Here is a 57,671-nt window from a genome sequence, read left to right as displayed (position 1 = left end):
GCTCACGACTATATGCTCGGCATGACCACGCTGATCGATGACCCCACGGCCGCCGCGCTAGGCAAATATTTTGCGAGCCAGACGCCGGCGGCAGGCGAGCCTGGCGACGCACAGCGCATGGCGCGTGGAAAAAAGCTCTTCGAGCAAGGTATCGATGGCAAGGTCGTGGCCTGTGCGAACTGCCATGGGGCACAAGCCCAAGGCAATGGCATCATTCCGCGGCTCGCGGGGCAGCATGCGGCTTATGTGGTGCACCAGCTCAAGGTCATTCAGGGCAACCTGCGGCAATCGCCTGTCATGCACGGCATCATTACCCAGTTGAAGCCCGATGACATGACGGATGTGGCGGAGTATCTGCAGTCCCTGCCGTAGTGCCGATGGATGGGCCCTAGGTACAGCGGAAGAGCGCCATGAAGCCGAAATCCATGTGCAGCTGCATGTGGCAATGAAAGAGTGACAGGCCCTTCTGGTCGGCGGTGAAATCCACGTCCATCGACTGATAGCCGCCCAGCATGGCTACGTCTTTGATGATGCCTGCGGTGGGTTGGTCCGCGATGCGGGTGATCTCAAAGCTATGGCGATGCAAATGCATCGGGTGGATATCGTCGCTGGCGTTGTGCATACGCAGGCGATAGCGCTGCCCGTGCCGAAGCTCGAACAAGGGCTTCATCGCCTTCATGTCGAAGGCCTCGCCGTTGATCGTCCATCGGTTGAACCCTTCGTTGACCGCGTTTTGCTTGGCGAAGGTCAGCTCGATCGTCTCGTCCACGCTTGCCGGTTGCGCGTGGGGCAGGGCAAATCGGCGGTAGTCCCACCTGTGGTCGGTCGGCTTGATCCACTGGGGTTTGCCCTGCCTGCCCGCGTACTCGATCACGATGCCCATGCCATGTGCGCGATCGTCGTCGTCCAGGTCCCCCATCACCCATACGCCGGGGTGCTTCATCTCTACCGTGGCGCTGATCCGCTCGGCCGTGCCCAGCCAAAGCACGGGTACTTCGATGGGGTGCGCCACCGGGCTTCCATCCAGGGCGAGTACCTTGAAGACATGGCCGGGTAGCGCCAGGCTGCGTATCTCCGTGGCGCTGCCATTGATGATGTGAAACATCACCCGTTCACCTTCCTTCACGCGGATCGGCGCGCCATGTCCGAGCATGCGTCCGTTGATGGCGAATGATCGATAGCCCACTTCGTAACCGTGCGGCATGCCCGTGGCCAACGACTGCTTCATGGCCGTCTCGCCGCGTATTTCGAGGGAGGTGTCCCGGGTTGCTGGAGCCAGGAAATCCATGGCCATGTCGCCACCCTTGCTGAAGAATGGCTCGAACTCCTTGAGCACCAGGAATACTTCGCGATCGAAATCGCCAGGCTCGCGATTCGACTCGATGTACACGGCGCCCACCTGGCCACTGTACTGGCCCAGCCCAAGGTCGCTGCCCGCCACCATGTGCGAATGGTAGAAGCGCAGGCCGGCAGGCCCTGGCGTAAAGGCCAGGCGGCGCATGCCGTGCGCAGGGACAAAGGGTGTGCCTTCTTCTGCCGCACCATCCACATCGGTGGCTACCGTTTGGCCATGCCAATGCAGTTGCTCCGGTCTATCGGTGTCGTTGTACACGTCCACCGTGACGGGCCTGCCTTCCTTCATGCGCAGCAGTGGCCCGGGAAACTCGCCGTTGTAGGTGGTGGTGGGCACGATACAGCCGGGGGACAGTTCGACCAGGCTGTGTGCGATCCGTAGCGTGTAGTCCGCCCTCGAGGCCAATGCGGTTGGGCGGGTCGTTGGTCCCGGGGCATTCTGCGCGAAGGAAAGCGAAGGCGTCGCCAGGGCGGTCAGCCCGCCGAGCTTGAGGAATGTTCGCCGCTGCATGGGCTTCATCCGAATGCGCTCCATGGGAGCGGCCGCCGTAAGTATAGGTCGGCTGGCGGTCGGGTGCAGTTGGATGGGCGTCTGAGGGGGTGTCTCAGGGAGGGTGCTTGCTGCGCCGCTGCAAGAAGTGCCGAGGCGCCGCGCCGGCCGATGGTCAGCGACAGCTATAGCCCCCGTCGACGACCAGTTCGCTTCCGGTCACGAACTTGGATTCGTCCGAGGCCAGATAGACCACCGCCCAAGCGATGTCGTCGACTTCCCCAATGTGGCCAAGCGGGTGCAGCTCATCCAGGGCCTTGCGCTGTTGGGCGAGGTCGCCACCTTGGGCTTGCACGAAATGCTCGACCATCGGTGTCCAGATGAAGCCCGGGTGGATGGAGTTCACCCGGATACCTTCCTTGGCATAGAAGAGCGCGTCCACCTTGGACATCAGCCTCACCGCGCCCTTGGAGGCGTGGTAAGGCGGAACGTCGGCGGCGCCGACCAGACCATAGATGGAGGACAGGTTGATGATGCTTCCGCCACCCTGAGCGTGCATGGGTGCGTAGACATGCTTGGTGAAGAAGAAAACGCCCTTGACGTTGATCGCCTGGACGCGATCCCATTCCTCTTCGGAAAGCTCGTGCGTAGGCTTGTTGGCCCCCGATATGCCGGCATTGTTCACCAGTACATCGATGCGGCCAAAATCGCCCAGAACATCGTTAATGGCCTGCCGCACCTGCGGCTCGGATGCGACATCGGCGTGATAGTAGCGAACGTTGTTTCCAAGCTGGCGCGTCAGCGCATTCCCCTCGGTGTCGAGAACATCCACGATGGCAACGCGAGCCCCCTCCTGCAACAGCCTTGCGGCGCATGCCGCGCCGATGCCAAGCGCGCCGCCGGTCACCAGGGCGACCTTTCCCGTGAGTCGATTCATGGCAGCCTCCGGCGTCACCGAACGAATGCGTTAGTAGTGGTCTCTGGTCGCGGCTTGCTCGATACCATGGCTGGTCGCGCCTGATTCGGTGCCATGGCCCAGCGCGGCGAGGCCGTCGTCGAGTAGGTCGGCAATGCCTGCCGTTCCAAGGAGATAGTCGACCGTCCGTGCATTGAACGAATCGGCTGCTTCGCTCCTGACGCTTTCCCAGTCACTGGCAGACAGTCCGTTTCGCCCTGTCCAGGCGATGGCGACCAGATCGATTTTCTCGTCGTCGGACAAGTCACCCAGGAACGAGCGCAACTCCTGGGTGAGTGGCTCATCGAGATAGTCCCGCTCGTGTTCCCTGAGTGCATCGAAATCAGCGTCGTCCAGTGGGTTGGGCAATTCGTCCTCCTCGCCCGAGAACGACATCATCGACTGCGCGTCGTACTCGCGTAGCTTCTGAATGAGAAAGCGCACTGTCTCGGTCGACATCGTCAGGTCGACGGCGGCAGCTTCATCGGTCGTGTTGGTCTTGAGATCGTTCATGGGGGCTGCGCTCTTTTCGTGCAGAAGCGGGCTGAAGCTATCGCGCGATACGGGTGGGTGCCCCGATGGCGTGGCCGGCACTGTCGCGTGAGGCGAGCGAACGATGCCGCGATGCCGGTTTGTCGTTCTGCCAAAGGGAGCGACACCAGCATCCGCTGGTCGGCCTCGATGGTATTGACGTGGATCAAGAAGTGCTTGGCGTTCGAGTGGTGCTCGATTTTCTCGGTCGTAACATCGGTTGACCCGCGTCAATACCGACAACATGGCGATGGCTATATTGAACGACGCTCGCCAGGCAATGGTCTGCGTATTGCTTGACGCCTTGCGAGTGATCTGGACGCTCCTGGGGCGGCAATGCGGCTCCTGGTGACGCAAAGATGCCGCGGAGGCCGGCGGTGATTCGCGCATCGCGAAATATCTATCCCCGTGCTGGCCTTGTTGTTTCGGCATGAACCTCGACGTTGGGGGTGCGTAACATGGCGCTGATAAGTGAGGGGCGCTTCCTGAACAGGACGGATGCAGGCGAACGCTTGGCCAAGGCATTGGAGCCCCTGAAAGGCAAACACCCTTTGGTGCTGGGCATCCCGCGAGGGGGCGTTACCCTTGGTCGAGTCATCGCCGATCGATTGGGCGGCGACTTGGACGTCGTGCTGGTTCGCAAGCTGGGCGCGCCCGGCTATGAAGAGTTCGCGGTGGGTGCTATCGATGAATCGGGCCATGTGCAATTGTCGGAAGACGCAGCCCAAGTGGGCGCGGATGCTCGCTACATCAAGGAGGAGGCTGCCCGTCAGCTGGACCGTATCTGGCAACGACGCCGGCTTTACAGCCCGCACCACGCAGGCAAGGCGCCGGCGGGACGCGTGGTGATCGTGGTGGACGACGGGCTTGCCACGGGCGCAACCATGCGCGCGGCGTTGACGGCGGTGCGTCGCCAATCCCCGGCGCGGCTCATCGCTGCCATTCCGGTAGCTTCCCCGCGAAGCCTGGCGTCGATCCAGGCGCTCGCGGATGACGTGATCTGCCTGGAGGCACCCGCGGACTTCCGGGCGGTAGGGCAGTACTACGAATCCTTTCCGGCGGTGGAGGACAGCGAGGTCATTCATTTGCTGCAGCGTGGCGAAAGTGCCGATGCCTTGCCCGAAGGTTTCCAGAAGGCCATGCAGTTCAAGATCGACGGCCTGGTTCTTGAGGGCGACTTGCAAATGCCACCGCACGTCCGTGGCTTGGTGATCTTTGCGCACGGCAGCGGCAGCAGTCGCCGCAGCTCGCGCAATCGCTATGTGGCGGGCGTGCTTCAGCAGCGCGGGTTTGCGACGCTGCTATTCGATCTGCTGAGCGCCGATGAAGACCGCGACGTGGCCGATCGATTCGACATTGGCAAGTTGTCGCGACGCCTCGGCGAGGTGCTGCGCTGCATGATGAGAGACCCCCCGTTCACCGGCATGCCGGTGGGCCTGTTTGGCGCCAGTACCGGGGCGGCGGCGGCCCTCACGGTGGCCGCGGCCAATGATGTGGTCCAGGCAGTCGTCTCCCGCGGCGGAAGGCCCGACCTTGCCGGTGCGGACACGTTGCGTCGCGTACACGCGCCCACCTTGCTCTTGGTAGGCAGTGCCGATCATCAGGTCATACCCCTCAATAAGGAAGCGCTACGAGTCATGCCAGACATGGCCGAGTTGGTGCTTATTCCGGGGGCGACACATCTATTTGAGGAGCCTGGTGCCTTGGAGCGTGTCGCCGCGTTGGCGGCCGATTGGTTCGCGCATTGGCTATAGCGCTGCGTGGCGACCATGTCCATCACCGAGCGAAGCCAGTTGGACGCCATCCGGTCGCAGGCCGTTCCGTTGAATGGCGACGCGGATGACTATGACGCCGTCGTGGAAAGGGCGGCGCGTTGCGCGGTGGTGCTCATCGGCGAGGCTACCCATGGAACCCACGAGTTCTATCAGATGAGGGCCGATATCAGCCGCAGGCTCATCGCCGACAAAGGATTCGACGCCATTGCGGTGGAGGGTGACTGGCCCGACTGCTACCGATTGAACCGTTATGCTCGACGGCAAGGTGACGATGAAAATGCCGCCGCGAGCCTGGCCGAGTTCCAGCGATTCCCGCGATGGATGTGGCGAAATGCGGTGGTGCTGGAATTTGTCGACTGGCTGAGGTCGTACAACGCATCGTGCGCTCCGACCGCGCAAGCGGGCTTCTACGGGTTGGATATGTACAGCCTGTATCGCTCGGCCGATGCGGTGATCGAATATCTCGAAAGTGTGGACTACGAACAGGCCGCCATTGCGCGCCGCCAATATGCCGCGCTTGACCATGTGCGTGATCCCCAGCGCTACGGGTACGAGGTGGCGATGGGCTTGCGACCTGATTGCAGTGCCGCCGTACGCCAGCGGCTTGCTGAGTTGGTGAGGCGCTCGACTGACTATCGCCAAGCAGGTGACGTAGATGCGCAGGATGCCTACTTCTTCGCAGAGCGAAACGCGCATGTCGTTGCCAATGCAGAGTCCTACTACCGGGCCATGTTCGGGGCGCGCGAAGAGAGCTGGAACCTCAGGGATGCACACATGGCGCAGACACTCTTCGCGCTCCAGCGACATCTTCAGGGTAGGGGCCGGGCCGGGCGCATGATCGTTTGGGCACATAACTCCCATATCGGTGATGCAAGAGCCACCGAAATGTCACTTGCTGGAGAGCACAATCTTGGTCAGCTCGTGCGTCAGGCTTCACCGGAGGGTTCGGTCTTCCTGCTGGGCTTTACCACGTGCACGGGAACGGTCATGGCGGCCCATGCATGGGGCGAGGAGCCCGAGGCCCAACCCGTCACCATGTCGGTACCGGAGAGCTATGAGCACCTGTTCTACCGCGCCGGCTTGGAGGCTTTCTATTTGCCGTTGCACGGCGCGGTAGCCAAGGCGCTGGAACACCCCATGCTGGAGCGCGCCATTGGTGTCCTGTATCGCCCGGAAACCGAGCGGCAGAGCCACTATTTCGGTGCGTGCCTGCCCGCGCAGTTCGACGCCGTGTTCCATCTGGATGAAAGCCGCGCCATCGACCCACTCGATTGAGGCGTATCACCCCTGTTTACTCAGTTCGCCGTCACCCATGGGATAGCCGACGGACTGCGCAAACAGCACTTTCTGTTCCCAGTTGAGCCCTAAGCGCTCCCACAGTGCCTCCCTGTCACAGTGGTGGAACCAGCAGGCAAGGTGTTCCGTGGCGCAGTACAGATAAACATGGGCAGCCATCATCCCTGTGTCGACATAGACATAAGATGCCTGTGTTTCCGGGTCTTGCAGACCGGGCTCGCGAAAGCCGGCGGTATGGGTCAAGCGGTGGATATCAGCCACGTACACCAGATGGAGCGCTGCGTTTGCCTCCTCAGTGGCTTGACCCGGCGACATGGCGTAGATCCGTAGATCGTCCTTGGTGATGCCGATCAGTTCGTGCTCCAGTGGACTGAAGCGGTATGCGCCGGCTGGAGTGAGGACATAGATGTCCACCTCCTGTGAGTTGCTGGCTGAAGCGGCCGTTCGCCCGCTAAGGCCAAAAGGGCCTTGCCGCCGATTGATGCCGCAGGCTGACCAGAGAAGATTCGAAATCGTCTGCAACGGCAGCGCCGCGGAGGCGATGGAGCGCTCGGTTCGGCGCCGTTCGAGTGCCTCGTGGAGAGTGGCCGGGTGCTTCGCCGGTATCGGTTTCGGCAGGGCGATCCGCATGCTGTCCGGCGCATTCATCGTGACCTCGCAAGGGGCGGCCTTTGAGGCATGGCGGCTTGGTCGTCACGGCAGAGGACGACTAATGACCACGCATTCGTCGAGCTGGCCATGGCTGATGTCACCGCCAATTCCCCCAGCCTCGCTTGTGGTCGAGGGTGGCGCGACCTACGGCAAAAAAAGTCACTCGACAATGAAGGTGATGCGCAGGCAGACGCGCCATTCCGTAATGCTGCCATTCGCCGAGGTGCGCACTTTAATGTCGCTTACCCAGGCGCCCTGAATGTTCTCGATGGTCTTGGATACCCTGGTCAAGCCGCCCTGGATCGCATCTTCCAACCCCTTGGACGACGCAGCGTTGATTTCGATGGTTTTGGCGATGGAGTTCATGACGCCTCCTCGTGAATGGTTCCCTGTCAGGTTGCTTGCAGAGGGTGAATAGGCTATGCCGACGCCGATGGGTGTTGTTGATGGGGATCAACAAGCACGTCGCTATCGACAGACGGGATAGATGCGTTTCGTCGCGTGCGTGTCCGTGCAAGCGCGTAAAGGCAGGGTGGCCGGCGAAGGAGCTACGCCATGGTGGCCTTGAGCACCGTCCTGAGTTGCCGCAACGGCAGCGTATTGATCACATCACCGCGCTCAAGCCAGCCGCGACGGGCCTGACCAACGCCAAAGCGCAGATGGTTAAACCCATGGACGTCGTGCGCGTCGCTGGATATCGCCAATCGCACGCCTGCATCCTTGGCGAGGCGACAGGCCGTGTCATTCAGGTCGAGACGATCGGGCTGTGCATTGATTTCCAGGAAGCAGCCGCGATCCTTGGCATGAGAAATCAAACGCTCCACGTCGACGTCGTAAGGAGCGCGCTCTTCGAGCAGGCGACCGGTAGGGTGGGCTAGGACGCTGAAGCAAGGCTGGTCCATGGCTCGCAGGATGCGTTCGGTCTGGCGTGTGCGAGACAACCGGAACTGACTGTGTACGGCCCCGACGACCAAGTCCAGCCGGCGGAGAATGGAGGGTGGCAGGTCGAGCGAACCGTCTTCCAATATGTCCACCTCCACACCTTTCAGCAGGACAACGTCGTGTTGCCGGTCGTTGAAACGATCTATTTCATCGATCTGTCGCGCGATGTCGTCGGCGTCGAGTCCATGTGCGACCGTGACATGCTTGGAGTGGTCGGTAATGGCGATATAGGACAGCCCCGCCTGTTTCGCTGCGCGGGCCATTTCCTCCAGGCTTGCGCGGCCGTCGGTGGCCGTGGTGTGAACGTGCAGGTCGCCACGCAGATCGTCGATGCCGATCAGGTCGGGCAGTCGCTGTTCGGCGGCGGCTTCCAGTTCCCCTCGGTTCTCCCGCAACTCGGGCGGAATAAAGGGAAGGTCGAGCGTGGCGTATACCGACGCCTCGGTGGTGCCGGCGATTCGTTGGTCGCCGCGATAGACGCCGTACTCATTGATCTTCAGGCCTCGCTTCTGGGCGAGCCGCCGCAAGGCGACATTGTGCGACTTGGAGCCCGTGAAGTAGACCATGGCTGAACCGAACGACTCGGCCTTGACCACGCGAAGGTCAACTTGCATACCGATTTTCAAGAGAACGCTCGATCGCGTCGTTCCCTTCGACAGCACCCGCCCTATATCGGGGTATGCAAGAAACGCCTGGATGATCGCCGCGTGGCGATCGCCGGTCGCCAGCACGTCCAGGTCGCCCACGGTCTCTCGCTGTCGGCGGTAGCTTCCCGCAACGGCGACGGCTTTGGTCTCACCGGATGCGACAAGGTATTGCACAAGCGCTTCTGCTTGCTGGCTGGCGTCGATAAGCTTCCAGCGTCGCTCGGTGGACAGATAGGTCGATGCTGCTTGAAGCAGAGCCGACTCACTGCGCGCGCCGAACCCCTCGATGGCATGTATGTGACCCGCTCGCGCCGCATCGGCCAGTTGCCGGGCCGAACGGATGCCCCCGGCCTTGTACAGGCGAACGGCCTTCTTGGGCCCAATGCCCGGTATGCGCAAGAGTTCACGTAGGCCGCGGGGATGGGTGTGGCGTAGCTTCTGTAGTAGGTCGCATGTTCCGGTGCGCACAATCTCGCCAATTTTCTCCGCCAGATCCTTGCCGATGCCGGGCAGGGCATCGAGTGTCTTCACATCCTGCGCCATCTCGCCGATGGGTTGCGGCAAGGCGCCGATGACACGAGCGGCGTTGCGATAGGCGCGAATGCGGAACGGGTTGGCTTGATCCAGTTCCAGCCAATCCGCAATTTCATCGAAGATGGCGCCAATGGCGGTGTTGGTTACTGGCATGGCACTTGATGGACGGCTTTGGCTGACGGCTTGGGGTGTGGAGCCTGGGGCGAGCGCGCGGCCTTAGTGCTTCACAGGTGGTGACGCTTATTGCGGTTCGTGGGGAGCGTCTCGGCGGTGGGTGCGCGGGGAGCGTATGACATGACACTCCCTGTGGGTGGTGGCATCAAACATCCTGATGCTTTGTTGGGCATTGATATGACTCAGTAAATCGGAGCAGTAGGCACGTAGGGGGGGGCTCAACGGTCACCCGGATCAGGAGGTGGGCATCTCCAGGCGCACATCGCCAGCGTCCGGTTCGCCGCAGTGCTCGAGCAGGCGGGCGCGAACTAGGGAAGCAAGCCTTAAGGCCTCATGCCAGTGGTCGCTTGAGGCTTGAGGAAGCACAGCGTTGGCGATGGTTACCGTAATGGGGGACGGTCGAGGGAGCCATTCCCCGTCTGGAAGTACCGTCCGGGTTCCGTTGAGCGCCACCGGTACGATGGCAAGGTTTGCTCGCGCCGCCGAGAGAAAGGCGCCCAGTCGAAAATGCAGCAGTCCAGGCATGCACCGGAAGGTTCCTTCAGGAAAGAACAGCACATCGCGTTGCCCGTGCTGCACGTTATCAACGGCCCGCGTGCTCGCCTGGATATCCGATCGCGCCACGAACGTTACGCCAAGGCGGTTCAGTACCCAGCCCAGCACGGGCTGGTTGGCCAGCTCCTGCTTGGCCAGGAAGGTCACGGGCCGCGGCAGCGCGCAAAGCAGGGCCAGGGCATCCACGTAGCTGGCGTGATTGCATACGAAAATGCAGGGCTGCGGCGGCGGCTCCGCCACCATGTTGACCTTCACGGGGATGCCTGCGGCACGGCTCAGTGCACGCAGTGATCGCCGCACGAGACGCCAGCGCGTGGCGAAGGAGAGAGGGAGCGCCAAGCCAGCAAGCAGCAAGGGTGCGGCCAGGCAAAGGAGGACCCAGGCGTATATCCCGTAACAGCGGAAGCCTAGGCGATGAGTTGTGCGGCGGAGTCGGTCGCGCTGGGCGCGAACGAGCGCTTTCAATAGGCGCAGTCGATCCGGTATCTCCAGTCGGCCACTTTCGTAGGCGGCCTGGCAGGCGGAACGTCGCAACTTGCCGCTGGAGGTTTTGAGAACCGTGCCGGGTGCGGCCAGCACGACATCATCGGCGGGCGCGCCCGCGCTGGCCTGCACCGCCGCATTGACGGCATCTCGAAGCGCGTCGCGGAGCGCTGGGTCCGACTGGCGCGTTTCGGCGACCACGATCAGCCGCTCCGTGCCCTGGCTGCGCGAGCCGAAGGCGGCCACGCGGCCACGCCGTATGCCGGGCACGTTGCCGACCGCCTGTTCGATGCTTTGGGGGTGAAGATGCTGGCCCGCGCGGATGATCACGTCTTTGACGCGGCCGGTGAGATACAACTCGCCCGCGAGGAGAAAGCCAAGGTCGCCCGTGTCGAGCCACGGCCCGTGAAACAGCTCCCGCGTCAGCACGGGGTTGTGGAAGTAGCCCTTGGTGGCGCATGGCCCTTGAAACTGGATACGGCCCTGTTGGCCTTCGGGAACCGTACGATCGCGCTCATCCACGATGCGTAGCTCGTGCTGTGGCAGCGGCGCACCGCAAGAGACGAAAGCCAGCGAGGGTTCGGTGGATTCCTTGGTGACGATGGCTTGGCCCAGGCGAAGAAAACGCTCCTGATCCACCCTCAGTACTTTCACGCCTCGACCCGGGGGAGGGAAGGTGAGGCCGAGACTGTTTTCCGCCAGGCCATACACCGGAAGCAGCGCCCCGGGTGAAAAGCCCTGGGGCGCAAGCCGAGCGATAAATCGCTCCATGGTCTCAGGAAACACCGGCTCCGCCCCGCAGAAGCATACGCGCAGATGGCTGAGGTCCAGCCCTTCGAGCGCTGTCTGCTCGATGCGATGCATGCACAGCTCATAGGCAAAGTTGGGTGCCGCCGAAAGGGTGGCACGGAAGCGATGCAGTGCGCGCGGCCACTCATCGGGATGCAGAAGAAACGACTGGGGCGGCATCAAAACCAATGGAATGCCAAAGTACAGGCTGCCCAGCCACGCGCCAATCAAACCCATGTCGTGGTAGAGCGGCAACCAGCTCACGAACGTGTCTTTCGCCGAGGCGTCGACCAGTCGCCCCATGATCCGGATATTGGCGAGCAAATTGTCGTGGCTGAGCATGACGCCCTTGGGGTCGGCCGTGCTTCCAGAGGTGTACTGGAGCATGGCGAGGTCATCTCCGCGATGAGACATCGGTTGAAGCGGTGCCCCTGTATCGCGCAAGGCGCCAACCGTCCAGAGACGTTCCACGCCGCCGGCCAAGGCGCCCATGGCGTGGCGGTGCTCAAACAAGATCGAGGCGACGATCATCAGGCGCGCATCGCAATTGCGAAGAATGCCCCCTTGTCGCCGCCAATACTCCCCCAGTTCGTTGGCTCGCATGGGAGGGTATAGCGGCACCGGCACGCCGCCTGCCAGCATCACCCCAAAGAAGGCGATCAACAGATCGGGTTCCGTGGGAAACATCAGTGCCACGGCCTCCCCGGCGCGCAAGCCCGCATGTTGCAGGCCACCCGCGGTTTCGCATGCGGCCGTGTATAGCTGTGCATACGTAAGCTCGATGCCATCGACGTCGCCACCGGCAAAATGGACGTGCGTTCGGCCGGGGTGCTTTTGGGCATGCCATGCGAGCACGTCGGGCAATGTCGATGCGTCGTGAGGAACGGGAATGTCGCGGTCCGTGGGTTCAACGACGAACCCCGGGGTCGCAAGGGTGGTTGGGGCGCGCAAGGCGGAAAGTGCCCTGACCAAGTCCCCTGGGGTTTGCGCTTCCGCCGCCAATCGTTCGGGGAAGGTGACATGCAGCCGCTTTTCGAGCCGGGCGAGCAGCTCCATGCGGGAGAGGCTGTCCAGGCCGAGTTCGCGATCCATGTGGGCATCGATGCGGGCCACCGGCATGGACGCTTCGTCCGGGTGTAGCTCCCGCAAGAGGTCCGTGACTTCCTCAAGCACGGCAGCGTTCCGCGAGGAGGCGTCATTGTTCATCTTGATCTGCCCTGAGACTGCCATGGCATCAGTGGGGATCTCATCAATAAACTGCGGGCTCTGCGTGATATTGATGTGGCGCAACGGAGGCGCGATCTCCCGTCATGAGGAGCGTGACGGATCCCTGTCGGGGCGACTGTCTCCAGGGAGGGGTTGGTGACTAGGGGCGCGCTCGCGAAGACGACTCGTCTATAAGAGGCGATGACGGTCCGGCGCGATAGGCGCGGCGTTGTGCGTCAATGGCCGCAGCTGTCACCTGAGGGGCGTCGGACGGCCGTCCACGTGGAACTCAGCCCATGCTGCGTCTGCGCGGCCCATAAAAAGGGCGGCGACAGTGAGTCGCCGCCAAAACCACTCGCGGAAAGAGGGGGAACCGCAATCAAGCCCGAATAGGTTTAAGCCGCTTGGCTTTGCAGAAGTCGTGTCTCACACGCCTGCCGGTCACTGCTTCCAATCGGGATTGTGCGCGGCTTCAACGCCTCCGGAAGTTCTCGCTTGAGGTCGATGATCAATAGGCCGTCGCGTAGGTCCGCACTCACGACCTGCATATGCTCGGCGAGCTCGAAGCGACGTGCGAACGGTCGGTTCGCGATTCCTCGATGAAGAACTTCACCGGCATGGTCGATTTTGCGTTCGCCCGCGACAGTGAGCAGGTTGTTCTGCAGCTGAATCTCAAGGTCATCGCGAGTGAAGCCGGCGACAGCCATGGTGATTCGATACTGATCATCACTGATCTTCACCGAATCAAACGGCGGCCAATGGTCGGGCTGCTGAGTTCGTGCGGCTGTCTCAAGCAGATCAAACACTCGGTCGAAACCAATGCTTGACCGATGAAGGGGTGAAAAATCGAGCACAGTGCGCATGGCCATATCCTCATGAAAGCAACATGGAAGTGGACTGTCACCGCGCCGCTTGGTGCGGCGACTGCCGAACCCGTGGCGATCGGCGGGGCGAAAAGATAATCAGTCTGAGAAGGCTGGCAAGAGGGTCTTTGGTGGCGATTTATTTTCTGTTTAACCGAGTGCGTCGACGGCTGTGGATACGCTTCTGGCCAGCGCCTTATCCTTGAAATACGCCATTGCGCGACTTATTGCGTCGCACCTGCCGTCATTGGGTGGTCAGCATGGCGATATGTGAAAACTGTATCTATTTCGTTCCGGATCGCATCAACCCCGAGGCTGGCCTGGGGCGCTGTGGCGTATCACTCAGCCACGGCTATTTCTTTCCCGCGGAAAGCCACGTCTGCGCCGATCACAAAGCGGTCATGGGGCCAGCCGAGTTGCTGGGCAAGAACGCGGATGCGTTCACGATGGTGCGATCACATTGAGAGGGTGGAGCGAGATAGTTTGATGGCGGCCCAAGCTGTGCGTTACGGAGCCAAAAGCGTCAATCAGAATTCGCACTGCCGCCTAAAGGCCATATGCGGAGCGCGCCTGGGCGAAGGAGGCGAGGACTGCCTTATCGGCGCGCTCGCGCAATGTTCTGACTTCGATGCCGCCGGATTGCCCGTGTAAAGGTCCGGGCGTGGCGGTTTGGCTCATTCATGGCATCCAACCGCCGCCCTACAGCGTATAGCTATCGAGAGCTGTATGGGTCGCGGCGCGTCATGTAAAGCGTCCTGGGTGGGGCACTAGCCGAGAGCTTAGATGCTTCGGGCCCAAGGCCTCGTTTTCACTACTGGAGTTGATACATGGATCAGAAGGTTGGGGCACTGGCAGCGCGCCATCTCGCAAACGCAGACGTCTCCATTTCACGGAAGATTCGTAGCCGAATTCTTCGCGGCGGCGATCGTTTTCACGCAAACGACAATATCGCCGCGTTCATAGAGGCTGGGGAGATGGATCTTCTCCGGCAGGAAGTGGCTGAGAAAATGAGGGGTGTTCTCGAAGCACTGGTCATCGATATCGATAGCGATCACAACACGCGAGAAACGGCCGAGCGCCTGGCCAAGATGTACATCAGTGAGGTGTTCGCGGGTAGATATGATCCTGCGCCCAAGGTAACGGAGTTTCCGAACGCTGAGCAGCTAAACGAGTTGATGGTGGTTGGCCCCTTGCGTGTGCGCAGTGCGTGCTCCCACCATCTGTGCCCGATCATGGGGCGAGTGTGGATCGGTGTTCTCCCGCAAAAGGATTCGAATCTTATAGGCCTTTCAAAGTACTCCCGACTGGTGCAATGGATTATGTCGCGCCCTCAGATCCAGGAGGAGGCGGTGGTTCAGGTCGCTAACCTGCTTGAGGATCGTCTTAAGCCTCAAGGATTGGCTGTGGTGATGGAGGCTGATCATTACTGCATGCGATGGCGCGGAGTGAAGGATGACGAGGCCCGCATGATGAACAGCGTGATGCGTGGTTCATTTCTTCAGGATGCATCACTCAGGTCTGAATTCCTGGCTCTGCTGCCTTCCCGCCGAGATTAACGAGGAGCCACTGGCAACCCAGCCTTCGGCGAAGCCTTTGATCAGATGTTGTCCAGATTGGCCAGCAAGGTCTTTGCATTCGTCGAAAGTGCGGACCTCATCTCCGGCTGCATTCGGTCCAGTTGTTGGTAGGCCATGGCTAATCGGGGGTTGCTTCCAAGCAATTTGCGATGCCGGCCCAGGAAATGCCAATAGAGCGCGGAGAAGGGGCATGCGCGCGCACCGGTACGTTGTTTGGGGTCGTAGGGGCAGCGCAAGCAATAGTCGCTCATTCGTTGGATATAGGCGCCACCGGAGACATAGGGTTTAGTGGCTAAAAGACCGCCATCAGCGAACTGGCTCATTCCCACCGTGTTTGGCAGCTCGACCCATTCAAAGGCGTCAATATAGACGCCCAGGTACCACTGATGTACCTGCCAAGGATCGAGCCCTGCCAGCAAGGCGAAATTGCCTATGATCATCAGACGCTGGATGTGATGGGCGTGGGCGTGGTGTAACGACTGAGTAATCGCTTGGTTCATGCAGCTCATTCGCGTTCGTCCATGCCAAAACCAGGCGGGTAGATGCCCGTTGTGGCCAAAGACATTGACGCGGTCGTATCCAGGCATCTGCGCCCAATAGACGCCCCTAACGTACTCTCTCCACCCTAGAATTTGTCGAATGAATCCTTCCGCTGATTCCAGTGACACTCGACCCTCACGCCAGGCTTGCTCAGCATGCTGGACGACTTCGCGAGGCGACAGCATCTTGGTGTTGAGTGCGAATGACAGCAGCGAATGAAAAAGCCTCGAGGCCTGGCTGCTCATCGCATCTTGATAGGTGCCGAAATACGGAAGCGCCTCGGTAATGAAGCGATCCATCTGTTGCAGCGCCTCCATACGGTCCTGAGGCCATGGAAAGTTGGCCGCGTGTGGGTCGCCGAAGCTCTGTATGTCGCTGCGTTGGATCACCTGCCACAGTTCGCTGTGGTCATGGAGTGGGCGGGGGTCGCGAGGCTCACTCGGTTCACCGCGCCATGCCTTGCGGTTATAGTGGTCATAGTTCCATCTGGTGCCGACGGGTCTGCCGTCAGGCTCCATCAATACCGAGTGTTTACGGCGCATGGCGCGGTAGAACGACTCCATAAGCCAGCGTTTGCGTTGACCGAAATGCTGTCGAGCCTCGCTGCGAGTTGTGTAGAAGTGTTCGCTGTCGACCATGCTGCAGCCGATGGGCAGGCCTTCGGCGTAGGCGTGGAGCTGTTGGTCAATACGCCATTCGTCGGGCGCCTGATATTCGAAACGCGAGGCCTTGTGCTGCGCCAGAACGGTGTCGAGATTGTCAGTGAGGCAAGGCTTGTTGTCAGGATCGTCAATGGCGAGGTAGTGGACACGATGACCACGTGCACTAAGTTGCTTCGCAAAGCATCGCATGGCAGCGAAGATCGCAATGATCTTTTGCGCGTGATGCAGGACGTAGTCGGTCTCTTGGCGAACCTCCATCATGACGTAGACGACGTCGTCTCGGACGCTCTCGAACCAGGTATGCATCGGGTTAAGCTGATCGCCAAGAATCAAACGCACCGAGGTCACGGAATGCGTACCCCATGGTCATTATTCGCTAGAAGAACTCCGCGCCGCGCGGCAGTGCGCGACGAGGACCATGGGTCACTTGTCGGTGTTCGCGACGTGGTGCTCTCACTGGTTGGTCGCACCAACTGGTGTTGCTGATAGCTGCTCCTTGGATAGCGATAGACGCTCGGGAGCGGTAACTCACGGGCCTCTTGGAGCAACCCGGCGTCGGCAAGTTTGTCGGGTGGTAATGCCGTCCCGCAGATTCGTGCATTTTGGCCGTTAGCCCAGAACGAAGCGTGGTTCGCTGGCGCCCCGGTGTGAGGGGTTGAGCAAATTGGCCGGCGGGTCTTGGGCGGCATGGAGAGTATCCGGTGATTGTGGTCTATACGTTGATCGCTTCGATTTGGATCCCTCGGTCATCGGGCCATGCGCCTGGTGTTTTCCGAGCGAGCATATGGCTGATTTCAATGAATGGAGAAGGCTTCTTTGGAATTCGGAGCACCATCCAATCTATCCCGCCTCAGTGGATAAGCCTGTTTGTTACACAGGGCTGCGTCGAGTCGCGACCTTTGGTTTCGCTATGGGAGCCGATGGTTGCGCCAGCGCGCTCTTGTCTGGCGTGCGCTCAAGTCGGGGCAAACGTTCCCGGCGTCCTGTCGCGGACTTCGCCATGCCGTATTCCCGCCGTTAAAAACACTGCATGCAGATTCAATATGTTCACTGGGGACTCTTGATTCCGTGATCTGTCGGGAAAAGAGACGCGTGCCTGGATCCGTGCCCCGCGCGATTTTCGTCTCGAATGGCCGGATTCCGTCCTACGTTGTTGATGACGCCCTGGTCGATGGATCGACTGTGGAGGAGACATGCTGATTTGCCACCAACTACCCACGGAGGCGGCGAGGCATCGCAGAAGGTACGGCATTGGCCTGTGGGGTCATGATCTGCGACGGGCTCACCAGGCAATCGTTGGATTGCCTGCTATTCCTGAATCAGCGGTGCAATCTGCGTCTTCATCACTCGGAACTGTGCATCGACCATGCGTTGGTTGGGGTCGTGGCCGACCTCGTCGAGCAGAATGTATTGTTTGGCTGGCGCTTGGATACGGTCGAAGTACGCCTTGGTCACGCTCGGCATGGTTAGCAGGTCTTCTTTGCCCTGAATGATGTAGATGGGCATGGGGAAGGTCGTGCCAAGGCCAGGCAGGTCAATACGGGAGAGCATGCCATCACCCTTTGAGCCAACGAATCGCAGGTACGAGTAATCCTCTCCGGCGGTATAGGCCGCGTGGTAGGCATCGGTCTCATATTGCGGTGGATACTTCCACCAGGCCTCCGGCGCGGGCTGGGTGGCTTTCGCCTCGTAACGGCGGGTGATGCGCCGTACGATGCCGAAGGCGCGCGGGTTTGCCCAGGGCGGTGCACCAAGGGACTCAAGCGCAGCCGTCGCCTCTTTGTCAGCTGCTGCACGTGTCAACTCCAGGGTGCGTTTGTATGTGGCTTCCTGATTCGCTCGATACTCGACCAACTGCGACGTGCCCTCGTAGGCAGAGAACAGTTCGGGCTTCAATTTCAGCATGTTGACTGCCAGGGCAGACCCCCAGGAGCCGCCGAACAAAATCACTTGCCGCTTGCCCAGGTGGCGTGACGCATAAGCGGCAACTTCTACGCCACCCCGTGCCATTAGGTCCATGGTGAGTGGCTGCGTGGCTGGGTCTGGGTTTTTCCCGAACGTTTTGCCGCTGCCGCGCTGATCCCACTGCACAAGTGTGAAATCCTTCTCCCACGAGCCGTAGATGTTTTCAGCAAAAGGCGTTGATGGATTGCCGGGGCCGCCATGTACCATCAGGACAACTGGGTTGCCGCAGTTCGCGCCGTGAATGGTCACCCACTGCTCGATCCCGTCAATGGGCAGGAAGCGTTCTTCCGATATCTTCATGCCCGGCTTGCAGGTCACGGCGTCGTGACTTGCAGGCAATGGCAGGGACGCCAGCAATCCTGCGATCAAGCCGGTCGCCGTCAGCCACTTGTTCATATACCCCCCAAGGCCCGGATAGTCTGCCGCTGGTACACCCTAAAATGGGCCGCGTGCGAAGCGCGTGGGCAATAAGTCATGGGCGCGCCGACGGACGCTTTCGCTGCATTCCTCGCTCCCGAGCAAAGGAGCTCGAACAGGAGTATGAGGTCCTGTTAGGGGTTCGCGATCCAAGAGTAGTGAGCGTTCCGGCGGCTATTCAGATAATGGAGCGCACCACGCCACCGTCCACCCGAACGGCCGCGCCGGTGGTGGCCGAAGCCTGATCCGACGCGAGGTAGACGCTCAGATTGGCAACCTCATCCACTGTTGCCAGGCGCTGAATCAGCGAAGTAGGGCGGTGAGTGGCAATGAAATCACGTTCGACGTCAGCCTGCGAGATACCCTTTTCAGCAGCGATCTTTCCAAAAAAATCGCCAACACCTTCGGATCTTGTGGGGCCGGGCAGGATGGCATTGACGGTGACGCCTGTCCCGGCCAGAGATTCGGCGAGACCGCGCGACACGGCGAGCTGTGCAGTCTTTGTCGTTCCGTAATGAACCATTTCCGCAGGGATCTGCACACCCGATTCGCTAGAGAGAAACTGAATTCGGCCCCAGCCACGTTTGGCCATTCCCGGCGCGTAGTGCCTTGCGAGGCGAATGCCGCTCAAGACGTTCACTTCAAAGAATCGAAACCAATCTTCATCAGGAATATCAAAGAAGGCCTTTGGTTCGAAAATGCCCAGGTTGTTGACCAGAATGTCCGTTGCGGGCACTGCCTCGATAAGCTCCTGCGTACCCTTGCTTGTCCCTAGGTCACCGGCAACACCAGACACCTTCGCGTGGAGCACATCCTTGGTGATGGTGGCGATCGCGTCGTCCACGCGTTGCTGGGTTCGGCCTGTGACAACGACCCGGGCACCGGTGGCGGCGAGGCCTTTTGCGATGGCGAGTCCGATACCCGCTGTCGAGCCTGTGACAATGGCGGTCCTGCTGCTCAGGTCGATCTGCATGGATAGTTCCTCTTGGGGGTGCTCGATCAGATTAACTATGGGTGCGCGACAGACCCGCAGGCCTTGCGTGAAAACGCGCGACACGATTGTCGCAGTCCCACTAATTCTGTCGCATTAACTTTCGTTAGTTAAACCAGTGAGTTACGCGACATCTCTCTCGATCGCCGTAGCTCTGATGGGAGGGTAATGACCCAATTAGCGGGACATGCGAAAAAAATGACCAAATAAGCGGACATGGACGCTGCTCGGGTTAGGTGCCCCGCTTTATCTGGGCGTACAGCTGTTCTTGCTCGTGAATGATGCGACCGACATTGACCGGGAAGCGCTGGCGGTTTTCCGGTAAGGCGTCATAAGCAAAGTAGATCTTGACGATTTCGCGCAGTCGCTGCCGCATCGCTTGACGGAACATTCGATCTACGTCCGACGCTGAAAGGGACTTGCCTTGTCCCAGCATCAACAGGCGTAGGCGCTCGTTCTCTTTCGCACGGTAGGCTGGTTCCAATTCGGTTCTCAGGTAGCCGACCACCGCCGCGAGGAAGAAGCTGCGGCACGTTGTGAGCTTCAATTCCTCCCCGACTGAGGTGCTCAGTTCCCGGTTTGCGACTTCGACCGCCTGGGGTAAATTGCCGTGTCCACCATTCAATAATTGCCAATAGAGCGCGGACATACATTCGTACAGGCCCCTTACTTTCACCTTGCCGTCAAACCCGATTAGCGCTGTAAATGGCGCGTGTCGCGAGGTGATTTCAATGGAATCCAAGGCGTTGATCCCATGGCAGGCCGCGCCCACCAGCAGGATGCGAAAGCGGGCATGCAGGTTGATTTCGCCCAGGAGCGGTGCGAGCTGCTTCCAATATAGGCACTTGGTACCGCCATTGCCGTCGGGACCGGCAATACCGTCGTTATCATCATCGGCCGGTGCAATACCATGGGCTTCGATGTGCACGATGGGCACTTGCCCCATGGTTTTGAGGTCTTCCAGTGTGTCGTAAAGGGCGGCGAGTACTTCAGCGGCGCAATGGCAGGGGCGATGAGTCACACCGCACTTGTGCCAAGGTCGAATGACGTTCGCGAGATCCGTTCCGGTTTGGCGCTCGTCGGCCGGTAGCCATTCGATGATCACGACATGATGCGCACCCACCTTGGTGCCTTGCTGGGCGGCATCGTGTCGCCGCTTGGCTTCACCCATGGCGATTTCTCCGCCTGGATAATGATCGGCTCAACATGCGGCGACTGAAGCATGTGCAGGTCTTATATGAAATGAGAAGCATGGGTATCGGCAGATTGGTCTGCTTCTTTATGACTCATAACCACGCAGGGCAACTCTTCAGCCGTGTGTATGCATGCATACGTAAGCGGATATCCGGAGTTACGGTTTGCGCCGATCAATCGCCGATTGCAGCGCGCGCTCAAGCCTCGACAGGACCTCTTGGGCGTCGCGGAACTGTCCAGTTCGATTTGCGTTTTCGCTGTTTGACTCTTTTTGGGCGAGAAATTCGCGCCGATACTGAAGACGCTCGACCCTCTGAAGGATGGCGACTTCCGCAAACTGCGAAAGGCTTTCACCTTCCGCCAAGCTCAGCTCGGCGAGACGCAGAACTTCTTCGCTAATTGAGACAGGTGACGTACCCATATCCAACCCTCGATCGAGCAACTGCATTTTCGGTGGTGCATGAGGTACAGATTACCGGCAGCGTGCCCTCCTGTTGAACCTCCATTCGCTAAATGCCGATCATTTCGACGATTTTTGCAAACGCCTACTTGGCTCATCAGGTACACATTTCCGGTTGAGCGCAAAAACAAGGCTGACTTTCGCTAGATCGCCCACGCACTGACGGCATCGAGACGCCGCACAATTGCAAGTCGAACTGCATGCACAAATCGGTTGCATGAAATGAGCATCTTTGACGCCCGATATGTGCATCTTTGACACCCTATATATGCATCCTGGGCGCCATAGATGCTCATCTACGACATTCGTTCAAAAAAACAACAGCCTGCATGGGTTTTTTGGGGCTGGACAATCATGGCCTAACTGGCGTAGTTAGGAAACATTCGCCTCTTGAGCCGGAGCGACAGAGCACTGCTCCAGGCTTGGGGAGGAGTCTTTCGTGACTGGGCCCGGGCTCACTCTGACAGCCGGCGGCGCGCCGGAGAGAGACTGACTGATCTTTTTGGATTGGTTGAGACCGCAGTACAGATTGCAAGGTCGTCACTATCGCAAGTGAACGAACAGTTGACTGACTTAGCCTCGGCCTGTCTGCAGGGCGACGACATCGTTTCGGCCTGATGCGCCGCGAAGTGAAGCATGGGCTGCTAGCTGGTCATGGCAGAGCTCACCTCGCCTAGGCGAGACGACGCCCCGTGCAGTTGCCACGGCCACGCAGATCGAATGCGCGCGGCATCAGTACGGCCTGGACCCCACATTCCCATATCCGCACGAACAGCAATGGGAGGAATGCCTATGCACTAATCCTGGGACTAGAAAAAAGAAACCCCGCATGGCGATGCGAGGCTCTTAGAGGCGACAGTTTGTTCCTGTACGACCTCAGTTCTATTCCCTTCCTTTATTGAAGTCAAGTCTCTTCGTGCCCTTGTCGGCGCGGGGACGATCCACTGCACCTCGAATATTTTGGAGGGAACATGAAAAACCGTTCAAGCATACAGCGCGAGCACGCCGCTTTTGAGCCGGGATCGCGGTGGGTTTTCGATAAACAAATCGTTCAAATCGACGGCATTGTCTCCGGCAGCACGGTCAGTGTGCGAACTGAGGCGACTGGTGCAATAAGTCTTGTGCCCATCGCTGCATTAAAGCCTCTGCCTGCGACCGAACCAACACGAGATGTGCAATCGATATCGCCCGTTGAATGGCAGCGCATCCTGGCCATTGCTGACGATGTCCGGCAATTGGCAGAGTTCCCAAGAATTCCTGGCGAACTATTGCGTCAGATCGCAGCGAAGCACTACATCAGCGTGCGTCAAGTCCAGCGATTGAGTGCCCGCTTTCGGATAAACCCACGAACATCAGCGTTAGCCAAGCGAAAGAGTGGACGTCCAAACGCTTCCTACCTTTTAAGTCCCGCCGTCGAAGCGGTCGTTTCGCACGTGATACAAAAGTATTACTTGCGACGAGAACGTCACAGTGAATCCGAGATTGTTGAGCGTGCGAAATCCATTTGTCGTCGTCTCAACTATCCACCCCCGTCGCGAGGCGCTGTCCGGCGTCGCATAGAAAGCGGCCAAGGCTATGACAATGACCTGCGTCGATTGGGCGGAAAACAGGCGCGTCAGCGCTGGAAACCGCGTGTCGGTCAGTTGTCTGTGGACACCCCCTTGGCGCTTGTACAAATCGATCACACGCGCCTCGACGCCATGGTCCTCAGTGACGATCGCGCCGAAGTGCTGGGCCGCCCTTGGCTGACAGTTGCCATGGATGTGAATACTCGCGTCGTGCTCGGCTTCTATTTGTCGATGGATGCGCCGTCATCCGTGGCGGTGGGCTTGTGTATTTCCCATGCTGTCCTGCCCAAGCCGGAGGATGCTCGCGAGCCAGGCCTGTGGCCCATGTTTGGGAAAATGAAAGAAATCCTGGTCGATAACGGCAAGGACTTGATTAGCGACGCTATTCGGCGCGGCTGTGAAGAACATGGAATCACGCTTCGAACGCGTCCGTTGGGCGAACCGCATTATGGCGGGCATATAGAGCGTCTTATCGGTACCTTGATGAGGTTGGCTCATGCGGTGCCAGGAACCACATTTTCGAACGTCAAGAGCAAACAGGACTATCCCAGCGAGCGAAAAGCAACCATGACTCTGTGGGAGATGCATGCATGGCTGGTTCAAGCGATATCTCGTGTCTACCATGTGCGTACCCATCGCATGCTCGGCGTGCCGCCATTGGTCGCATGGGAGCGAGCCTGGCGCACTGATGCGGGAGAGGTCTTTCTACCTCCTGTGGTGGCGCGCCCGGAGGAATTTCGCCTGGCATTCCTCCCCTTTGTTATGCGTCGGCTACAGCGTAGCGGCATTCAATTTAAGCAGAGCCGATACTGGGCCGAGTCACTCACCTGCTGGATGCACCCTGAGCAAGTAGTCCAGGTTCATTATGATCCGCGGGAGTTGTCGCGCATCTGGGTGCGTACGCCCGACCACCACACGATCGAGGCCCTGGCGATCGCTGGCCCTGCGGCCGGGCAGCCGCGCCTAGCCAAGCTGAATGAAGCGGAGCGCGAGCGCATTGACGCTCTACGCGATGCTGGCTTTGAAGCTACCGCACGACTGGAGCGTATGGCGGCCTCCGCTACACGCGCCGAGCAGCGCCGTCTAGCAGCGAAGCCCAAAGTGCCAAAGCGTGAACAGCCCGGCAACGTGGTTACGGGCATGGGAGGTGGCAACGCGGTCGTGCCGTTGGCCCCGTCTAGCGTGACGATCAAGAGGCTGCCCTAATGACAACGAGCTATAGCCACCTCCTACCTGAGGCAATCGAAGCGCTCGAATTGCCGGCGGAACTTCGGGTGCGCGACATTCTGGGGCGACGCTTTATCGCTCATGAGCGTCTCAACGCCATCTTCAAGTACGTCGACTATCTCATGTTCCGTCCGCCCCGAACACGAACCGCCGGTCTCATCATTGTTGGTGCGCCGGGCGCTGGAAAAACAGACCTTCTCGAGCAGTTGCGTGATCGATACCCGCAGGTTCCCGCAAGCCGCGGAGCAGTTGCGAAACGGCGCGCCTTACTTTTCTCCATGTGTGGTGTTCGAGAGGGCAGGGGCCTTTACATCCGTATGCTCACGGCCTTTGGACTCCCCAATGCTGCAGGTTATACCAGCAGAGAGCGAGAGCAATTGGTCTTGATGACAGCGCGCGCGTGCGGCTTGATGCTTCTTCTAGTTGATGAGATCCAAGACGTACTCAACGGGACGCGACCACAGCAGAGGGCAACGCTTGAATCGCTTCGCTTTCTGATGAACGAACTTCGCATCGTGGTGGTGTTGGCTGGATCCGAGGAGGCGGAAATCGCTATCAAAATGGATGAGCATCTCAGCGCACGCCTTGGCCTAAGGCACCTACCACGGTGGGAGGCGGATGACTATCTCGCCAACTTTCTTGCGGCCTTGGAATCAAGCCTGCCGCTTAGGCTTCCCTCGAGACTTCATTCGGATGGAACGATGAAGTTGATTGTCAAGCTTACGGCAGGACAGACCGATGCGATCGTGACTCTCATTTCCAATGCGGCAGCCCTTGCCGTTCTATCAGGAAGCGAGCGAATTACACACACACTTTTGGAGCGTGCCGTCAACGAATTTCCGGATCTCGCCAATGACACCGTCGTGACGGAGACTGCATATGGCTAAGCAGACATCCGTAGAGCAGGACGAACGATGGTGGGTGCATGGACCTACGCATGATGAAACACTGCATTCCATTACGGAGCGCGCTTGTCAGTGCTACGGCTCAGAGGGGCACACTTTGCGCCGGAGAGTATGGCGCCGAGCCACACACTTGCCTGGCGAAGACATCGGCCTGGATGGAGTCGGCGCTCGAGAGATCTGCATTTTGGCTCGCGCGATTGGCATTGCACCACGAGAGCTATACAGACACCGCATGGCGGACCATCCGATGTTGTTGCAGGAGGATCAGCGGCGAGCCTATTGCCCATCGTGTTGGCGTGAAGACGCCAAGGCAGGGCATCCGCCCTCGTTTAGGCGCGCGTGGATGGGTGTGTTCACATTGGAATGCCCTTCTCATCGACAGCCCCTTCATTGGGCGCCTTCTGGAGTGCCGCCTGCAGATCCATTTTCGAATCGCATGCTGACTTGGCCGCCGACGGCTGAAGGGCGTGACCTAGTCCGTACGGTCACTCGTTTTGCCAGCGCCATGCGTGGCGCTCTGGAAGGAACGACCACTTGGCCATGCGGGTGGCGAGGGTCACCGAGCATGGCCAGGGCGATGCTAATGCGCGCAGTGGTCAACCTCGGGAAACTGCCTGAGCACCCTCCGTTTGCGAGTATCGGCTTTCCAGCAGAACTTTCGCCTTTCGTCGGGGTTCCCGCGCGACGTACCGAACCGTTGCAAATATCCCCATGGGAGCAGGTTCGGGCTTTAGGGCCTCCGGCCTGGCGACGCGCTGCGTTCTGGATGACGGCGCGTTATGTCATGCCTGCATCACGTAGGCCGCCCCGGCCCGAGGGGCTTCCCATGGAGCCGTTTGCAGCACTCGATGCACAATGGGGAGGCGTTCGTGAAATCCGAAACCTTAGGCGAGTGCAACGTTATAGGGACGCTTTGCGCGCCTCGACACGGGCCCTGGAAATTTGGTGGGGAGATTAGGGTCGCGAGGGAGGGGCGCCGCACCAGCGAAGGGTTGGACATCTAAATTGAGACCTGAGCGCCAATAAGGGCTCTCTCATCAATCGGCTGGGTGGCGCACTCACCAGCATTATGAAAAAAGGTGGCTCGGGGTGCCGAAGCGCCCCGAGCTCGCTCGAGCCAGTGGATGGCGTGCCAACTCGGTCCTAGGCGGGCCGGCGACTGGCCTCTACACCTGACTCTAGTTTGCGCGAGACGTGTTAATAGGCGATCTAAGCGATTAGGACGCGTTATCGCGCCTATGGCGCGCCTGCGCCGCGCCTGCCGCTGCATGATCAGCGGGCCGGATCGCCCGTCATGGAGGGGCATTAACCTACTGGAAATGTCCACACCGTGAAGGAGACTGCCGTTGGCTTGTCCGGGTAAACGGTTGCCAATACCAGCGCCGTGTTCAGCCGATCCAGGAATGCTGTTCTGGCAACGTCGGAATCCGCAATCTATCTTCGATCGCGGAAACGTTCTGGCCACTGACTATGGCCCACTGATGGCCCTAGGTTCGCAGTCACGAAACTCACAATGTCAACCGGCGATTCCGATCGACGCCAACGCATTGAGGGGGACCTTGCAACTCTCATTCGATGATGGCCAGCCTGGCATGGCGCGTTAGGTAGCGTACGGACTCCAGCCAAATGATGCATGTCATCATGATGGATGACGCGAAAAGCAGGGTGGTGATAGTTGGGGTACCAAAGCCCAGCATGGTACGTAGAGCCGGAATACTTATGGTGCTGGCGAGCATCAAGGCGACGCCGCCGAGCATGCGCAGGAGCCAAGGGTTGTCGGCCAGTTTTCCCCGCCACAAGGCACGGTTGAGATCGTGGTTGGCAAGCGTCAACAGGAACACTGACACCAACAGGCCGGCGAAAACGGCCGCACGCCCTTGCTCGGCACTCATGCCACGCTCCAGCCCGAACCCGTAGCCAAGTAGCAAGATAGCAGCAGGGCCAATGCCCTGCGCGATGCCAAAGCCCAGGTTGATGCCACGAAAAGGCGATTCGCCGATGGGCCGCGGTGGACGCAGCATGATCGTAGGCGAGACCTTTGCCGATGCAAAGACGATGGAGCAGGCCGGATCGATTAGTAGCTGCAGCAGCACGATTTGCACCGGCATCAGCAGATTCGGCCATTGCAGCAGGCTGGGCACCAGGGCGAGCGCCACGATTGGAATGTGCACCGCCACGACAAAGCGGGTCGCCTTAGTGATGTTGTCGTAGATTCTTCTTCCTTGGCGAACTGCCACGACCAGGCTGGCGAAGTTGTCGTCGAGCAAAACCAAGGCCGCCGCCTCGCGCGCCACGTCGGTACCCCGCTCGCCCATGGCGACACCGACATTCGCTGCTTTCAACGCGGGCGCATCGTTGACCCCGTCCCCGGTCATGCCGACAACCTCGCCCTGTTGCTGAAGAGTCTTCACCAATCGCAGTTTCTGGGCCGGCTGCACACGCGCGCAGACATCGACATGGCGTAACCGTTCGCCGAGTTGCTCATCACTTAGCGCTTCGACTTCCGCGCCAGTGATCAGCTCGGGTGCAGAGCTCAATTTGACCTGGGCAGCGATGGCGCGTGCGGTGGCTTGATGATCGCCGGTCATCATGATGACCCGGATGCCCGCGCTGTGACATTCGGCGATAGCGGCGGCAGCCTCGGGACGGGGTGGATCAATCAGCCCGACCAGCCCAATGAAGCGGTAACGGAAGCCACGCTGGGTCGCCGGCCAATCGCCATCGCCGCAGGTTCCGGCCCCGACGCCGATGACACGCAGGCCGCGGTTCGCCATGCCGTGCACCTGGTCGCTCAGTGCGTTTTGCTCGGCAGTCGCCAGGTGGCAGAGTTCGAAGATCGCCTCGGGCGCTCCCTTGGCGCTGAGCAGGAACGACCCAGCTGACGTTTCGTGGAACGCGCGCGTCATGGCGAGAAGCTCAGGGTCCAGGCCGTATTCCTTGACTGGCACGGCTTTCGTCAGTGCATAGGCGCTCGCTTCGAGCCGTTCGGCACCGAACGAGCGAATGGCCTGCTCCATCGGATCGCTTGAGTCGATGGGGGTCGCCAGCAGCGCAAACCGCATGAGTGTATGAAACTCGGGCGGCAGGCCTGGCGCATCGGCACGAAGGCTTTGCCGATCAGCGTATAACTCGGCGACCCGCATCCGGTTCTGTGTCAAGGTGCCGGTCTTGTCCACCGCAAGAACGGTGATGGCGCCCAAGGCTTCGACGGCCGAGATGCGGCGTGTCAGCACTTTTTGCTTGGCAATGCGCCACGCGCCGAGCGCAAGGAACACAGTCATGATGACGGGAAATTCCTCGGGCAGTATTGCCATGGCCAAGGCGATGCCCGACAGCAAGCTGTCCACTAGGTCCTGCCGGCGCCATAGCCAGTTCATCAACCAGAGACCGACGGAACAGGCCATGGCTGCCATCGCAAACAGCCGTATGAGGCGCCGTGAAGCGCGCTGGAGCCCCGAGGTTACCTCTATCGTCGAGACCAGGGCCTGCCCGATGCGACCAAGTGCCGTGGCGGTGGCTATCGCGGTGACCCGCGCCAGGCCACGACCTTTCGTTACCACCGTGCCAGCAAAGACGCCGCTTTCGCCGGGTTCGGGAACTTTGCGAACGGGCAACGATTCTCCGGTCATCAAGGACTCATCCGCCTCCAGGTGACCGCTGACCAGCGTCGCATCGGCGGCAATGCGATCGCCCTCGCGCAGCGAAAGCAGGTCGTCCACGACCACATCGGCGGATGGGATGCGGGTTTCATGGCCATCGCGAATGACGCGCGCCTGTGGCGCCGACAGGTCGCGTAGCGCTTCCAGTGCCCGCTGCGTCTTGCGCTCCTGCATCAGCGTGATGCCAATGACCAACAGCACGGACATCAACAGGAACATCGCCTCGGCAAGATCTCCGAGCACCAGATAAAGACCTGCCGCGATGAGCAACATCAGGAACATCGGCTCGATTAGCACGTCGCGCGCGATCAGCCACAGCGATTTCGGCTTGCTGCCGGGCAGGGTGTTTGGGCCGTACTGATCCAGTCTTGCCTTAGCCTCCGCCTGGCTTAGGCCAAGATCGCGAGGCGGCGGGTCTGCAACTTTCATGATGCCACTCCACGTCACCGTGCTTCGATACTTCCCGGCGCCAGGCTTTATGGAAGTGAAGATACGCCTGTAGATGCCATTTTCTATTAGGCGCCCTAGAGCGAAGGGCCGACTTGAGCTGAATCAATCTGGGCGTCATGAACGGCTTGCTGCCTGCCTGGCTGATTCACCCCCGCGCGGCACGGGTATGTCGCAAAGTCAGTTCAAAGCCATCTTCGCTGCGTATGGCGCGGATGCAACCTGACAGCTATGACGGCGTGACCAGGAAATCTGGTTTCGCTCTCGAGCTGTCTGGGTTGACCTTGTCAAATCGCCGCATGAGTGCCCGTCGCGCTCTTCGCCTGCGCGAAATAGACGTTGGCGTATGCGGTGGCCCGCAATGAGCAGATGAATATGCAATGTTGATTTTGATCAACATTGCATCGGTTCGGCGACAGCATGCTTCGTCGAGTGTGGAGGGGCCCTGATCAAAACGCCTGCCCACGAATCAGCGCCAGCACGATCGACCACGCAGTGCCCAATGAGGAGAACGCAAATGCGCCTCAGGTCCGCCATGTCCTTAACCACCCTTGGTCTCCTGCTGGCCAGTCAGGCTTGGTCTCAGACGGCCTTGATGAAACAGGCGCAAGGCTTGTTCAAGCCGATTCCCACCAGTGCGCCCAGCCTTCCGGACAATCCAGCGTCGCCTGCCAAGTTGGCGCTGGGCAAAACGCTGTATTTCGATCCCCGGCTGTCCGAGAGCCATGCCATCAGCTGCAACTCTTGCCATGTGATCGGCATGGGCGGGGTCGATCTGCAGGAGACCTCGCTGGGCCATCGCTGGCAACATGGTGGTCGTAACGCTCCGACGGTCTACAACGCCGTATTCGACGTCGCCCCGTTCTGGGACGGACGTGCCAAGGACCTTGAGCAGCAGGCGGGCGGTCCGCTGGTGAATCCAGTTGAGATGGACACGACCGAATCCCACGTTGTGGAGCAGCTCAAGGGTATTCCGGGCTACCAGGCGTTGTTCGCCAAAGCCTTTCCCGGCACCAGCGACCCCATCTCATTCGACAACGTGAGGAGGGCCATCGCGGTGTTCGAGGCTACGCTGATTACGCCCAATGCTCCGTTCGATCGTTATCTGCGGGGTGATGAGAAAGCACTCGATGCGACGCAGAAGGAGGGACTATCGCTTTTCATTACCAAGGGATGTGCCGGCTGCCACAACGGCATCAATGTCGGCGGCGACAAGTACGCTCCCTTTGGCGTCGTGGAGCGGCCAGGGGCGCAAATCCTGCCACCTGGCGACAAAGGGCGCTTTGCGGTGACCAAGACAGCCAGCGATGAGTACGTGTTCCGCGTGCCGCCGCTGCGAAACATCGCGCTGACGGCACCCTATTTTCATTCGGGAAAGGTTTGGGATCTGCGGCAGGCCATCGCCGTGATGGGAAGCAGCCAACTGGGGGCGACGTTGTCTGACGACGAGGTCGGCAAGATCGAGGACTTTTTGAATGCACTTACGGGTCAGCAGCCGGTCGTTACTTTGCCGATTCTGCCGCCCAGCGTGGCCACGACACCGCAGCCAAAGCCTTAGTGGTCAAAGGAGCGCCCACGAACAAACCCGGACGCCGTGACATCCTGGCCTGCGATCTCCACTGGCGGATCGCCCTTTGTCGTGGTTGCCGCTTACGTGCTGGTCCATGTCGGAGACGGGGGAGGGCAATGGCGCCATGTCTCCTCCCTCGATGCGGGGCATTATTCGTCGAAACACAGCAGGTTTTTCAAAGGATCAAAGGCTGTGGACTTGCGGTCGCCCAGCGGGGCGGGTAACCACGGTGATCGCGTAGGGCAAGGCAATCGCCAAAGGAGGCAAAGATGAAGTACTACTTCGCGAAAACCTTGGCTATGAGCTTCAATGAGGCGGTTGAGCGCACCATCGAATCGCTAAGAAGCGAGGGCTTCGGCATCATCTCGGATATTGATGTCAAAGAAACGTTCAAGAAAAAGATCGATGTGGATTTTCGTAGCTATCGTATTCTTGGTGCATGCAATCCCAGGCTCGCATACGAAGCGCTAACGATCGAGGACAAGGTTGGCACAATGCTTCCGTGTAATGTCGTGGTCCAGGATGTGGGCGACGGAAAGACCGAGGTTGCCGCCATCGATCCGGTTGCCTCAATGCGGGCCATTGACAATCCGCAGCTGAAATCGGCCGCCGAAGGCGTGCAAGCCAGACTGCGCAAAGTCATTGATAGCCTCTAGGGAAAGTCTGAACAAGTACCTGCCCGTCATGCCCGCTTGACCAGCCCTTCGGCGGTTGAGAGCCGCGGGCATGACGACTTGTTCAGACCTACCTTGATGGGTTGGAGGTGCGACTCGATACCCGACAGGTCGATCTTCTTCAGTTCCCTCGAGGATCGCGAGAGAGGCTTGAAAGCTCAATGGATACCGTTCATGACATCGTGTCTTGGCTATTTGTGCTGTTATGGGTCGCGGCAGCTGCGAGCCTGGTGAAGGCGATGTTCTTCTGGGTCCGCATGACATTTCAGCTGCGCGAGAGGATCGCCGCCTGGTCTTCGGCAACCCTATGGAATCCAATGAACGTGATCTTTCGGCCCGGTCTGCTGAATGAGGCTGGACGGCGATCTCGAAGGCTTGCGATCAGGTGGGGGTTAATTTTCTTCTGCTCCGTTGCGCTGGCGGCAGGCGTGGCTCTGTTGAGCAGGCATTAGGACTAGAGGCCACATCGCAGTGCTGGGGAAGGCGCAGCTGGTCGGGTCTCAAGGAGTGGGCAATGTTCAGAGATATTGCGGTCCCGCTGATTGGGGGAGGCGATGATGAGCACCTCCTGGAGGTTGCGTTGTCGCTCGCCGGCCATTTCGATGCGCGCTTGTCGCCATTGCAGATCGTTGAGCTTCCCAGACCCCTCCATGCTGCGTGGTCGAGCACGGCTGATCCGGCCATGGAGGCTATTCACGCTCGCTATCGCGCCGCTGCCTCCAGGCTGGCCGAGCGGACACGGCAACACCTGCGGGGAAGGGAGGGCCAGCACGCTGAAGTGCGAGTGATTGAGGCTCTTTACGACACCGCGTGGGAAGTCGCGGCCAAGGAGGTTCGCTGTGCGGACCTGGCGATTGTTTCACGGCCAGGATACGGGCACCCCATGCTGGGCGAAGTCGCGCGTGGCGTTGCGTCCCTGCTGCTAGAAGCCGGCCGGCCCATCCTGGTAGTTCCGGATAAGACACGTTTGGAGTTGCCGCTAGGGCTCGCCGTCGTTGCCTGGCGGTCGAGCAGGGAAGCCACGCGAGCGGCGCATGACGCGCTGCCCTTCCTTCGATCGTCGGCGTCGGTCGATATCCTCGCCTATGACGACGAAGCGCCTGACGGGAGCGGCCATCAGCCACCGGGTCAGGCGCTACTGACCCATCTGCAACACCATGGCATCCAGGCCAGGTTCCACTCGCGTGAGTCCAGTGGTATTGATATCGCCAGCCTGATCCTTTCCCACGCGCAGAAGAACGGAGCGGGCCTTGTGGTAGCCGGCGGCTATGGGCACTCTCGACTGAGGGAATGGGTGATCGGTGGGGTCACGCGGGAGCTTCTGGCCACGGCATCGATACCGTTGCTTGTCTCGCACTAGCTCGCGTGCTTTTACGATGGGGCGGTACACGGGCGCGCCTTCGACTCGATGCGATCCGCTGGCTGGATCGTCGCGCAGGCCAAGTGACTTCAGGTAACCGCCAGGAACCATACCGAACAGGAGTTGGATATTGCCATGCGCACTCACCGAGAGACTCATCTCGTATCACGCATCGGTTGGCTTCGTGCTGCCGTGCTGGGGGCCAACGACGGCATAGTTTCGACGGCCAGCCTGGTGATCGGCGTTGCGGCTTCCGGTGCATCTCGATCGAGCATGATTGTCGCCGCCGCCGCGGGACTGGTGGCTGGCGCCATGTCGATGGCCGCGGGTGAATACGTGTCCGTCAGTTCGCAGGCTGATACCGAGCACTCCGATATGGCGCGCGAGCGCGCCGAGTTGGCGTCGCGTCCCGAGGCCGAGCTGGAGGAGTTGACCCAGGTCTATATGAAACGAGGTGTCGACAAGGACACTGCGCTGAAAGTAGCCACGCAAATGACGGCGTTCGACGCTCTCGCGGCGCATGCCCGGGATGAGCTCAACATTACGGAACACACCAGCGCGAAGCCGGTGACGGCCGCCCTGACTTCCGCCGCCACCTTTACCTCCGGCGCCTTGCTGCCTTTGGCCTTGGCCTCCTTCATGCCGGAGGGCTCCATGGCGATGATCCAATCGGCCGGCTGCCTCGCGTTTCTTGCCGTCTTGGGTTGGATTGGCGCGCTGGCAGGGGGCGCGAGTCCGTGGCGGCCCGTAGCGAGGGTGGTGTTCTGGGGCGCGCTGGCGATGGCGCTGACCGCGGGCATCGGACGATTGTTGGGCACGAATGTCGCCTGATCCAGCGTATCCGCGGACGATTGCGGAGTGCGCTCTTGAACGGTTCGCCTCATGATGATTCGCGCGATGAACCGACAGACGCTTCACGGACGCCTTCCGGCCGATGTCTGGATCTTGGGCTTGGTCAGCATGCTGATGGATATTTCGTCCGAGATGATCCACAGCCTGCTGCCGCTGTTCCTGGTGACCACACTCGGAGCTAGCGCCCTGGTCATCGGCCTGATGGAGGGGCTGGCCGAGTCCACAGCGCTTGTCGTCAAGGTCTTTTCTGGAACGCTGAGTGACTATCTCGGCAAGCGCAAGGTGATTGCAGTCTTTGGCTATGCCTTGGGCGCGTTGACCAAGCCGCTGTTTGCCATCGCATCCTCGGTCTGGGTGGTGCTCTTCGCGCGGCTACTGGATCGAGTGGGCAAGGGTGTGCGGGGCGCGCCACGCGACGCGTTGGTTGCCGATCTGGTCCCGCCTGCCGTGCGGGGCGCAGCCTTTGGTCTACGCCAGGCGCTTGATACCGTGGGGGCATTCCTTGGGCCATTGCTCGGAACCGCACTGATGCTCTGGTGGAACAACGACTTTCGCTCGGTGTTCTGGGTGGCGGTCATTCCGGGAGTATCCGCTGTCCTCTTGCTGGCTTGGGGGGTGCACGAGCCTGCACAGCGGAGCCATGGCCGCCACACCCATCCCATCCGTCGCGAAAACCTGGGCCGGCTCGGCCCCCGGTATTGGTGGGTCGTGGGTGTCGGTGCGGTCTTCGCCATGGCGCGCTTCAGTGAGGCCTTTCTCGTGTTGCGTGCCCAAAGAGGTGGTATTCCCATAGCGCTCGTGCCTTTGGTCATGGTGGCCATGAATGTGGTGTATTCGGCATCTGCTTACCCATTTGGCTGGTTGTCCGATCGCATGAGTCATCCCGCGCTGCTGGCTTCAGGGCTTGTTGTCCTGATCATGGCCGACGTCACGCTTGCCGCTGGCGAGCACTGGAACATCGTGATCATCGGTGTGTCTCTATGGGGCATGCATATGGGAATGACGCAGGGGCTGCTGTCCGCCATGGTGGCGGAGGCGGCGCCGATGGATTTGCGTGGCACGGCTTACGGAATCTTCAATCTGGCCAGCGGTATGGCCATGCTGCTGGCTAGCGTCATCGCGGGCGCGCTATGGGACGGGCTCGGACCGGCGGCCACGTTTTATAGTGGCGCGGGGTTCTCGCTTCTGGCGATCATTGCCTTGCTGAAATATTCGCAGCGACTTAGGGGCGCCAAACCGAACGGTCGACGATAGCGGCGGCTGCAAGATGGGCTGGGCAAGATCGGATGCGCGGATCCGTCATACGGGAGAACCCTGGTTGTCCACAAGATCGAGCTGCTCGAGCAAATGGCGAGGCTAAGCGATTGGTTTTGCCGTTCATGCGTGCGCGGCCACTGCCGGGTATCAACCAGCAGTACGCAATGTTCTTGGGCTCAAGGCTGCCGCGCCTGGTCCCGTCGGTGCCGATAAGTTGATCTTGGTCAACTCGGAACCCCTCAAATTCCGTAGCCTGACCTGAAAGGTCGACTCTGGGGGCGTTGGCCAAGGCCTGCAATCGTCGACGGCAGAAATCGCGCATGATCCAGGCGAGCGCGCAAGTATCACCGGCTGATCGAGAGGGTGAAGAGTGAATCATTCGCGACTCTTACGCTTTGTGCACGCGATTCTTGCAATCGGTATATCCGTGCAGCTTTTGCTAAGCCTGCTGATGAGCGATGCACCGCCCAGTCGTGATTCGAGCGGCCTGGCATGGGTGAGCATGGAGCTCCATGAAACGGTGGGGATGATCATCCTGGCCGCGATTTTCCTGCATTGGGTACTTTTTCCGCTGGGATATGTTGGTCGCGACCTAGGGCATTTCTATCCATGGTTCTCTCGATCAAGAATGCGGGCGCTCACATCGGATTTCCGTTCCTTCCTGCGCCTCGAGTGGAGTGATCCTTCCAAACAAGAGCATATGGCGGGTGCCATTCAGGGCGTTGGACTAGCCCTGGCTACCGGCCTCGCCGTGACGGGCGCAATGGTCTATTTCGGGACTCCCGAGAACGGCACTGCTTTGCCGGCCGCAGCTTGGGCCCAAGAGGTCCACGAGATACTTGGACCCGTGATGTGGGCTTACTTGGCGCTTCACGCCGGCGCTGCGGCGTTTCATGCACTGAGTGGGCATCGAGCCATTCTCTCGATCTTCGACCTCTTCACTGCTCGAAAGGACTAAGATCAATCGGCGGGAATCCGTCATGGGATTTAGCCAGATCTTTGGCAGAACCTGCGTGCCCGCCATTAGCCACGGCAGGGGGTAATCACATGAAACCGGAGCGAGTGGCCTCGTCGCGCCATGCAACTTTGGGGTCTCCGCTATCAACCATTCTTGAGGCAAAGGCCGAGGGGATGACGGGTGAGTTCATGTCGATAGGCGAGCTCCTCAGGCTGCTCGAAGATCGATCGATCTGGGCCATTCTCCTGCTGCTGGCACTGCCCATGGCGCTACCTATCCCGGCTCCGGGGCTCTCGGTGCCGTTTGGTGCATGCTTGATCTTAATCTCCGCGCAACTTGCCCTCGGTCGAGGCCATGCTTGGCTCCCGGCGACACTCACTCGGCGATCCATGGAGGTTGCGAGGGTCAGGAATGTCCTTACGCGGGTCTTGCCGATATTGCGTCATCTCGAGAAGGTCGTTCGTCCAAGGCGAGGATGGCTAGCCGCCGATTGGATGAAGCCCCCTGTCGGAGTGATATGCCTCATTCTCGCGATCATCATCACCCTTCCCATTCCTTTGGGACATGTCGTCCCCGGCACAGCCATTTCGCTGTTCTCGCTCGGCATGATGGAGAGAGACGGAATCGCCATCTGGTCCGGATTGGCCGTTGCCATTGCAGGTATCGTGTTGGTTGCTTTGGCGTCGGCGGGCATCTATACCGGGCTCAACCACTGGTGGAAGGCGTGACCGTTTTGTTGATACGCCATGACGCCATTGAAGGTTAGCTTCATCCCTCGACTGTGACATCGTCGATCGGACGTCGAAACCGCGGCCGACGCAACGTCATCGGATGAGTGCAGCTGTTCAGTCGCGCACTGACCCTCGTAAGCGCATTGCCACTTGTACTTGAACCGATTGCTCGCATTGCCAGCAGGAAGGACATGGCAATTCAAGACCGGGGCACGCGGAAGCTGATTGAGGTCAATTTGCGGTCTGCCGCAGGGCTTAACGTAGTGCTGGGTTGATGTGGAGCACGCTTATGCATGACCTTCTTGTCGATGTCGACGGGCGGCAAGGCGACAGCGCGTTGCTACGTTTTGCGTTCTCGCTCGCGCGCCAGCATCGGGCGAGCATCACCGGCTTGCAGGTCGTTGCCTTGGATGCGCTGGTACTTGCGCTTCCCGAAGCGCTGCTCGTCCTTGAGGATGAGGTGAAACAGGCATGGGAGCGCCAGCATTGGTGGAAGGCGCTATGCGATCAGCATGGTGTCCGTGGCTCATGGGAGGTGGAGCGCGGTTTCTATCAGAGCGTGATGGCACGTCGCGCCGTCTTATCTGATGTCGTGCTGGGCGGCCTTGATCATCTCGGTGCCTCGACTTCGAATGCCGTGGCCCTTGTGAACCGATCGGTCCTGGCCGAAGCCATACCCATGCTGCTGGTGCCTGATGAGTGGATGGGATCGGGACGTGTGAGGCGAGTCCTCATTGCATGGAACGGCTCAGTCGAAGGGGCGCGGGCGGTGAGAGCTTCCTATCCGATCCTTGCCAGAGCGTCGCAAGTCATCGTGCTCGATGGAGAGGCTATCGGGCACGACACGGATGACGGGTCAACCGCGCTGTTGTCGCCTTTGCCGCTGCGGGGGTGGCTGGAGCGCCGCGGCGTTCATACGCACTGGCAACCTTGTGTCGAAAGCCATGACACCGGACGATTCATCCTGGAAGTGGCCAAGGAACGCGAGGTGGACCTCATTGTGATGGGAGCTTGGGGCCATCTGCGCATTGGCGAGTGGCTTCTGGGCGGCGTCACCCGCTACGTGCTCGGGCACAGCCGGTTTCCTCTGCTGCTTGCGCACTAGCGAGGTGAAGCGTGGTGCCGTTGGCGCGTTCTTCCGGATCAAATCGAATCTCGCGCTGTTCCTGATGTGAGGGGTATGCCATGAAAATCCTTGTGCCGGTGGATGGGAGCGCCAATAGCATTCGTGCTGCCAAGTACCTTGTTAAGCACTGGCCGGCGGACACCTCGGTCACGCTCGTCAATGTCGATGCGCCGCTGCGAGAATCCATCGCCGGGCGATTGGATGCCGACAGCATCGAACGTTTCCATATGGATAACTGCACGTCCGCGCTTAAGAGCGCCGGTCGCGTCCTGGCAAAGGCGGGTCATTTATTTGAAGAGCGCCTGCTGGTCGGCGACCCTGGCAACGAAATCGTGCAATTGGCACACAAGGGCCGATTCGACCTTATTGTCATGGGATCCCATGGCCGGGGCCTTCTTAAGAGCTTGTTTCTCGGCTCGGTCGTGGTCAAGGTTTTATCCCACTCGCGCGTGCCGGTGCTGGTGATTCGTTAGATTCCAGGCGCCGAAACAGGGATGCTCTGATTGGCTCTGCGTAGGCGCCACGCCAAGGCAGAACATGCAACGCACGACATTCCCACGCGGGAAGACACCTGGCCGGGGAGTTCAGTGGGCGTCGATCAGGTGTCCTACAGGTCCAATCCGTTTGGCCCGAACCGTCCAACGGTTCCGTCAGAAAGCCAATGGTGCCATTCCTCTCAGAAGGCGTTGAGGACCACGTGATCGAAGCGTCACCGGAAAGCAGCGGGGAGCGGCGACTTTATTTCGGCGCTGCGGCCGTTTGCTCCAGAGCTTGTACGCGCAGCCCGTCGCGCATGCGGTCGTCCGGAAAGGCCGCCACGTGATCACCCTCGACGAGCCCATTGTCGATCTCGACTTCAGTTCCACCACGCATTCCGGGTTGGATGTGCACCAAGTGCAGCCGGTCGCCCTCTAGTCGGTAGACTGCCCAGCGTCTTCCATCACGGAACAGCGCGCTGGCCTCCACCTTGAGTACGCGCTCTTTGCGCGCGACCTCGAATGCCACTTCTACGCGATAGCCATCACCGAGTTGCGACCATTGTGTGCGCGGCGCCACGATGTCCAACCACACCTGCGTGCGCTGTTCCTCGACGCCTAGAGCTGAAATCTTGGTGTAGCCACCGGGTTCGATCCGCGCCACCCGCGCGGGCAGAGCGCCTTCGCCACCCCAGCGCAGAACCTGAGCAGGGGTGCCAGGCCGTAAGAGGCTGGCTTGCTGCGATAGCACCTGCGCCATCACCTGCAGCTGTTCGAGATCGCCGAGTTCCAGAAGAGCCTGCCCGGCCTGCACCGGTGTAGCACTCTGCAAGTAGCGATGAAGTACGACGCCGTCGATGGGGGAAAACACCGCCACCATGGGGCCGCCGGCCACGCCCTGGCCCGAGAGGAGTGCCGTCAAGGACGCGCGCTGCTGGTCGGCTGCGCGATAGTCGGCAGCCGCGGCGGAAACCGACGCCTGTGCACGCAATACGCGTGTCTCAACCTCGTCCAGTGCCGCGACGCTGACGACCCCGGCGGCGCCAAGCCTTCGCATACGCGCCACGTCACGAGACGCCAGGTCGGCATCAGCTTGCGCGGCGGCTTGGCGTTGCCGCGCCGCTTGCATGGACGCCTGTGCAGCCTTCTCTTCCGCGAGCAGGCGTTCGCGGTTGGCTGGGTCGAACAGCTGTGCCCGCAAAGGCTCGATCTGCGCGAGTTGTTGACCCTCCTTCACCCTATCGCCCTGCAGGAGGTTGATGCGCCGCAGGGTGCCGGCAATGGGAGCCGAGATTACCCAGCGGTGTGCGAGCTCCGTGCGACCCTCCTCTTCGAAGCGTTGCACCAACGCCCCTTGCTGAACACGTACCACGTCCACCGGACGTGGGGCAGGCCGGAGTGCCCACCATGCCGCGGCAGCGGCTGCAATAACAGCGACCGAAAAGGCGATGCGGCGGCGAAGGGTCATGGATGCCATCCGGAATCATTCTCGAGTCTTGAGTACGGCGACCAAGTCCAGCCGGGCGATACGCCGGTACACCAGCAAAGCCGACAGTGTGCTGGCGCTCAGTACCGTGAGCGCAGCGAATGCGTAGGTCGCCGTGGTCAGCTGTGCAGGTACCCGGAACAGCTCCGATTGAAGTCCAAGCGTCATCAACCAACACAGCGACCAACCGGCGGCCAGGCCGAACGGCAGCGACACCAACACCAGCAGCCCAAGCTGTCCCAGCAGCAATGCACCCACCTCGGCCCGCGTCATGCCCAGCACGCGCAGGCTCGCCAGTTCGCGCCCGCGCTCGGACAGGCTGATGCGCGCGGCGTTGTACACCACGCCAAAGTTGATGACAGCCCCTAACAGCGCGGCCACCAGGGTAAACACCAGCAAGCTTTCCCCCATCGTGGCATAGAAGCTGCGCACCGAGGCCAAACGTGAGGCGACCCCCGCCACCCAAGGGCGCCTGTTCAAGCGTGCATAGACGTCGGGCTCGGCGCCCGGGGTCACACCTAGTAGCGCACCGGAGACCACGTCACCGTCGCCTAGCAGACGGTTGAGGGTATCGAAATCCATATAGCCCCGGGCGCCAATGAATTCGTGTACGAAACCAGTCACTCGCACCTCGCGCCGACGGCGGTGGCCTTCCAGCGCCTGTATGTCCACACTGTCGCCTTGTTTAAGGTTCAGCATCTTCTGAAGATAGTCGGTAAGTAGCAGGTCATCGCCCTGTGGTTGCACCGGCTGAAGCTCGACATCGATGGGCCGCCTCAGGCGCGCGGCTTGCGGCACGCCCTCAATCGTGGTCCGGTACGAGTACTGCCCGTGGACCAAACGCACCGGCACCGAACGCAGCGGCTCGGCTTCGCGTACGCCAGGCAGTGCGGCTAGCTCAAACACCGCCCGGTGGGGCGCGGGCTCAACGAAGCTCACTTCGATATCGTGGGTCTGGGCGATGCTGAGCTGTACATTCACCATGTGCTCGACGGCATCGCCCTGGAAGCGCCCCACCATCATCACGGCGCAAGCCATCGCTAGCCCGATCACGGTGAACAATGCTCGGCCCGGGCGGCGCTCCAGGTCGCGCAAGGCAATGCGCGAGGCGGGTGAAAGCCAGCGTTGAAAGCCCAGTCGCTCCAGTATGGTGGGCCCAAAGTGGGCCGGAATCGGCGCGCGCATCGCCTCCGCCGGCGGCAATGCCGCGGCCACGCGCAACGCCATCAGCGCACCGCCGCAAGAGGCTGCAAGGCTCACCCCCAGACCCAGGCCAACAGCGCTCATGCTCAGGCGATAGGTGAGAAAAGGAAAGCGATAGATCCCCTGATATACATGGGCCAGCCAACGGCCCAATGCAGCACCAAGTACGATGCCCAACAGCGCCCCGCCAAAGGCGATCCACGCCGCCATGCCCAGATAATGCCCCGCCAAGGCACCGTTGCCGTAGCCGAATGCCTTCAGCACGCCGATCTGCTCGCGTTGCGTGCCCAACAGGCGCATGAGCACGACATGCACGAGGAAGGCCGCCACGCCCAGAAAGATCGCCGGAAAAAGCGTGGCCATGGTGCGCAGCTGCCGCAACTCCTCTTCAAGATAACGGGCCGAGGTCTGCTCATGGCGGCCATAGGCACCCACGCCGCCATAGCGCGCCAGCAGCGCATCGACATCCGTCGCCACCGCGGCCGGGCGCGCACCTGGCCGCAGGCGGAAGGCTACATTATTGAAGGCGCCGTCCATATTCAGTGCCTTCTCCATCGCGTGACGGTTCATCCACAGCACGGCGTAGCGGCGGAAGTCGGGAAACACTGCGCCGGGTGGGCTCTGGTAGACGTATTCGGGGGATGTGCCGATACCGACGATGCGTACCGCGCTGGCGTGTCCCCGAAGGATCATCTGCACGCTGCCGCCAGGTCGCAGCGCATGGGATTGGGCGAAGGCCTCACCCATCACGATCTCATCTTCGGCGTCGGGATCGGGAAGGCGCCCGCTTGTGAGGTGCACACGATTGAGCAACGGCTGGCCGCCGCCGATGGGCAGCGACACCACTTCGCCGCGCGCGGGCTCGTTGAAGCCCGTCACGTCCAGCGTAACCGCCGCGAGCAGACGAGGCTGAATGGCTTGCACGTCCGGGATGGCCTCTAGCCGCGGCAGCAGGGTGTCGGGCGCGCGCTTGAGCGGTGCCCACAAGTCGGCCAGCGCGCCTTCCTCGTAGAACAGCGTGCGTGTGGATGTGAGCGATTCCAGCGTGGATTGCGACATCACCAGCGTGGCCACGCCGCCGGCGATGACGCAGGCGATGGCTAGCGCCTGCGCTCTCATGTGCCACAGGTCGCGTAGCCCTTTGCGGACGAGCGCGTTCACCAGCTCAACTCCTTCGCTGGCGTCCGCCGGGCGGGGTGCTCCTCTCGCACGATGCGGCCGTCGCCCAGGTAAAGCACGCGATGGGCCATGCCGGCGATGCCGGCATTGTGAGTAATCACCACGGTGGTGGTGCCCAGCTCGGCATTGACCTGTTCCAACGTCTCCAGCACCAGCACGCCAGTGGTCGAGTCCAGCGCTCCTGTGGGCTCGTCGCACAGCAACACCGCAGGGCGCTTGGCGATGGCGCGAGCGATCGCCACGCGTTGTTGCTCCCCGCCGGACATCTGTGCCGGAAAGTGGTTCATGCGATCACCCAGGCCGACGCGCCCCAGCGCCTCCTCCGGTGGCATAGGGTGCTCGGCCAGATCGGTCACGATAGCCACGTTCTCGCGTGCGGTGAGGCTGGGAATCAGGTTGTAGAACTGAAACACGAAGCCCACGTGTTCGCGACGGAACTCGGTGAGCGCGCGATCATCAGCACCTGTGAGGCAATGGTCGACGTACCAGACCTCGCCACCGGTGGGGGCATCTAGCCCACCGAGGATGTTCAGAAGTGTGGATTTGCCACTGCCTGACGGGCCCAGCAGCACTACGAACTCACCCGGGAATAGGTCCAAGTCCACCCCGCGCAGCGCGTGCACTTCCACTTCGCCCATGCGATAGACCTTGGTCAGGCCCCGTGCACGGAAGACCGGGGCCGGCGAGGATGAGGACGGCAGCATGCAGCAGTCTCGGTTTCGCCTTGAGTGAGCGTAAAGAAGGCTAATGACGCCTGTCGTTCGATTTAGTGATTTAACGCAACTTCGAGGTTCGCCATCGGGAGACGTCGAGGAAGCCGACCTCGTCCGAAGCTGCAAGACACACCTAGGGCCGCTGTCATCCCGGCGTCGTGGGCAAAAGCCGTGGCCGCAAGCTTGAGCAGTCAAGGCATCCGGGTGCTTGTGTAGACTTCGGTGATCCAGCTGACGAAGGCACGGACTTTTGCGCTCAGTTGCCGCCTAACGATCTAGTGATATAGACGTCCAATGGATCGGGTCAAGGAGGGGGCGCCGAGGAGGGCTTCCAGGGATCGGAGCCATTTACTCACGGTGGCGTTTGGCATCTGTAGCGACTGCGCGGCTCATTTGAACCCGCCGGCCTCGACCACGCGGCAGAAAGCTCCGATGGCCTGCAGGTGAGCCATAGGAGATTCCTCGAGTTGCTCGGAGCATCCACCGCGGTGGATAGACAAAACACAAAACTCCCGTCTATTCGCCAAAATGTTGGGACGCATGTCTTGCGGGTTACGTTGAAATCGCGCACCCATGACGCGTACGCCATTTGCGGCGGACATCGCTGAAATCGTAAAGGCCGCTCGTCGCGTCTGTTTCGTAAGCGACCAGAAAGCCGGCGCGTGTACCGTCCGCGGTACCAGGCAAGGCGCGACTGGAGCATGGGGGTGCTTATGCGTGCTCGTTGGCTAATGGCTCTCGTTCTCGTCCTTGCATGTGGCCCAGTCTGGGGAGGCAGCGGCATCCTTGGGCTCGACCACACGGTCCGCTACGACAACAGCGGCATCTGGAATCGAACCAACCAGGAATTCCTCATATACGGCACGATCGCCACGGTGGGCGGTGGCGCCCTTTGGTTTGGGGACAACGACAAGCTCGGCGACACGTTCTGGCGTTCAGTGGACTCGATGGTTATCACTGGCGTCGGCACGCAGGTGATGAAATGGACGTTCCAGCGCGAACGACCTTCGCAGACTGACAACCCGAATAAGTGGTTCCAGGGCATACACGCGCAGAGCTTCCCGAGTGGTGAAGTCGCTGCAGTCTCTGCCGCCGTGACGCCCTTCATGGCGGCCTACGGCCCTGACCATCCTACCGTCTACCTCCTGGCCTTATTGCCTGCATACGACGCCGTGGCTCGCGTGAAAACCCATGGGCACTGGCAAAGCGACGTGCTGTTTGGAGCGGCCATTGGCACGGGCGTGGGCATCTGGACCGCACACCGGAACTCGCCGTGGATCATTTCGCTGTTACCAGGCGGGTTCTGCGTGGGTTTTGTGCATCATTTCGATTGAGTGCGGAGCTCATTCCCCGCGCCAGGTAAAGGATCATGGGATGAAATCGATTGGTACGGAGCCCGCTTCCGATCCGGTAGCAGACATTAGCTAGAATGCGCAAATAAACTAGAGGGGATGCTGTCGCCGAGCAGGCCGTGATGCCTATTCAAACCACGTGCACACTTATCTTCCGTCCCATTCAAGGGCATCTTGATTAGACAGGAAGGCTAGTGAACCGTTTTTTGGGGTAACCGGGCCTGCATGTAGGCGACGACTGCCCACGTATCCCTCTCGGACAACGTGGCCCTAAAAGCGGGCATTGAACTTCCAAATGGCACGCCACCTTCGGCGACGGTCCAGTATAGGAAAGAGTCCAATTGAGCGGTCGGCATCACTGTGAGCCAGGCCAAATTGCCTGGTGGTAGCGATAGATTATGACCCGCCGGCCCCTGGCCCAGACCGTCCATGTCGTGACAAGAAATGCAATTTTCCTTGTACACCACTGCTCCTCGCTCAACCGTTGCCATAGTCCGCGGTAACGGATTGCGCAATTCTCTATAAGGCTCGGGAACCCCGGAACCCATGGCAAGGTGAAGTCGTGGAGTAGCCACAATATAACCTTGCTGCATCACGGCGCGCCCCATAGCCCAAGGTTTCACGGCGCAACATTTATTCCATGGTACGGCAGGAGGCTCTTCCGCCAAGATCCGCGTAACCAATCCGCTCAACATCAGGATTAACGTAGCCGCACCATAACCAATTTTAGTTGATGTCATCACGCATCCTCCTTGTGAACTGAAGAGTCTCGGAAACACGTGTCACTGAGTTTTCGCGATTACCGCTGATGCCTCGTGGTTTGTTCTTACGCCGAGCAAATGTGATCTACAAGTGCAATCTCCACCGATCCAAGCCCGACTGGGCAAAGCATCAAACTGGGCACAGTGGTTTCTGTGGCGCAAGGCGTCGAGGCGCCGCACCTGCTCCCTGTCTCAAGTTGACGTGGAATCACGGCGGCCGGGGGACAGCGTTAGCATCCAATCTCGCCCGGAACAAGGGTGGGATGGGTGATTAGGGCAAGTTATCGCGGGTACGCGGTGCATGACCTCGGGGCTGAAGACGAACTCATCGGCGCGCAGAGCGCCTGGACGCCCCTCAAAGTCAAGGGGCAAGTCGTTTCTGTCGAAGCTTCCGTTACGACTACCGACTGGCGTATTCGGTAGAAATGAAGTCTCTGCCTTCCACTATGGTGTGACAGGCAGATCCGCTCTTGGCATCGCTGGCTTGCGGAGGGCTACTGGCGTGGTTGCTGGGCGTGAACTTACGTAGCCTTGGTTCGCTGTGGCTTCGTTTGTCCGCTTTTGTCATTGACCGATATGGTCAAGACCATGTCGTGAAGAAGAGTGAAGCCGCGCTTGACCAAAGACACCCCATCCGCCTTGACGACGATTTGATGGGTGGTCTTAAGTGAATGCCGGTTCTTGGCGAAGCGCGCGAATGCCTGCTTGAGATCCTGACTATTCAGCGATCTCAGCAGAGGCGCGCATTCCGCCGGTAGCGACGCAGCGGCGATGGGAGTGCGAGCATGCCCCGAGATGATCTCCACCGTATCCAGCTCGAGCCCGCCGTCACGACTGTTTTTTCGGAATGAATAGGCCGCCCCTTCGATCTGCCGCTCACTCTGGTGACGAATAGCGAGCACCCGAGGGGCGAGTTGCTTCACCAGATCATCCAGCGCATGCCAATCGTCATCGATGCGTTGCTGGCGTTTCCGCGAGAATCGGAAGCCGAACTCGTCATAGACGAACAGTTCGATCATGCCCCATAACAACCAGCCGCCCGCGAGGGCAATCGGAGCAATTTCCACATAATTGACGAGTCGCATGATCGTCCTTGATCTAGAGGTGGGAGCGTAGGCACCGCGGCGGAAAGCAAACGCCAATCCACGCCCATCCGTCGTTGTGCTGTGTCGGTGGCGCTGATGATTGTGCAATATCCGCTAGTGCCACGGACTGATTCATTGGCGCCGCCATCTTGCAACGCGTCAAATCACCGCCCCTTCTCGCCCAGACTACCTGACGCGCTCGACAACCACGGTAGCTCCTTGGAGGGCCATCAGCGATTCGCGCGCCACATAGCTTTTGAGCGTTACGCAAAAAGCCCCCGTCAACGTGTCTGCCGGGGGATCTTCTTTGATGCGAATCGAGAAGCTCACAGACCGAGGTCGGACAGTCCCGGATGATCATCCGGACGACGTCCTAACGGCCAATGGAACTTGCGCTCGCTCTCCTTGATCGGCATGTCGTTGATGCAGGAGAACCGACGCTCCATCAGGCCATCCGCGCCAAATTCCCAGTTCTCATTTCCATAAGAACGGAACCAGTTACCGGAATCGTCGCGCCACTCGTAGGCGTAGCGTACCGCGATACGGTTTTCGGTAAAGGCCCACAGCTCCTTGATCAGCCGGTAGTCAAGCTCCTTCTTCCACTTACGCGCAAGGAAATCTCTGGCAGCCTCGCGACCGTTGGTGAACTCGACGCGATTGCGCCACTTAGTGTCAAGCGAATAGGCGAGCGATACTTTTTCGGCATCGCGGCTGTTCCAGCCGTCTTCCGCGAGGCGAACCTTCTCAACTGCTGATTCGCGGGTAAACGGTGGGAGGGGAGGGCGGGTTTCATTACTGGACATGGCGAAGCCTCCAATCGAAATGGATTAATGTTCAATTTCAGCGGTTTTGGGAGATGTAGGTCGCTAACGTGCGACCTGTTTTAACAACAGCTGCGCAACATTCCTTGCATCGTCTGCGGCGCTGTGATCCCCCATCACCCGCGACACCGTGATTGCGCCTTCCATAAGAATCAGCAGCTGCCGCGCCAACTCGAGTGGATGCTCAATATTCAACCGTTCTGTTAGTTCAAGCGTGTAATCCAGGAGTTTTTGCTTGTGGAGCCTGGCGATCTGACGAATCGGGTGATTGGGGTCACCGACCTCGCCTGCCGTGTTGATGAACGCACAGCCGCGATACTCCTTTGACTCAAACCAGCCCTTAAGCACCGTGAACATGTTGAGGATCCGCTCCTCCGGACCCTCGGCTTTGTCACACTCCCGCCTAAACCATTCGAGCCACCGCACGTCACGTGCATTCAATGCTGCAGCAGCCACCTCATCCTTGTTTTCGAAGTGGCGATAGATACTTTTCCGCGCAACGCCGGATGTCTTAACCAGAAGGTCCATGCCCGTGGCGTGTATTCCGTTCTGATAAATGAGCTTCTCAGCTGTCGCCAAGATCTTGTGTCTGGTATCGATCGTCGTCTTGTTCATGGCCCCATGGTAGAACGATCGTTCTACCATGTCAAGGGATATCTCTCCAATCACAAGGACAAGCCGGAGTACATGGAACTCGGCGTGAGTTAGTGAGCGACGGCAGGAAGCATCGGCCGGCCCGTGGATCGGGCCGGCCTTTCTACAGAAGCAGCGCGCGATGATGTTGGCGCAAGATTCGCGGTCGAGTATGGGCGACGACCGGCCCCGCGATCGCCCGATTACGCTGGCTGACTCATGAGCGGAAACCACAGCGTGAATCGGGTGGGTCCTTCGGGCCTACTCTGGACCATGACCCGCCCGTCATGCAGTTCCATGATGCTCTCGACGATGGACAGCCCGAGTCCGGCGGAATGCGCCGAATCGCTGCGCGAGCGATCGACGCGGTAGAAGTGGTAGAAGCGGTCGAACAGCTTGTCGAGATGATCGGGAGGAATGCCCTGGCCGGAATTCTCCACGGCCACGCCCGCCATGCCCTGCATCTCCCCACCAACAGGCGAATCACGCCGTGGCGCGGCGTGTAACGCAGCGCATTGGACAACAGATTGCTGATGGCGCGACGGAACAGGTCGCGGTCTGCGGCGAGCAGAGCGGTGCCGTCGATACGGATGTCGACCTCGACGTCCGCGGCCATGCCTTCGAGGGGGCGGATTTTGACCGGGAGCGCACCTAGGGCAGGGCGATTAGCCCGTGTTATCGAGGATAGGTCGGGCGCCTGCTTTCGATTGCTAACAGTTACGCCCCCGAGCTCTTCATGGCCGCCTCTGCGGCCAGAGCGCGCGGCGATACTTATCGAGCTGAAGCTCAAGAACCGATTCTTGCGACTCGACTTGACGCCTGCCACCCTATGCGAAGCAGTCAAAGTAACACCAAGCTTGAAATTGCAACTGCTAATGGAAGCCGGGAGCGTTGGACGATTGGATATATCAATGGCTGCACCGGCATCTCGCGTGGGTCCTATCGCGGGTTGGTAGCGCCGTTGTGCCAATCTATTGAGCTTCTCTTGCTTCGTCGAGTCACCACTATGTTGCTCGCATAGCCAGACCGCGGCTGCCGTCACGCGTCATCGTAGACCTTAGGAATAGCGTGGCTACGAGGCATCAGCGTCACAGACCGAGGCCGGGACAGGTGGCTGTCCCGGCCATTACTGTGTACGACAGAGCTTTGCTGCTCAGGGCATCAGAACTTTGTCGACTACATGAATCACACCATTGGACTGAATCACATCGCCAATGGTTACATGCGCGATATTGCCCTGAGAGTCAGTGACAGCTAAGTTGTCGCCATCCTTGGTTACCACAAGGGTCTCTCCTTGTACCGTCATTAGCTCGGCTTTGCCTGCGCCGGCCACAATCTTCGTTGACAAGTCCTTCGCAGTGAGACGCCCGGGAACCACGTGATACGTCAGTATCTTGATCAGGCTCGCCTTGCTCTCTGGCTTGAGCAGCGTATCCACTGTGCCCGCTGGCAGTGCGGCAAATGCCTCGTTGGTGGGCGCAAACACGGTGAACGGGCCGGTGCCGGACAAGGTGTCGACTAGCCCAGCCGCTTTCACCGCCGCGACCAGCGTGGTGTGGTCTTTGGAGTTCGCAGCGTTCTGGACGATGTTCTTTGTTGGATACATTGCCGCCCCTCCGACCATGACGGAGGACGGAACGTCCATCGCGATCGCCGTGGCCAAAGGTGAACAGATCGCGACACCGAAACCCAGGATCATGCACGCCACCGTCGAAAGCCAGCGCTTAATGCTCTTCATGATTCTCTCCGTAGCAATCCACTTCCGGTTGGAAGCATTGTCGCTTACGGAAACTCATTGTTATTGGATGCGGTCCGCTCAGCGGAATCAATGTGTGCGATGAACACGAGCTCCCATCTTGAGTCCAGTCAGCGCGTCTGCGTAAATAGTCCACGCATTAGATTTCTAAAGCCTTGTTTGGGGATAACCTGAGACTTCGCTTCCATTCGTAGCGGCATGCTGTGGAGCAATACCGGACCGAATCCCAGTCAGCTGCCCATGCTTTGCGCCAAGTCATGGCGCGGCCGCAAACGACGCACGGCTTACTCGGAAGGTAAGACTTGTTGCCCCGGTGGCTAGGTTTCTTGTTTCCGTTCATCGCTGCCCTCTGCTTTCAAAAGAGTTCGAACTGTGTCGGACCAGCAGCCTTTCCAGGGAAATTTTTTCTGGCAGCACGCCTCCTTCTCGAGCCATGACGGCGCTGGATCGCGTTCGCCTCGTCACGCGCATTCTCAGTAGCGCGCACGGCAAAAAGTCTGCGTTTTGCTTCACGCATCGCCAGCCGCTCTTGGACAATGGGCGGGGGGTAATGGCGCGTTCCAAACTCGGGAATCCAGCGCCTGATGAATTCGCACTGCGGGTCGTGATCCGCTTGTTGTTTGGTCGGAGAATAAACGCGGAACGCGTTGATGCCGGTCGTGCCCGATTGCATCTGCATCTGGCACCAATGTATTCCAGCCTCAAAGTCGAGAAACCGCCTCGCGAGATAGAGACCGGGCTCGCGCCAGTGAAGCCACAGATGATGGGCCGCGAAGCTGACCAGCAAGGCTCGCATGCGAAAGTTAAGCCAGCCTGTCGCGTTGAGACTCCGCATGCAAGCATCAACCATGGGATATCCGGTGTTTCCCGTCTTCCATGCATCGAAGCGCTCAGAGTCGAAGCTTTCTTCGCGCAGGCCATCATAACTTCGAGCGACGTTTGTGGACTCGATGGAAGGCTGATCTTCCAGTTTTTGTATGAAGTGGCATCGCCAATGCAGGCGTCCCACGAAGCCTCGCAGGTTCCTTGCGAATCGGACCGCCTCGGCGTCATGCCGGTTGACCAACTCCTCGATGCGCCTCTCAGTCTCTTGGTAAACCTGGCGAACCGAGACAACGCCAAAACTCAGGTAGGCACTGAGCCTGGAACAGCCGAAGTTTGCTGTCAGCGGACTTGAGAGTGTTTCCAAATATCTGGCGCCGCGCGTATCTAGAAAACTGTGCAGGATTCGATGTGCCGCAACCTCACCCGAGGGCGGCGCTGGGGGCACAGCGCCCAATGCGGCACGCCTGACGTCCTCGGTGGGCCAGTGACCAAGATTTGACAGCAGTGCACCCCGCCATGCCTGCGGAATCGATACGAGTGGTGCTTCCATACGAGTGTGCCATGTCTTGGCCCAGTCATTACGGTTGCGTAGTCTCCGGACAACACCATTGGTTGGCCACTCACGCCATGCCACGCCAACCTCCTTACACCACGTTGCGACGGCTCGGTCCCGCTGGAAGCTCCAACCGGGTCCCGTCTCTTCATGGCTGAGCAGCACGTCAAACGGCAGTGTGCCCCGGAGCGCACTAAAGACTTCAACGGCGTTGCCGTACCTGATCAACAAAGGCATGCCGCGAGTGAGAAGAATCGCTCGCAACGCAAGGACGTGGGCCTCGGCAAAAGCAACGTGCTGAGCATGGCACTCAGGGCTTGTCAGCCACGCCGGTTCAATCACGTAGATTGCGGCGGCGGCGGGAAACTTTGCGGCCTCAGCCAGAGGGGCGTGATCGGCCACGCGAAGGTCTCGCTTCAGCCAAACAAGAGCACACGGCGCCATGGTGAGGTCAGTGGCGCCGTAATGATAGGACGAGCGCAACCATCGATATGAGCAACGCAGCAATGCTCAACGGAAGCGAATATCGCGCTTCGTGTGAGCTAAAATCGCTGCTTAGCGCAACATTGCTCGTGGTTGTTTCCTTTGAAGACGACGAGTTAAAACTTGCCCCCTCCAGCTCTCTTTGGAGGATCGCTACCATCCGCTCCGTGTCCTCAGGGCTGAACTGATACGGATCGAACTCTCGAAGCCTCAACTCTGCTAGGAGCTGACGTACCGCGGCCGACGCTGCAACGTATTTCATGGTCCAACCAGAGAAGCTGGGCTGAGAGATGTTCACTCGCGAAAGGACGATCAAATCAGTGTGACGAGGATCCTTGCGTAGGTCCGCCAGAAGCCCATCCAGGGCTTCGGGTGGCCCTTCGAGACATTGGAAGAACCGACCGTCGCCGTAGCAAAGCGCGCCAGCTAGACCACGAAGCGGATTCTTGCGTCGCGACTGCATAAGAATGCGACCCACCTCCGGCTCAACGACCGAGGCGCTTCTGGCGGCAGGGAAAGTTGCTTTGCTCACGTAGGCAATTCGTTGCCAATGTGACATGGTTCGGTGCTCGACGTTGTGCTCTGGCCTTCCTACGGACCAGAGGTGCATTTGGATGCAAGGGCAGAATTACTCACGCTTGAAAAGCTGGAAGGCTGGTCATCCGCGCGCCACGATTCGAGGACGGGCCACACCCTTGCACGGATTCGAACACGCAGGAAAGGAGGTATTCTTTAGGTGCGAGAGAAATATTCTGTACTCGGAAGACGGCGGCTATTGAATAACCTAGGGGCGAGGCGCGCACGACGCGCGCGCCTCGCAGAAGCGTCAAAACTTATAGCCAACGCTAACACCATAGATCCAAGGATCTACCTTCACTCGACCGATGCCGGCACCGTTGAGGCTGACGTCGCTCCGCCAGTCGAAGTACTTGGCATCGGCTCGGACAAACAGATTTTTCGTCGCAAAGTAATCAAGGCCGACCTGGCCCACGAATCCACTGTCACTTTTCACGTTCAGGCGCGTTCCCGCGATAGGACCTGTCGTGCGCTCATCAGACACATTTACCCAGCCGTATCCGACCCCGACGAAAGGTTGCCACTGTTGGTCGGCGAAAAAGTGATACTGCCCAGTAAGCGTGAAGGGCATATGTTTGATCGTTGCTGACTTAGCCCCATCAAGCTTGACGTCGTGCTCAAATTTCACAATGGGAAGCCAAGCTTCAACGCTCCAGTTCTGCGGGAAGCGGTAGCCCAACGTGAGGGTGGGCTCGGCGTCGCTATTGATGCTTGACTGAAAGGCACCCGCGAGAACGCCGTTGTGACTCTTGGGGGAGACGTCGTAGAACCCAAGCGCGCCATAGAAGCCCGGAGCATCGATATCGCTTGCATGCAGCGGTACCATCGCCGATATAGCGGTCGCGGAAGCCAGTGCGATCAAGAGGACATTTTTCACGGTGTTCTCCGTAATTGAGGTTCATTGATGCGACGCCGCACGTCTAAGACATCGGGTCACGTGCTTCTACGGAGGAATCCGGAAATTGGATTGAACAAAGGATTAACGGAAGTGCGCGTGACCCGACCTACTATCTGGAGGCCAAGTAGGCGGCAAGATCGAGACTTTCATCATTTTCAACAGCGATATCACTCGATCTCATCAGCCATAGGTTTCGCGAATGAGAACCCTTACAGGGCTATGTGCCTCAAATGACGGCTCTGGCGACGCTGTGCAATCAATCGCGTGGCAATGGAAATATCCCGGCTTCTCGCGGACCACAACTTCCGCCGGCTTCAAATAGGCATGGTGTGCCGCTGCGCAAGACAATTTGAGATAATTGGATACTTGTGATGTGATGGCAATACGCCTATGGGAAGCTCCGTGGTTCCAGAGATTGAAGAAGCGATCACGGCATTGCGTCGTGGCGAATTGATCGCGCTCCCGACGGAAACGGTTTATGGATTGGCGGCCGATGCCCGCAACGCCACGGCGGTTCTAAAAATATTCGAAGCTAAGGGACGTCCTGTAGATCACCCGCTCATCGTGCATCTGGGGGGCGCATCAGCCCTCGATGAATGGGCGACCGATGTTTCCCAGGCAGCCAGGGCTCTGGCGAAAGCCTTTTGGCCAGGCCCGTTGACCCTTATATTGCGGCGTGCGGCGCAAACATTGGATGCCGTGACCGGTGGCTTGGATACGATCGCAATCCGTGTACCCGATCACCCCGTGGCGCTTGCAGTGTTGAGGGACTTTGGCGGTGGATTGGCAGCGCCTTCGGCGAACCGGTATGGCCGGGTCAGCCCAACCAGTGCAGCCGATGTACGCGCGGAACTCGGCGGCGTAGTGCGGTGCATCCTTGATGGCGGCCCATGCCGAGTTGGCATAGAGTCCACCATCGTCGATCTCTCGCATGACCAGCCATGCATTCTGCGGCCAGGCACGATTACGGCAGAGCAAATAGAGGGCGTCATTGGTCGCCCGTTGATCACCCGGCGAAGTTCGACAACGCGCAGCCCAGGGCTTAAGCCCTCACACTATGCACCACTGGCAAGGGTGCGCATAGTGAAGCGCGAAGCCGCAGCCGTGGAGGTCGCGCTTTGGCTGGAGCAGCAACAGCGAGTGGGATTGCTCGCCGCCGAATGTCCCGCAGACCTGCCACCCGATGTGCCATGGCTTTGCATGGACAGCGATCCGGACCTCCAGGCGCGTCATCTCTACAGCAAGTTGCGTGAGGCGGACGCTCGAGGCCTGGACGTGGTTGTCGTGGTTCCTCCCGAGGGTTCTGGACTGGCATTGGCAGTGCGTGACCGGTTGTATCGATCCGCAGGGCTTGGCGACTTACTTGATGGCCCGGCAGAGCAATAACCGCGGCGACACAGAAACAATCGATGGTGCAAGAAAGCCGGCCATCATGTACATCGGGACACCGGGGGTGCGCTCCGGCTTGTGCACCAGTCAGCGTCAGTGGTGAGTTTGGTCACGCCGCCGGGCGGTCAAAGCTATGTCCAACGCCCAGCTCACCGTGATTCCGTCGATGGCGATGGCCATGGCCGGTTGATTTATGTCAAGACTTCACGGGATCTACGACGTAACGAGACGCCATGAGACAGACTGGCCGCTCCGAAATGGAACGATGGTGTCGTCGTTCGCGCCAATCAAATCAGGGACCACCCATGAAGTCTTTTCGAGCGCTATCGTCGTCAAGTTCGGGGTAAGGCCGTAGAAATTAGGTCCGTGAATACTGGCGAAAGCCTCAAGCCTGTCGAGTGCGCCAACTTCTTCGAACGCTTCTGCGTAAAGCTCGATAGCGGCGTGCGCCGTATAGATTCCTGCGCAACCACAACTCGCTTCCTTGGCGTGTCGCGCGTGGGGAGCGCTGTCCGTGCCTAAAAAATACTTCGGGTTGCCGCTGGTTGCAGCATGGACCAGCGCCTGGCGATGTTCTTCGCGCTTCAGCACGGGCAGACAGTAATGGTGGGGCCTCAGGCCGCCCGCGAACATGGCGTTGCGGTTTAGTAGCAGATGGTGGGCGGTAATCGTCGCTGCGACATTATTCGACGCAGCCTCAACAAATTGCACGGCTGAGCGCGTAGTGATGTGTTCCATGACTATTCTTAGGCCGGTAAATTGGGAAGATAAAGGCTTCAGATAGCGATCGATAAATACGGCCTCGCGATCGAACACGTCGATGTCTGGGTCTGTCACCTCGCCATGAAGCAACAAGGGAACACCTAATTTTTCCATGGCGGCAAACACATGCGTGACGCGTCGGATATCCGTAACGCCGTTGGCTGAATTGGTCGTCGCTCCCGCAGGGTAATACTTCACCGCATGGACGAAACCGCTTTCTTTGGCCTTGGTAATCTCGTCCGGGGATGTGGTGTCCGTCAGATAGAGTGTCATCAGTGGCTCGAATGTCGAACCCTTCGGAGTAGCCTGGACGATTCGATCGCGATATTCCCGAGCCTGCCGCACCGTGGTGATGGGCGGCCGCAGGTTGGGCATGACGATCGCTCGCCCGAAGCGACGCGCAGTGTCGGCAAGCACAAGTCTCAGCATGTCGCCGTCACGCAGATGAAGGTGCCAATCGTCGGGGCGTTTGAGAACCAGTCTTCGCGCGGGTATCGCTGGGCTGCTTGAAGTTGACATGATCATAACCTCTGGAACCGTCACCTCTATGCCAAGCCCTCTGGTCAACAACTACCAGTCAGGCAGCGCCCTTAGCCTGGGCGTAAGGGTCTTTACTTCGTTCTGTTGCGGCACCATCCGGCTGCCGCCGCGCTTGAAAGACATGCACGCTTTGGGCAACGCTTGACCGTCACCAGGTTATGACATCCGATGGGCGGATTCACCTCCCTCAAGCGAGCCCGAATCATCGTTGGGTACCTGGCTCACATAAGCTCGCTCCTGTGAGCCACGCATCGACCAGACGAGACAAGGCTCCCGTTTCCGACGGTCCCAGCGTGCTGCCAGGATGCGGTTTGTACGATATCCGCGTCACCGGCCATTGGAGCCGACGCTCAATATCACGTGCATTATTCATTCTCGCATCCGTTTGCGATTCCATTTGATTCAAGACGACGCCAGCCAGCGGCAGCCCTCGCATCTGAATCGCTTCTATCGTCAGTAGCGTGTGGTTGATTGTGCCTAGTTTATCCGAAGCCACTACTAGGACTGGGAGGCCCAGCGCACTGGCGAGGTCTGCATTGAGTGCGCTGCGCGCTAACGGTGAGTAGAAGCCACCGGCGCCTTCGACAACGAGAAAGTCGTCTTCGCCCACGCCCGCCAGGCACGCCCGATAGAGCATACCCAGGTCAAGAATGGTGCTCTCCAGCATAGCGGCTCGTTCGGGTGATACCGGGGCGCTGAAGCGATAACGACAGATGTCGTGCAGTGGCTCGCTGTTGCGCGCCGCTTGCTTCAAGGCCAGCGCATCCAGAGGGATAAGCCCGTCGGGCCCCAAGGGGCAGCCCGATTCGACCGGCTTGCGCGGCCGCACACAGATATCGCGTTCCGTTAAGAGCCGGGCAATGAAGGAGCCAATTTGCGTCTTTCCTACGCCCGTGTCGGTGCCAGTAATAAAAATACCGTTTCGCATGGCCGGAAATTCCTGTGTTGCGCGTTCAGGAGGGGCAGTCAGGGATTGCAGAAATCGCATCGCGCAGGATCAGCCGTTGCCTCCCCTAGGCGTTCGAGCGTTTGGCGGTGCGGGCACCCGACGCACTCCCATATGTCGGCTCTTGCTACAGAAGTGGGGGCAGAACAGAGGCCGCAGGGCAGGCCAGGGATCCGCTCGCTGGGCCAGAATCCCGGTGTGCCGCAGACAGGGCAGGTGGATGCCAGTCTTGCAACAAGATCCTCGGTGGCGCGGCGGATTATCTCCATGCGCGTTGGATTGGCGAAGGCACGTACATCGGTTTCCAGAAAGACCTGTGCGTTAGAGGCTTCTGCCCTGGCGGATACAAAGGCGCCTTCTAGCTCCTGCCAGCTGGAAAGGCCTTTGCGTATGCGGCGATGACCGTCACCCTCGGGGCGGGCCACGATATGATGTTCAGGGAAGCCCCATTGACGAGCGAATTTCTCGACTTGCGGCCACTCGGTAACAACCTGATGTCCGAACATGGCGCTACCTTGTGCGAAGCCGATGACCTCGTAGTTCTTATCGGCATCGATCCACAGCACCAGCTCCGCGTTCCAGGGCAGAACGCCAAGCATCGGGTCGCACCCGAAGGTGCCTTCACTGGCCAAGCCAATCGACAGGCCCGACATGTCCATACCTTTGCGCGCTTTGTTGCGCGCCGCCTCCAGCTGCGTACCCACTCGGGGAATGTCCCTGGTGAATGTCCCCATCAGATCCGTGTCGTATCCCGAGACAAGCTCGACGATACAGCCCTGAGCCGAGTGGAGTACGGGCGCGATCACTTGCTCCTTCCCATGCTGTGTCAACAAGGCGACACGCGCGCCAAGGTAGGCAGGCGGCGACAGATTGCCGGTATGGTGTTCTTTCAATGGATGGGTAGTCATCGATATCTACCTGTCGAGGATGAGGTGCGATTCTCTGGATCTTTTGTCATGGCGTGTCAATACTGGCGTGGCCGGCTTCAGAAATAGCCTTCGCGCTTTTGCTGTTCCAGCGAACCGCTGTCTCCAGCATCACTGATGCGTCCTTGACGTTCCGAGGTGGATGCGAGGAACGTTTCTTCAAAAACCTGCTCGAGACTGGTTGCGCCGGACGCGATCGCACCCGTGACGGGCCAACAGCCAAGGGTTCGGAATCGCACCGATCTGGACTGGAGGGTCTCGCCTTCACGGAGGTTCATTCGGTGGGGATCGTCGACCACGATCAAGACGCCGTCACGCTCCACTACGGGCCGCTGTGCGGCGTAATAGAGGGGTGCAAGCTTGATCTTATTTACAAGGGCATATGCGAGGACGTCGATTTCCGTCCAATTGGACAGCGGGAAGACGCGGGCGGACTGCCCCGGACTCAATCGAGTGTTGTAGGTTTGCCACAACTCCGGGCGCTGCTTGCGCGGCTCCCAGGTGTGACCGGAACTTCGGATAGAAACCATTCGTTCCTTGGCCCGGGATTTCTCTTCGTCTCGACGTGCCCCGCCGAATACGATGTCATAGCCGCCGGCGTCGAGCGCCTTCTTGACCGGCCCCGTGCGCATTGCCGTCGTGTAGTAATCGCCGTGATCGAAGGGATTGATGCCCGCGGCGCGTCCACTCTCGTTGGCATGCACTAGTAACTGGAAGTCATACTCTGCTGCAAAGGCGTCACGAAAAGCGATCAGTGATCGAAACTCCCAAGTAGAGTCAATATGAAGGAGCGGAAACGGAGGCTTGCCTGGGTAGAAGGCCCTCAGCGCCAAATGAGCCATGACCGTTGAGTCCTTGCCGGCCGAGAAAAGCATCACCGGGTTCCTTGCCTCGGCGGTAACCTCGCGAATGATGTGGATGGCT

At 59.8% G+C, this 57,671-nt stretch carries 52 protein-coding genes (2 of these 52 running past the window's edge); 21 read left to right on the top strand and 31 right to left on the bottom strand.

Annotated features, from left to right (window positions below; genetic code table 11):
* On the top strand, window positions 1–372 hold the 3' portion of the coding sequence (locus AC3G2C_RS10575; RefSeq protein ID WP_488384587.1) for a c-type cytochrome. 261 nt of this gene lie to the left of the window's left edge; only the last 372 of its 633 coding nucleotides appear in the window; its start codon lies beyond the left edge, outside the window; it ends in the stop codon at window positions 370–372.
* Between the two features lie 16 nt (window positions 373–388).
* Here the strand turns inward: AC3G2C_RS10575 and AC3G2C_RS10570 are convergent, their stop codons facing one another.
* The 3 genes from AC3G2C_RS10570 to AC3G2C_RS10560 form a co-directional block, all read right to left on the bottom strand.
* A complete protein-coding gene (locus AC3G2C_RS10570) occupies window positions 389–1,864 on the bottom strand; it encodes a multicopper oxidase family protein (RefSeq protein ID WP_488384586.1) in 1,476 nt (491 codons plus the stop codon).
* 154 nt (window positions 1,865–2,018) lie between these two features.
* A complete protein-coding gene (locus tag AC3G2C_RS10565; protein WP_488384585.1) occupies window positions 2,019–2,798 on the bottom strand; it encodes a glucose 1-dehydrogenase in 780 nt (259 codons plus the stop codon).
* Window positions 2,799–2,810: 12 nt separating this feature from the next.
* On the bottom strand, window positions 2,811–3,311 hold the full coding sequence (locus AC3G2C_RS10560) for a DUF3775 domain-containing protein (protein ID WP_488384584.1): 501 nt from the start codon (window positions 3,309–3,311) through the stop codon (window positions 2,811–2,813).
* A gap of 476 nt (window positions 3,312–3,787) precedes the next feature.
* Here AC3G2C_RS10560 and AC3G2C_RS10555 point away from each other — a divergent pair, with 476 nt between their 5' ends.
* Together AC3G2C_RS10555 and AC3G2C_RS10550 are read left to right on the top strand one after the other, a co-directional pair.
* On the top strand, window positions 3,788–5,083 hold the full coding sequence (locus AC3G2C_RS10555; RefSeq protein WP_488384583.1) for a phosphoribosyltransferase family protein: 1,296 nt from the start codon (window positions 3,788–3,790) through the stop codon (window positions 5,081–5,083).
* Window positions 5,084–5,098: 15 nt separating this feature from the next.
* On the top strand, window positions 5,099–6,379 hold the full coding sequence (locus AC3G2C_RS10550) for an erythromycin esterase family protein (protein ID WP_488384582.1): 1,281 nt from the start codon (window positions 5,099–5,101) through the stop codon (window positions 6,377–6,379).
* A 6-nt stretch (window positions 6,380–6,385) separates the two neighbouring features.
* Here the strand turns inward: AC3G2C_RS10550 and AC3G2C_RS10545 are convergent, their stop codons facing one another.
* The 5 genes from AC3G2C_RS10545 to AC3G2C_RS10525 form a co-directional block, all read right to left on the bottom strand.
* Entirely contained in the window at window positions 6,386–7,048 is a 663-nt protein-coding gene (locus AC3G2C_RS10545) for a nitroreductase family protein (protein ID WP_488384581.1), read from the bottom strand.
* Between the two features lie 162 nt (window positions 7,049–7,210).
* Window positions 7,211–7,417, bottom strand: coding sequence for a dodecin family protein (locus AC3G2C_RS10540; RefSeq protein WP_488384580.1), 207 nt, complete (start codon window positions 7,415–7,417; stop codon window positions 7,211–7,213).
* A gap of 182 nt (window positions 7,418–7,599) precedes the next feature.
* Window positions 7,600–9,327 (bottom strand): DNA polymerase/3'-5' exonuclease PolX, encoded by a 1,728-nt coding sequence (polX, locus tag AC3G2C_RS10535; RefSeq protein ID WP_488384579.1) that lies wholly within the window; start codon window positions 9,325–9,327, stop codon window positions 7,600–7,602.
* A 255-nt stretch (window positions 9,328–9,582) separates the two neighbouring features.
* The gene (locus AC3G2C_RS10530) at window positions 9,583–12,381 is read right to left on the bottom strand and encodes an AMP-binding protein (protein WP_488384578.1); all 2,799 of its coding nucleotides are present in this window, start codon (window positions 12,379–12,381) and stop codon (window positions 9,583–9,585) included.
* A gap of 395 nt (window positions 12,382–12,776) precedes the next feature.
* Entirely contained in the window at window positions 12,777–13,244 is a 468-nt protein-coding gene (locus AC3G2C_RS10525) for an Hsp20 family protein (protein WP_488384577.1), read from the bottom strand.
* A 215-nt stretch (window positions 13,245–13,459) separates the two neighbouring features.
* Between AC3G2C_RS10525 and AC3G2C_RS10520 the strand changes: the two genes are divergently transcribed.
* Together AC3G2C_RS10520 and folE are read left to right on the top strand one after the other, a co-directional pair.
* Entirely contained in the window at window positions 13,460–13,708 is a 249-nt protein-coding gene (locus AC3G2C_RS10520) for a hypothetical protein (RefSeq protein ID WP_488384576.1), read from the top strand.
* Between the two features lie 363 nt (window positions 13,709–14,071).
* Entirely contained in the window at window positions 14,072–14,800 is a 729-nt protein-coding gene (gene folE / locus AC3G2C_RS10515) for a GTP cyclohydrolase I (RefSeq protein WP_488384575.1), read from the top strand.
* Between the two features lie 41 nt (window positions 14,801–14,841).
* Here the strand turns inward: folE and AC3G2C_RS10510 are convergent, their stop codons facing one another.
* The 5 genes from AC3G2C_RS10510 to AC3G2C_RS10490 form a co-directional block, all read right to left on the bottom strand.
* On the bottom strand, window positions 14,842–16,371 hold the full coding sequence (locus AC3G2C_RS10510; RefSeq protein ID WP_488384574.1) for a cryptochrome/photolyase family protein: 1,530 nt from the start codon (window positions 16,369–16,371) through the stop codon (window positions 14,842–14,844).
* 960 nt (window positions 16,372–17,331) lie between these two features.
* Window positions 17,332–18,384 (bottom strand): alpha/beta fold hydrolase, encoded by a 1,053-nt coding sequence (locus AC3G2C_RS10505; protein WP_488384573.1) that lies wholly within the window; start codon window positions 18,382–18,384, stop codon window positions 17,332–17,334.
* Window positions 18,385–18,583: 199 nt separating this feature from the next.
* Window positions 18,584–19,378 carry an SDR family NAD(P)-dependent oxidoreductase gene (locus tag AC3G2C_RS10500; RefSeq protein ID WP_488384572.1) on the bottom strand — a complete coding sequence of 265 codons (795 nt, stop codon included), beginning with the start codon at window positions 19,376–19,378 and terminating at the stop codon, window positions 18,584–18,586.
* Between the two features lie 250 nt (window positions 19,379–19,628).
* Window positions 19,629–20,567: a hypothetical protein gene (locus AC3G2C_RS10495; protein ID WP_488384571.1), complete on the bottom strand. Its 939-nt coding sequence runs from the start codon at window positions 20,565–20,567 to the stop codon at window positions 19,629–19,631.
* 180 nt (window positions 20,568–20,747) lie between these two features.
* Window positions 20,748–21,038 carry a hypothetical protein gene (locus AC3G2C_RS10490; RefSeq protein WP_488384570.1) on the bottom strand — a complete coding sequence of 97 codons (291 nt, stop codon included), beginning with the start codon at window positions 21,036–21,038 and terminating at the stop codon, window positions 20,748–20,750.
* Between the two features lie 983 nt (window positions 21,039–22,021).
* On the opposite strand from AC3G2C_RS10490, the gene AC3G2C_RS10485 reads away from it, so the two are divergent.
* From AC3G2C_RS10485 to AC3G2C_RS10475, 3 genes are read left to right on the top strand one after another with little or no spacing between them, the layout of a single operon-like run.
* The gene (locus AC3G2C_RS10485; RefSeq protein ID WP_488384569.1) at window positions 22,022–23,824 is read left to right on the top strand and encodes a transposase; all 1,803 of its coding nucleotides are present in this window, start codon (window positions 22,022–22,024) and stop codon (window positions 23,822–23,824) included.
* On the top strand, window positions 23,824–24,732 hold the full coding sequence (locus tag AC3G2C_RS10480; protein WP_488384568.1) for a TniB family NTP-binding protein: 909 nt from the start codon (window positions 23,824–23,826) through the stop codon (window positions 24,730–24,732). The genes AC3G2C_RS10485 and AC3G2C_RS10480 overlap by 1 nt, the downstream gene beginning before the upstream one ends.
* Complete coding sequence (locus tag AC3G2C_RS10475; RefSeq protein WP_488384567.1) at window positions 24,725–25,708, top strand: TniQ family protein; 984 nt, start codon at window positions 24,725–24,727, stop codon at window positions 25,706–25,708. Before AC3G2C_RS10480 ends, AC3G2C_RS10475 begins: the two co-directional genes overlap by 8 nt.
* A gap of 610 nt (window positions 25,709–26,318) precedes the next feature.
* Here the strand turns inward: AC3G2C_RS10475 and AC3G2C_RS10470 are convergent.
* Window positions 26,319–28,838, bottom strand: coding sequence for a cation-translocating P-type ATPase (locus AC3G2C_RS10470; protein WP_488384566.1), 2,520 nt, complete (start codon window positions 28,836–28,838; stop codon window positions 26,319–26,321).
* 535 nt (window positions 28,839–29,373) lie between these two features.
* On the opposite strand from AC3G2C_RS10470, the gene AC3G2C_RS10465 reads away from it, so the two are divergent.
* From AC3G2C_RS10465 to AC3G2C_RS10420, 10 genes are all read left to right on the top strand, one after another.
* Window positions 29,374–30,414, top strand: a complete 1,041-nt coding sequence (locus tag AC3G2C_RS10465) for a cytochrome-c peroxidase (protein ID WP_488384565.1) — start codon at window positions 29,374–29,376, stop codon at window positions 30,412–30,414.
* 281 nt (window positions 30,415–30,695) lie between these two features.
* Window positions 30,696–31,082, top strand: coding sequence for a DUF302 domain-containing protein (locus AC3G2C_RS10460; RefSeq protein WP_488384564.1), 387 nt, complete (start codon window positions 30,696–30,698; stop codon window positions 31,080–31,082).
* 179 nt (window positions 31,083–31,261) lie between these two features.
* The gene (locus AC3G2C_RS10455) at window positions 31,262–31,552 is read left to right on the top strand and encodes a hypothetical protein (protein WP_488384563.1); all 291 of its coding nucleotides are present in this window, start codon (window positions 31,262–31,264) and stop codon (window positions 31,550–31,552) included.
* Window positions 31,553–31,614: 62 nt separating this feature from the next.
* Window positions 31,615–32,460, top strand: a complete 846-nt coding sequence (locus tag AC3G2C_RS10450; protein ID WP_488384562.1) for a universal stress protein — start codon at window positions 31,615–31,617, stop codon at window positions 32,458–32,460.
* A gap of 135 nt (window positions 32,461–32,595) precedes the next feature.
* Window positions 32,596–33,291, top strand: coding sequence for a VIT1/CCC1 transporter family protein (locus AC3G2C_RS10445; RefSeq protein WP_488384561.1), 696 nt, complete (start codon window positions 32,596–32,598; stop codon window positions 33,289–33,291).
* A 51-nt stretch (window positions 33,292–33,342) separates the two neighbouring features.
* Window positions 33,343–34,566 (top strand): MFS transporter, encoded by a 1,224-nt coding sequence (locus AC3G2C_RS10440; RefSeq protein ID WP_488384560.1) that lies wholly within the window; start codon window positions 33,343–33,345, stop codon window positions 34,564–34,566.
* 373 nt (window positions 34,567–34,939) lie between these two features.
* The gene (locus tag AC3G2C_RS10435) at window positions 34,940–35,527 is read left to right on the top strand and encodes a cytochrome b/b6 domain-containing protein (protein ID WP_488384559.1); all 588 of its coding nucleotides are present in this window, start codon (window positions 34,940–34,942) and stop codon (window positions 35,525–35,527) included.
* An 89-nt stretch (window positions 35,528–35,616) separates the two neighbouring features.
* Window positions 35,617–36,255 (top strand): exopolysaccharide biosynthesis protein, encoded by a 639-nt coding sequence (locus tag AC3G2C_RS10430; protein WP_488384558.1) that lies wholly within the window; start codon window positions 35,617–35,619, stop codon window positions 36,253–36,255.
* Between the two features lie 292 nt (window positions 36,256–36,547).
* A complete protein-coding gene (locus tag AC3G2C_RS10425) occupies window positions 36,548–37,363 on the top strand; it encodes a universal stress protein (RefSeq protein WP_488384557.1) in 816 nt (271 codons plus the stop codon).
* Window positions 37,364–37,443: 80 nt separating this feature from the next.
* Entirely contained in the window at window positions 37,444–37,857 is a 414-nt protein-coding gene (locus AC3G2C_RS10420; RefSeq protein WP_488384556.1) for a universal stress protein, read from the top strand.
* A gap of 265 nt (window positions 37,858–38,122) precedes the next feature.
* On the opposite strand, the gene AC3G2C_RS10415 is transcribed toward AC3G2C_RS10420, so the two are convergent.
* The 3 genes from AC3G2C_RS10415 to AC3G2C_RS10405 are packed head-to-tail and all read right to left on the bottom strand — an operon-like array spanning window position 38,123 to window position 42,432.
* Entirely contained in the window at window positions 38,123–39,328 is a 1,206-nt protein-coding gene (locus AC3G2C_RS10415; RefSeq protein ID WP_488384555.1) for an efflux RND transporter periplasmic adaptor subunit, read from the bottom strand.
* Between the two features lie 15 nt (window positions 39,329–39,343).
* On the bottom strand, window positions 39,344–41,710 hold the full coding sequence (locus tag AC3G2C_RS10410) for an ABC transporter permease (protein WP_488384554.1): 2,367 nt from the start codon (window positions 41,708–41,710) through the stop codon (window positions 39,344–39,346).
* The gene (locus tag AC3G2C_RS10405; protein WP_488384553.1) at window positions 41,707–42,432 is read right to left on the bottom strand and encodes an ABC transporter ATP-binding protein; all 726 of its coding nucleotides are present in this window, start codon (window positions 42,430–42,432) and stop codon (window positions 41,707–41,709) included. The genes AC3G2C_RS10410 and AC3G2C_RS10405 overlap by 4 nt, the downstream gene beginning before the upstream one ends.
* A 740-nt stretch (window positions 42,433–43,172) precedes the next feature.
* Here AC3G2C_RS10405 and AC3G2C_RS10400 point away from each other — a divergent pair.
* Window positions 43,173–43,775 carry a phosphatase PAP2 family protein gene (locus tag AC3G2C_RS10400; RefSeq protein WP_488384552.1) on the top strand — a complete coding sequence of 201 codons (603 nt, stop codon included), beginning with the start codon at window positions 43,173–43,175 and terminating at the stop codon, window positions 43,773–43,775.
* A 209-nt stretch (window positions 43,776–43,984) separates the two neighbouring features.
* Here AC3G2C_RS10400 and AC3G2C_RS10395 read toward each other — a convergent pair whose 3' ends face one another.
* From AC3G2C_RS10395 to AC3G2C_RS10375, 5 genes are all read right to left on the bottom strand, one after another.
* On the bottom strand, window positions 43,985–44,284 hold the full coding sequence (locus AC3G2C_RS10395) for a c-type cytochrome (protein ID WP_488384729.1): 300 nt from the start codon (window positions 44,282–44,284) through the stop codon (window positions 43,985–43,987).
* A 791-nt stretch (window positions 44,285–45,075) separates the two neighbouring features.
* Window positions 45,076–45,639 (bottom strand): hypothetical protein, encoded by a 564-nt coding sequence (locus AC3G2C_RS10390; RefSeq protein WP_488384551.1) that lies wholly within the window; start codon window positions 45,637–45,639, stop codon window positions 45,076–45,078.
* A gap of 326 nt (window positions 45,640–45,965) precedes the next feature.
* Window positions 45,966–46,442, bottom strand: a complete 477-nt coding sequence (locus AC3G2C_RS10385; protein WP_488384550.1) for a nuclear transport factor 2 family protein — start codon at window positions 46,440–46,442, stop codon at window positions 45,966–45,968.
* A gap of 63 nt (window positions 46,443–46,505) precedes the next feature.
* The gene (locus AC3G2C_RS10380; protein ID WP_488384549.1) at window positions 46,506–47,075 is read right to left on the bottom strand and encodes a TetR/AcrR family transcriptional regulator; all 570 of its coding nucleotides are present in this window, start codon (window positions 47,073–47,075) and stop codon (window positions 46,506–46,508) included.
* Window positions 47,076–47,296: 221 nt separating this feature from the next.
* The gene (locus AC3G2C_RS10375; protein WP_488384548.1) at window positions 47,297–47,548 is read right to left on the bottom strand and encodes an ATP-binding protein; all 252 of its coding nucleotides are present in this window, start codon (window positions 47,546–47,548) and stop codon (window positions 47,297–47,299) included.
* 35 nt (window positions 47,549–47,583) lie between these two features.
* Here AC3G2C_RS10375 and AC3G2C_RS10370 point away from each other — a divergent pair, with 35 nt between their 5' ends.
* A complete protein-coding gene (locus AC3G2C_RS10370; RefSeq protein ID WP_488384547.1) occupies window positions 47,584–47,748 on the top strand; it encodes a hypothetical protein in 165 nt (54 codons plus the stop codon).
* Window positions 47,749–48,246: 498 nt separating this feature from the next.
* Here the strand turns inward: AC3G2C_RS10370 and AC3G2C_RS10365 are convergent, their stop codons facing one another.
* From AC3G2C_RS10365 to AC3G2C_RS10345, 5 genes are all read right to left on the bottom strand, one after another.
* Window positions 48,247–48,792 carry a fasciclin domain-containing protein gene (locus AC3G2C_RS10365; protein WP_488384728.1) on the bottom strand — a complete coding sequence of 182 codons (546 nt, stop codon included), beginning with the start codon at window positions 48,790–48,792 and terminating at the stop codon, window positions 48,247–48,249.
* Window positions 48,793–48,988: 196 nt separating this feature from the next.
* The gene (locus AC3G2C_RS10360) at window positions 48,989–49,189 is read right to left on the bottom strand and encodes a DUF2256 domain-containing protein (RefSeq protein ID WP_488384546.1); all 201 of its coding nucleotides are present in this window, start codon (window positions 49,187–49,189) and stop codon (window positions 48,989–48,991) included.
* Window positions 49,190–49,204: 15 nt separating this feature from the next.
* Complete coding sequence (locus AC3G2C_RS10355; protein WP_488384545.1) at window positions 49,205–50,671, bottom strand: cryptochrome/deoxyribodipyrimidine photo-lyase family protein; 1,467 nt, start codon at window positions 50,669–50,671, stop codon at window positions 49,205–49,207.
* Window positions 50,672–50,678: 7 nt separating this feature from the next.
* Complete coding sequence (locus AC3G2C_RS10350) at window positions 50,679–51,242, bottom strand: BLUF domain-containing protein (RefSeq protein ID WP_488384544.1); 564 nt, start codon at window positions 51,240–51,242, stop codon at window positions 50,679–50,681.
* A gap of 294 nt (window positions 51,243–51,536) precedes the next feature.
* Window positions 51,537–52,163 carry an OmpW/AlkL family protein gene (locus tag AC3G2C_RS10345; protein WP_488384543.1) on the bottom strand — a complete coding sequence of 209 codons (627 nt, stop codon included), beginning with the start codon at window positions 52,161–52,163 and terminating at the stop codon, window positions 51,537–51,539.
* Window positions 52,164–52,586: 423 nt separating this feature from the next.
* Between AC3G2C_RS10345 and AC3G2C_RS10340 the strand changes: the two genes are divergently transcribed.
* Window positions 52,587–53,570, top strand: a complete 984-nt coding sequence (locus tag AC3G2C_RS10340; RefSeq protein WP_488384542.1) for an L-threonylcarbamoyladenylate synthase — start codon at window positions 52,587–52,589, stop codon at window positions 53,568–53,570.
* 216 nt (window positions 53,571–53,786) lie between these two features.
* On the opposite strand, the gene pyrC is transcribed toward AC3G2C_RS10340, so the two are convergent.
* The 4 genes from pyrC to cysD all read right to left on the bottom strand — a co-directional run.
* Window positions 53,787–54,830, bottom strand: coding sequence for a dihydroorotase (gene pyrC, locus AC3G2C_RS10335; RefSeq protein ID WP_488384727.1), 1,044 nt, complete (start codon window positions 54,828–54,830; stop codon window positions 53,787–53,789).
* A 247-nt stretch (window positions 54,831–55,077) separates the two neighbouring features.
* The gene (bioD, locus tag AC3G2C_RS10330) at window positions 55,078–55,803 is read right to left on the bottom strand and encodes a dethiobiotin synthase (RefSeq protein WP_488384541.1); all 726 of its coding nucleotides are present in this window, start codon (window positions 55,801–55,803) and stop codon (window positions 55,078–55,080) included.
* Between the two features lie 38 nt (window positions 55,804–55,841).
* Window positions 55,842–56,729, bottom strand: a complete 888-nt coding sequence (locus tag AC3G2C_RS10325; protein WP_488384540.1) for a DUF6671 family protein — start codon at window positions 56,727–56,729, stop codon at window positions 55,842–55,844.
* Window positions 56,730–56,806: 77 nt separating this feature from the next.
* On the bottom strand, window positions 56,807–57,671 hold the 3' portion of the coding sequence (cysD, locus tag AC3G2C_RS10320) for a sulfate adenylyltransferase subunit CysD (RefSeq protein WP_488384539.1). It continues 41 nt past the right edge of the window; 865 of the gene's 906 nt are visible here — the last part of the coding sequence; its start codon lies off the right edge, out of view; it ends in the stop codon at window positions 56,807–56,809.

The sequence above is a fragment of the Frateuria sp. sgz306004 genome (assembly GCF_057750885.1).
Note: the sequence above shows the minus strand (reverse complement) of the source record. Positions and strands in the feature narration are given on the sequence as shown.

Coding starts and splice junctions, on each gene's coding strand:
- AC3G2C_RS10570 (WP_488384586.1), bottom strand. CDS start 1,864: ATGCAGCGGCGAACATTCCTCAAGCTCGGCGGGCTGACCGCCCTGGCG.
- AC3G2C_RS10560 (WP_488384584.1), bottom strand. CDS start 3,311: ATGAACGATCTCAAGACCAACACGACCGATGAAGCTGCCGCCGTCGAC.
- AC3G2C_RS10555 (WP_488384583.1), top strand. CDS start 3,788: ATGGCGCTGATAAGTGAGGGGCGCTTCCTGAACAGGACGGATGCAGGC.
- AC3G2C_RS10550 (WP_488384582.1), top strand. CDS start 5,099: ATGTCCATCACCGAGCGAAGCCAGTTGGACGCCATCCGGTCGCAGGCC.
- AC3G2C_RS10545 (WP_488384581.1), bottom strand. CDS start 7,048: ATGAATGCGCCGGACAGCATGCGGATCGCCCTGCCGAAACCGATACCG.
- AC3G2C_RS10540 (WP_488384580.1), bottom strand. CDS start 7,417: ATGAACTCCATCGCCAAAACCATCGAAATCAACGCTGCGTCGTCCAAG.
- polX (WP_488384579.1), bottom strand. CDS start 9,327: ATGCCAGTAACCAACACCGCCATTGGCGCCATCTTCGATGAAATTGCG.
- AC3G2C_RS10530 (WP_488384578.1), bottom strand. CDS start 12,381: ATGAACAATGACGCCTCCTCGCGGAACGCTGCCGTGCTTGAGGAAGTC.
- AC3G2C_RS10525 (WP_488384577.1), bottom strand. CDS start 13,244: ATGCGCACTGTGCTCGATTTTTCACCCCTTCATCGGTCAAGCATTGGT.
- folE (WP_488384575.1), top strand. CDS start 14,072: ATGGATCAGAAGGTTGGGGCACTGGCAGCGCGCCATCTCGCAAACGCA.
- AC3G2C_RS10505 (WP_488384573.1), bottom strand. CDS start 18,384: ATGAACAAGTGGCTGACGGCGACCGGCTTGATCGCAGGATTGCTGGCG.
- AC3G2C_RS10500 (WP_488384572.1), bottom strand. CDS start 19,378: ATGCAGATCGACCTGAGCAGCAGGACCGCCATTGTCACAGGCTCGACA.
- AC3G2C_RS10495 (WP_488384571.1), bottom strand. CDS start 20,567: ATGGGTGAAGCCAAGCGGCGACACGATGCCGCCCAGCAAGGCACCAAG.
- AC3G2C_RS10490 (WP_488384570.1), bottom strand. CDS start 21,038: ATGCAGTTGCTCGATCGAGGGTTGGATATGGGTACGTCACCTGTCTCA.
- AC3G2C_RS10485 (WP_488384569.1), top strand. CDS start 22,022: ATGAAAAACCGTTCAAGCATACAGCGCGAGCACGCCGCTTTTGAGCCG.
- AC3G2C_RS10480 (WP_488384568.1), top strand. CDS start 23,824: ATGACAACGAGCTATAGCCACCTCCTACCTGAGGCAATCGAAGCGCTC.
- AC3G2C_RS10475 (WP_488384567.1), top strand. CDS start 24,725: ATGGCTAAGCAGACATCCGTAGAGCAGGACGAACGATGGTGGGTGCAT.
- AC3G2C_RS10470 (WP_488384566.1), bottom strand. CDS start 28,838: ATGAAAGTTGCAGACCCGCCGCCTCGCGATCTTGGCCTAAGCCAGGCG.
- AC3G2C_RS10465 (WP_488384565.1), top strand. CDS start 29,374: ATGCGCCTCAGGTCCGCCATGTCCTTAACCACCCTTGGTCTCCTGCTG.
- AC3G2C_RS10460 (WP_488384564.1), top strand. CDS start 30,696: ATGAAGTACTACTTCGCGAAAACCTTGGCTATGAGCTTCAATGAGGCG.
- AC3G2C_RS10455 (WP_488384563.1), top strand. CDS start 31,262: ATGGATACCGTTCATGACATCGTGTCTTGGCTATTTGTGCTGTTATGG.
- AC3G2C_RS10450 (WP_488384562.1), top strand. CDS start 31,615: ATGTTCAGAGATATTGCGGTCCCGCTGATTGGGGGAGGCGATGATGAG.
- AC3G2C_RS10445 (WP_488384561.1), top strand. CDS start 32,596: ATGCGCACTCACCGAGAGACTCATCTCGTATCACGCATCGGTTGGCTT.
- AC3G2C_RS10440 (WP_488384560.1), top strand. CDS start 33,343: ATGATGATTCGCGCGATGAACCGACAGACGCTTCACGGACGCCTTCCG.
- AC3G2C_RS10430 (WP_488384558.1), top strand. CDS start 35,617: ATGAAACCGGAGCGAGTGGCCTCGTCGCGCCATGCAACTTTGGGGTCT.
- AC3G2C_RS10425 (WP_488384557.1), top strand. CDS start 36,548: ATGCATGACCTTCTTGTCGATGTCGACGGGCGGCAAGGCGACAGCGCG.
- AC3G2C_RS10420 (WP_488384556.1), top strand. CDS start 37,444: ATGAAAATCCTTGTGCCGGTGGATGGGAGCGCCAATAGCATTCGTGCT.
- AC3G2C_RS10415 (WP_488384555.1), bottom strand. CDS start 39,328: ATGACCCTTCGCCGCCGCATCGCCTTTTCGGTCGCTGTTATTGCAGCC.
- AC3G2C_RS10405 (WP_488384553.1), bottom strand. CDS start 42,432: ATGCTGCCGTCCTCATCCTCGCCGGCCCCGGTCTTCCGTGCACGGGGC.
- AC3G2C_RS10400 (WP_488384552.1), top strand. CDS start 43,173: ATGGCTCTCGTTCTCGTCCTTGCATGTGGCCCAGTCTGGGGAGGCAGC.
- AC3G2C_RS10395 (WP_488384729.1), bottom strand. CDS start 44,284: ATGGCAACGGTTGAGCGAGGAGCAGTGGTGTACAAGGAAAATTGCATT.
- AC3G2C_RS10390 (WP_488384551.1), bottom strand. CDS start 45,639: ATGCGACTCGTCAATTATGTGGAAATTGCTCCGATTGCCCTCGCGGGC.
- AC3G2C_RS10385 (WP_488384550.1), bottom strand. CDS start 46,442: ATGTCCAGTAATGAAACCCGCCCTCCCCTCCCACCGTTTACCCGCGAA.
- AC3G2C_RS10380 (WP_488384549.1), bottom strand. CDS start 47,075: ATGAACAAGACGACGATCGATACCAGACACAAGATCTTGGCGACAGCT.
- AC3G2C_RS10375 (WP_488384548.1), bottom strand. CDS start 47,548: ATGGCGGGCGTGGCCGTGGAGAATTCCGGCCAGGGCATTCCTCCCGAT.
- AC3G2C_RS10365 (WP_488384728.1), bottom strand. CDS start 48,792: ATGATCCTGGGTTTCGGTGTCGCGATCTGTTCACCTTTGGCCACGGCG.
- AC3G2C_RS10360 (WP_488384546.1), bottom strand. CDS start 49,189: ATGAACGGAAACAAGAAACCTAGCCACCGGGGCAACAAGTCTTACCTT.
- AC3G2C_RS10355 (WP_488384545.1), bottom strand. CDS start 50,671: ATGGCGCCGTGTGCTCTTGTTTGGCTGAAGCGAGACCTTCGCGTGGCC.
- bioD (WP_488384541.1), bottom strand. CDS start 55,803: ATGCGAAACGGTATTTTTATTACTGGCACCGACACGGGCGTAGGAAAG.
- AC3G2C_RS10325 (WP_488384540.1), bottom strand. CDS start 56,729: ATGACTACCCATCCATTGAAAGAACACCATACCGGCAATCTGTCGCCG.